Genomic DNA, 57,243 nt, shown 5'->3' with positions numbered 1-57,243 from the left:
GTGCCGTGGGCGTGGCCGTGTTCGGCGCGATGGTCAACGCGGGCATCCGCGACCCCGACCACCCCACCCCCACCGAACTCGCCCAGGGCATCCACCTGGTCTTCGTCGCCATGCTGGTCATGGTCGTGATCATGCTGTTCGCCGCCGCGACCATGCCGCGACGTCCCCTCGGCGGCGAAATCGACCGGGTGGACCCGTCAGTGCAGGTGATCGGTCAGGGAACCGTCGGCACCGAAAAGCTCGGCGGTCCACTGCGCGAGTAGCGCGCTGTTGTCGACATCGTCGGGATGGAAGCCCGGCTTCAGATAGTCGCGCACGCGACGGCGAACCGTTCTGGAAACAAACGGGGTATGCCGAATCGCGGCAACACTTTTGGCCAGGCGCACCGGGTTGCGCGTCGCACGGTCCCCCAGCAACGACACCGTGGAATTCACCACGATGCTCGTGCCGAACAGGACCAGGATCGCGCACATCGTCGCGATCCGACGGCGCTCACCCCCGCCGACACTGCGATACACGTCGAAAGCGACAGCCCGATGCTCGGATTCCTCCACCGCGTGCCACAACAGCATCGAACGAACCTCGGTCGAACCGAGCAGCTCCTGTGCACGCTCGTCCTGAAGCAGAGTCTCCGCGAACACCGCGGTGAAATGCTCCAACGCCGCCGTAATCGCCAAGCAGGTCAGCGGCGGAAGAATCCGCTCGTACACGTGCAGGATCCACCGGGTAGTCCGCTCTTCCCGACGAGTCGGATACCCCATCTGCCCCAGCCGCAGATTCAACTCCCGATGCTCACGCCCGTGCGTGATCTCCTGCCCGACAAACCCCCGAACCTGCTGCGCGAGAACAGGATCGGTAATCGAGTCCGCATACCGACGAACCGAGCGAACGAAGAACTCCTCCCCCTCGGGAAAAGTCGCCGACAGGTAGGCGATCACGTGACTCATCACCAGATCCCCGCCCACGAAGTGGCGAGCCAACGACCCTTCCGGGTAATCGAAGTGAATCCGTCGCACGCGAATCGCGGGCTGGTCTTTCGGGTTCGGTCCGGTTGTCATGATGCCTCCAACGGCCCTGCGAGTGCGGTGCGCAACATTGATTTGAAGGTGGTGAGAACGGTGTCGGTGTCGTACGGCTGATGCCCGGGAAGCGATCCCGCGACAGCCAGCCCGGTCATCAGCGAATACACCAGATGCAGGCCGGCCCCGGCGGGCGGTGCGGCGGGAAACAATGTGGCGTAGGCATATTCGCTGGCGGACAGAAAATCACGATCCATCGCGACGACAGCGGTCGCCAGATCCGGATCTGTGCGCGCGGCGGTCCACAGTTCGTTCCACGCCAGAAACGTGGGACGCGAATACATCGACCACAGCATGTCCACCGCCGCATCGACGGTGTCGGCCGAGGGGTCCAACCCCATCATGGACTCCTGGTACTCCTCGATCCGCCGATCGAACGCGTGACTGACCGCAGCGGTGAGCAGCTGCGATTTCGTCGGAAAGTGATGCAGCAGAGCACCTATCGATACGCCCGCGCGGTGCGCTACTTCGCTGGTGGTCGTCCCCCGAAATCCGAACTCCACCAACGCGTCGAACGCGGCGTCGAGCAACACCTTGCGCGTTTCCCGCCGCCGTTCGTCCTGCGTCCGGCGCATTCGCTGCACTGTCACACCATCGAGAATGACACAACTAACCGTAAACAGATCCGGTTTCTTCTCCATTGCGCCGCGTAATAAACCGACTGGTCAGCAGGCTATTTGCCGCTACCGTGGCGATATGGCGGACATCGGGGGGACGGAAAAGGACGACCTGCGGGCGCGGCGGGCCAGTTCGTTCGGGGCGCACGCTGAGCTCTATGCGCAGCATCGACCGGATTATCCGGAGGCGGGGATTCGATGGGCGTTGGAGGCGAGCGGCGGGCTCGTTGTCCTCGACTTGGGGGCGGGGACGGGCAAGCTCACCGGTGGGCTACTCGCCGCCGGTGCCGAGGTGATCGCCGTGGAACCGGACGAGGCGATGCGTGCCGAGTTCGTGCGGCAGTTTCCCGGCGTCGCGGCGCTTTCCGGTGCAGCGGAGGCGATTCCGCTGCCCGACGGGTCGGCGGACGCGGTAATGGTCGGGCAGGCGTTGCACTGGTTCGACCAGGAGCGGGCGTTTCCGGAGATCGCGCGTGTGCTGCGCGAGGACGGGGTGTTCGCCGCGCTGTGGAACAACGACGACGATCGGGTGCCGTGGGTGGCCGGACTGCAGCGCGTGGTGCGCACCGATTCATCGTTCCCACCGCCCACCTCGGACGACAAACGTCCGACGCATCCCCTGTTCAGCGAATTCGAGCAGGCCGAGTTCCCGCACACGCAGCGGCGGACAGCCGAATCGCTGACGACCACCATCGGCACCTACTCGCATACCGTGGTGATTCCGGCGCGGCAACGGGCCGAATTGCTCAGTGGGATCAGTGATTACCTGCTCGCCGAACCGGCGACGGCGCACGGAGAGTTCGACTTCCCGCTGCGCACCACGGTGATCCGCGCCGTCCGTCGCGCACCATTGTTGTGACGTGGTGACGACGGTGTCGGTGCACTAACGCGTCAGGTTCATCGCCGCGTCGACGGGTGCGGCCGCTGCCGGTCGGGGCGACGGCCGCTGTCCACTAAGCCGAGCGGTCCTCCGCTCTGCGTACCACGTCTACGACCTCGTCGGATGCGAACTCGACGACTCGGCGGACGCGGGAGTTGGCGACGGGGGCCAGGTCGACCACGATGGTGGCGCCTGCGGTGGGTTGGGTGATGGCGGTGATGCGGTCTTGGAGGAAGCCGCCGTCGGGGACGGGGACTCGGATGATGTCGCCGACGGTGAGGGCTTCGGCGCGGATGCCGGTGGGGGTGGGGTCGTGGGTGCCGCTGCGGGTGTGGCCTACGGTGGCGCCCAGGCCGCGTTCGGCGATGGTCCACCAGACGGGGGTGTCGGGTTCTTCGGGGCCTATTCTGTTGTGCCAGGACAGGATTCGGTCGCGTTCGGCTTCGGCGGCGGTGCGGGTCTCGTGCAGCGAGATCTGGCGGCGGACGGGGGCGTTGCGGGTACGGGTGGTGCCCGCGGCGCCGTCGATGACCAGGATCCAGCGGGCGCCTACGGCTTCGTCGCGGCGGGCGGTGACGCGTTTGGCCAGGGCCAGGCCCGGTGTCGCGCCCAGTCGGTCGGCGGCTTCCTCGATGCTGTCGACCAGGCCCAGCGATCGCAGCAGTTCCGCGACCGACAGTTCCGAGGTGGCCAGTTCCTGGGCCAGGGCGGGCATGGGGGTGCGTCTGCGCCAGCCGATGCGGGCGCAGTGTTCGTGGCGGGTGAACCACAGGCCGCTGCGGAAACGGCGGTGATTGTCGACTACGACCGCCCACCAGTTCCAGTCCGGTTCGGCGACAAGGCGTTTACGGATCCAGCGTTCTCGTTCGGCGGTGGGTATCCGTTCCTCGGCTGGTACGAAATTGCGCAGTGCGGTGCGCACGGCCGATTCGGTGCGTCCGACGGTGATCGCGGTGGCGGCCAGGTCGACACCGGAGCGTAGGTCGTCGGCCAGGACTCGGTATTCGGATTCGCGCCAGGTGGTTCCGTGCTGGCGTGGCGGGCGTAGATCGCCGCGGTTGTCGTCACTCATCAAGTGCCCCCGTTCTCGCACAGCCCAGGCGCATTCGCGTCCGGGCCTGTTGTGTGACAACTACGACGATACGCAGGGGGTATGACATAAAATGTGCCCTCTGCCAGCGGCTTTCCAGCAAACAGCCACCCGGTCCCGAACCGGAACTCGCCCGCGCCGAACAGACGACCAGGATCCGCCGCGTCGAACAGCCGACGAGGCGACCGCCCGGTTACCGTGGCAGTAGTCACCACTTTCGACACTCGGAAATACCGGCGGCCCGACGCGGGTTGGCTTCGATAGGGGCACTACACAGTCGAGGAGGCTCATGAGCGCGGTCACGCTGTCGGTACTGGATCTGGCACCGGTGCAGTCCGATGCGAACGCGGGTGACGCGTTGCGTGCCACGACCCGGTTCGCTCAGCACGCTGAGGAGCTGGGGTTTCGCCGATTCTGGGTGGCCGAGCATCACAACATGCCCGGTATCGCCAGTGCTGCGCCCGCGGTGGTGTTGGCGCACCTGGCCGCGTCGACCTCGCGGATCCGGGTCGGTTCGGGCGGGGTGATGTTGCCCAATCACCCGCCGCTGGTGGTCGCCGAACAGTTCGGCACCCTCGAGGCGCTGCATCCCGGACGGATCGATCTGGGGATCGGGCGCGCGCCCGGCACCGATCCAGTGACCGCGCGTGCGCTGCGGCGCAGTGCCGAAGGACTCGGCGGTGACGCGTTCCCGCAGGAGCTCACGGCACTGATCGGCTTCTTCCGGGGCGCGGATCCGAACGGGATCGTGGCAAGCCCCGGTCTGGGCGCGGAACCGGAGGTGTGGTTGCTCGGGTCCAGCGGTTACAGCGCGCAGGTCGCCGCGGTGCTGGGGCTGCCGTTCGCGTTCGCGCACCACATCGCGCCGGATAACACCGTCGCCGCGTTGCAGCTGTATCGCGACAACTTCCGCCCGTCGCAAACCCTGAGCGAGCCGTACACGATCGTGGCCGCCTCGGCGATCTGCGCCGACACCGATGCCGAAGCCGACCGGCTCGCCGCACCGCGCGACCTCGCCTTCGCCAATCTGCGCTCGGGTCGCCCCCAGGCCATCGCCACCCCGGAGCAGGCCGCGGGCTTCCCCCGCACCGAGGCCGAACGGCATTTCGCCGCACAGCGCCGGGCCGGGCAGTTGCAGGGTTCGCCGGACACGGTGCGCGCGCAGGCCGCGCAACTCCTGGATGCGACCGACGCCGACGAGCTCATGCTCAACACCCTGATCTACGACCTCGACGCACGCATCCGCTCGCTCGAGCTGACCAGCAAGGCGATCAACGGCTGAGCTCAGCGCAGGCGAAATCCCAAGGCGATCAAGGACTCTCGCAGGCGGTGCCGACCGTAGAGCGCCTCTTTCGACGCCAGTCGAGCAAGCACCCGCTCGGTCCACGAATACGGCAGGCCCTGTTCGGTGTAGATCTCGCCGATGCGGTGCTCGTAGGCGGCCACCGGCTCGCGTTGGCTGGACAGGTCGTAGGTTTCGTGATGCAGTACCGCGGCCTGCGGCAGGCGCGGTTTGATCCGGGTGCCTTCGGTCGGGTCGGGATGGCCCACGACCAGGCCGAAAACCGGGAAAACGTGTGCGGGAAGGTTCAATTCGGCGGCGACACGCTCGGGGTCGTTGCGTAGCGCGCCGATGTAGACGGTGCCCAGACCCAGCGATTCCGCGGCCAGCACCGCGTTCTGGGCGGCCAGCGCCGCGTCGATCACCCCGACGAAGCTGGTTTCGAGATAGTCCGCACCGTCCAGTGGTGCGTGGTGATCGTGCGCGAGTTGACGCAGCCGCGCGAAGTCCGCGACCCACACCAGCAGCACCGGCGCCTGCTCGATATGCGCTTGTCCCCCAGCGACTTCGGCCAACCTCGCCCGTCGATCAGGGTCGCGCACCTCGACCACACTCCACGCCTGCAGGTTCGACGAGGTGGCCGCCGACTGCGCGGCCGAGACCAGCAGCTGGATCGTTTCCGGCGACACCGGATCGGGCAGATAGCGACGCACAGATTTGTGCGCGTGCAGCACGTCGAGCACCGAATTCCACTGTGCGGGAACAGAAGTGGTCGGGTCCGCGTAGCGGTGCTGCACGGGGTGGACGATGCTGGGTGCGGTCTGCGTCATGCACCCATGATCACGCACCCCGGCGGGGGCGGTCTGCGGTATATCTCACCGTGAATCGAAGGCCAGCGGTCGTTACAGTAACTAACGGAGAGCCTGCTGCCATGCGGGACGAGGGAGTGCGTGATGGGCAAGATTTTCGACCGGATCGACGACAAACTGCGGGCGTTCATCGCCGATCAGCCGATGTTCTTCATCGGCACCGCACCGTCGCAGGGCGGCCACGTCAACGTCTCTCCCAAGGGTTACCGCGACACCTTCGCCGTGATCGACGACCACACCGTGGCCTACCTGGACCTGTTCGGCAGCGGTTCGGAGACCATCGCCCACCTGCGCGACAACGGCCGGATCACCGTGATGTTCTGCTCGTTCACGCGTACCACCCGCATCCTGCGACTGTTCGGCACCGGTCGCGTGATTCGCCCCGACTCCCCCGAATTCGACACCCTGCGTACGTATTTCGGCACCGATCACCCCGGAATCCGTGCGGTGGTGCTGGTGTCGGTGGAGCGCATCGCCGATTCGTGCGGTTGGTCGGTGCCCAAACTCGACCTCGTCGAGGAACGGTTCATCCTCGACGAAGCCCATTCCCGCCGCACCGACGCCGACTTCGCCCGCCGCATCGCGGGCGACAACGCCACCAGCATCGACGGCCTGCCCGCGCTCGAGCCCGACCACCCGGTGCCGTCGAGCGTGCTGCGCTGACCTCAGGCCGCCGGCTTCGAGGTCACCGCGATCGCGGATTCGGACAGACTGCCCAGGTACAGGGTGCCGTGATGTTCGGCTACCGAGGTGACCATCGCGTAGTCGGCGCCGTCGCGTTGCAGGTCGTGGACGATATTTCCGTCGAAGTCCAGCGCGAGCACCCACACCGAGCGCACGGGTGCGGGTTTCAGGCTCGGCGGTAGGGCGTCGACCAGGCGACGCAAGATGCCGGGCAGCGGAGCGAGCTTGTCCAGCAACAGGTTTCGAGGCGAGGCCAAGGCGACCCAGATCAGACCGTCGCTGCCCAGGAGCATGTTGTCGGGCAGGCCCGGCAGGTTCTCGACGAGGTGGTCGGTGGTCCCGGCTCGCGGGCCGGTCAGCCAGTGTCGGGTGATCCGATAGGCGCCGGTTTCGGCGACCAGCACGCAGGATCGATCCGGGGCGAGCACGACGCCGTTGCCGAATTGCAGGCCGTCGACGAGGACCTCCAGACGCCCGTCGGGGTCGCGGCGGACCAACTGACCGGTGCCCGAATGTTCCAGTAGGTCGGTGATCCAGTGTTCCAGCGGCCAGCGCCGGGAGGAGACCGAGAAGTAGAGGGTGCCGTCGTCGTCGCGAATCACGTTGCTGGGGAACGTGAGCGGCGCGCCGTCGAGTTCATCGACGACGACCTCCAGTTCGGCGCCGGCCTCGGCCAGCCGGAAGATGCCGCGGCCCGCGACGCAGACCAGCAGCGAACCGTCGGCCTCGGCGTGCATACCCAGTGGCCGACCACCCGCGTGCGCGATCTGCTCGACCGCGCCGGTGGCCGGATCCACGCGCAGGATCGTGCCGTCGGCCGTTCCCGTGACCAGGCGACCGTCGGCCAGCACCACGACATCCTCGGGCCCCTGACCCGGCAGTGGCAGCAGCCGGGTCGGCGGCATCGGCGGGTCGCTGTGGGTTTGCCGCGCACGAGCGGTGGGTTGCGGCGGAGTCCAACGGTGAGGTCGCATCTGCATCACCATTGCTATCACGGCGAATACCGCAAACCGGATGATTCGCCGGAACTCGAACGCGCACAACGGCTCTGCGCACGATGTCCGCACGACACCACCCCCGAGCTCGCGCACGGCTAGAGTGCGACGGTGAACACCGGATCCGCCAGTACGCTGCTCGACCGTCTCCTCGCACCCCAGCCCGCACCCGCCTGGTGGCTGGTACTGGCCACCGCCATGGTCGCCCTCCTGCTGGTCGGTTACCGGCCGCTATGGCGGCTGACCAGGGCCGCGGTGACCGTGGCGCACGAGGGTGGGCACGCGCTGGTCGCACTGCTCACCGGACGCCGACTGCACGCGATCACCCTGCACACCGACACGTCGGGCCTGACCGTGTCCAGCGGCAAACCGACCGGCCCCGGCATGATCCTCACCGCCGCCGCCGGGTATCCCGCACCCGCGCTGCTCGGTCTGGGTTACGCGGCGCTGCTGGGCACCGGCCGGGTGACGCTGATGCTGTGGGCGACGCTGTTGATGCTGGCCGCGGTGCTGGTCAAGGTGCGCAACGTGTACGGGCTGATCACCGTCGCGGTGCTGGGTGCGCTGGTGTTCGGGGTGTCCTGGTTCGGCACCGATCTGCTGCAGGCCGCGTTCGCGTATCTGGCGGCGTGGTTCCTGCTGCTCGCCGCGGTGCGCCCGGTATTCGAACTGCAACGCGGACGCCGCAGGCAACCCGGACGCACCGACTCCGACGCCGATCAACTGGCCCGGCTGACCCACCTGCCCGCGCTGCTGTGGGTGCTGTTCTTCGCCGCCCTGTGCCTGGCAGCGCTGGTGGTCGGCGCGCTGTTGATGCTGGCACCCGTGGAGGAACTACATCCGCTGCTTCAGCGGTGATCGGCGATCCAGGCGTCCACGCCCTCGGTGACCAGACGGCTGGGCGGCTGCAGTGCGTTGAGGGTGACGCCTGCTTCGTCGGGCTGCAGCGGTTCGAGGGTCTCGAGTTGGGAATCCAGTAGGACCGTGGGCATGAAATGCCCGAGTCGGCCGGTCATGCGGCGCAGCAGTTCGTCGCGGGTGGCGGCCAGGTACACGAAGTAGGTCTGCGGTGCCATCGCGCGCAGGCGGTCGCGGTAGACGCGGCGCAACGCCGAGCAGGTGGCCACGCCGCCATTCTCGTGATGCTCGGCCAGCCACTCGCCGACGGTGTCGAGCCAGGGCCAGCGATCCTCGTCGGTGAGTGGGATACCGGCGGCCATCTTCTCGATATTGGCCATCGGATGGAAGTCGTCGCCTTCGGCGTAGGGCACCTCGAGCCGATCGGCGGTGAGCGCACCCACCGTCGTCTTCCCGCACCCCGACACACCCATCACCACAATGACAGGTTCGACCACAGCGACCTCCTCGTCGGAAACGAACTGGCACGATCGAGCGTAGCGGCCACGGCGGCGGCGCTCGCTGCGATCAGGGAATGGGCCGGTCGGTGGGCAGGTTGACGAAACTCGGGGCCGCGGGGTCCAGGCGCACATGCTGGGGTTTGAGGCCGCTGGCGTTCAGCATCGGCCGGAACGGTAGGGCCTTGGGTGCGTTGCCGGCGAAAACGTCGATGCGCAGTCGGTGGCCCGGGGCCAGGACCGCCTGGGTGGGGATCACGGCGACATCGATGTCGGTGGGGGCGCCGGGTACAACCGGGAGCAACCGGTCCAGAGTCAGCGGGTTGAACGGTGCGGTGAAGTCGCCGTTGATCGAGCGGGCGCTGCGACGTTCGTCGACCGCGCGCATCGACGAGGTGAGCTGGCCGGTGGTGAGCACGGTCGAGGTGCCGTCGGGGGCCACGTCATTGACAGTGACGTTCCAGAAGCCGTCGGTGGCGTCGTGAATGGTGTTCAGCCGCACATTGATCGGACCGGAGATGACCGTTTGCTCGGTCAGCGGTGCGCTGGTGAAGGTGAGGCCGTTGCGTTCGGCGATGCGGGAATCCTTGGCGCAGGCGTCCAGTGCCGCGGTCATGCCCGCCGACCCCTGGGCCGCATCGCGTGAGCAGACCTGGTTCAAACCCGGTGCGACAGTGAGTGTTTCGGGCTTGCCCGGCACGGTGGCGGCGAGTGAACCATCGTGCAGGCTGTCTTCGGTGCTGCCACTGGGCGCGGCGGACAGGTAGACGCGGCGGTGCGTGACACCCGGCTGCGGGAATTCGCGCAAGGTAATCCAGTCGCCGCCTTGCTGTTTCACCGTCACCGGGCCGAATCTTTCGACACCGCTGTCGATATCCTTGAGCCACTTGTCGAACCAGGCCCGCTGCAGCACGTCCAAGCGCGGCGGTGCGCCCGGAACACCGGTTCCCGCACCGGGATTGGCGTGATAGGTGTCGCCGACGACGAGTTGCTTGCGGCCCGCGGGCAACGGGATCTGCTCGTAGAGTTTGGTCGCGCTGTTGGCGAAGATATCGTGCCAGCCGCCGTAGACGAAGGTGGGCACCGTGACGTTTTCCGGGTGGCCCATGATCGCTTCGCGGAAGGCCGAGGTCTCGTCGAGGGCGCCGTCCAGGGCGGGCGGCATGTTCGACAGCGACGGCGTGAGCAGCGACTGGGCCAGCAAGTCGAAGTTGGTGGTCGGGTCGGCGAGTCGGTCGTTGAACCAGGTCCAGTCGAACGTGCCGTCGACCATCGAGGCCACGTCGGGGATGAGTTTGAGCTGGTTGACCGAGTTCAACCACATCGGCAGGAACGTCGTGCCGACGCCGCCACCGGGGGCGACCACATCACGCATGAGATCGCTGCCCGGCTCGACCGGGAAGATCGCTTGCAGCGCGGGCGGGGCGTTCTCGGCGGCGCGCAGCTGGTTGATGCCGGAGTAGGAGCCGCCGCTCATGCCGATGCGACCGTTGGACCACGGCTGGTGCGCCGCCCAGTCGATCACCTCGCGGGTGTCGAGCTGTTCGCGCGCACCGAGGGTGTCCCATTTCCCTTGCGACAGACCAGTACCGCGCACGTCCGCGACCACCACGGTGTAGCCGCCGCGCACGAGTTTGCGGTCCACGCCGAGCATGGTCTGGATCATGCCGCCGTCCAGCGCCTGCATGAGATCACCGAAACCGCTGATCGGTGTGGTCGACAGGTTCAGTCGGCGCACGATGTCCACGGCGGTGGACTGCAGGCCGGGGATCGCGGCGGCCGATTCGATCAGGCCCGTCATGAGTTTCGAGTAGGGCGTGAGGCTCACGATCGTCGGCAGCGGTTGCTGCTCGATCACGCCCGCGGCGTCGGCGGGGCGGTAGACGTCGGCTTTGAGGACCACACCGTCGCTCATGGTGATCTGGACGCCGCGCTCCACCCGCACCTCGGGGTACGCACCGGGCCCGTCGTGGTGGGCGGTCCACCGGTCGGCCGGTGGTTGCGCCGGTTCCGCGCCCGCGGGCCCGCCACCGCAGCCGAGCACGACCACTACCGCGAGGATCGTCACCAGCATCCGGACGAACCCGCGTTCCGAACCTTTACCCATACATCGCTCCCGACCGGTTCGTCCCCACAGTTGACCGAGCCACCGCACGATCGGCGCGAAAAACATAACAGCGGTAACGAGTTGGGTGGGGCAGCGTCGGCCCGCTCGGACTGTCGCTGTGAACACGCGTTGTTCCAGTTCAGCGCGATTTCGGGGGTTCTCGTTCTTGTCGGTGCCCAGTGGTTGACTGCACTCATGCCGGTGCGCTCGGGGGCCGGTCTCACATCCATCGCCGAGAGGACGTTCGACAATGCCGACACGCGACGAAGCTTGGCCGCAGGGCACGCCCTGCTGGATCGACTGCCAGGTGGACGACACCGCCGCCGCCCGCGATTTCTACAGCGCGCTGTTCGGCTGGGAGATCCAGGACGGTCCCGCCGAGGCGGGCGGGTACCTCATGGCAACGCTGGACGGCCGACCGGCGGCGGGCATCGGCCCCAAACCCGAAGGCATGAGCGCGATGCCGTCGGTGTGGACCACGTACTTCGCGGCCGACCGGGCCGACGAGATCGCCGAACGCGTCACCAGGGCGGGCGGTCAGGTGTTCATGCCGCCGTTCGATGTGCTCGACGTGGGCCGGATGTTCATCGGCGCCGACCCGGCGGGCGGTGTGTTCGGTGTATGGGAAGCCAAGGCGCACAACGGTGCTGAGGTGTTCAACCAGGACGGTGCCTACTGCTGGAACGAACTGCACACCCCCGCGTACGTGCAGGCGCACGAGTTCTACACCAAGGTTTTCGGCTGGCACTACAACGAAATCGGCGACGGCGGGAGCTTCATCTACTCCACGTTCGCGCTGCCGGGCAGCAGTCACGAGATCGGCGGCATGATGGACGCGTCCGCGCTGAAAACTCCGCCCTACTGGCTCACCTGGATCCAGGTCGACGACACCGACGTATCGCTGGCCAAGGCGACCGAATTAGGTGCCACGGTGATCATGGGACCCGACGACAGTCCGTTCGGCCGGATGGGGATCATGCAGGCGCCGCAGGGTGAGGTGTTCGGCGTGATCGACCCGGCGACGACGGTGGGGGAAGCACCCGGCGCCTGAGCGAACACGACCTGCTGCCGCAACCCTCCCGGTGCGGGGTCGCCTCCGCACGTCACACGACTCCGCTCGACCTCGCGGGATCCGATCGAGCCGTGCTGTCACGGGTGACTGACAGGGGCTGCCGCGAGTTGGATCTCGAGCAGTAGGCGGTCGGCGGGGTCGGCGAGGTCGATGCCCAGGACCGCCTCGACCCTGCGCAACCGGTAGCGCAGGGTGTTCGGGTGCACGCACAGCACGGTCGCCGCCGCGCTCACCTCGCCGTGCGCGCGCAGGTACGCCTGGACCGACACTCGCAGCTCGGCGGCGTGTTCGCGGTCGTAGTCGTCGAGGGCGGCCAAGCGGGGGTCGTGCAGTTGGGGTCGGGTCCGGATCAGGTCGACGATCTCGGCCAGCAGCACCGCGGTGCGGGCCTCGGCCAAGGTGGCGACCCGGCTGTTGGCCGCGGCCGGGCTGTCCAGCACCCGGTCGACCTCGGCGCGCGCACCGGCCACGGCGATCAGGCCCGGTACCGGTGCGGCCACCGCGGCCCGCACCACCAGCGCCCGGGCCTGTTCCAGCTGGGTGACCAGCTTGCGCACCCACGAGCCGACGCTGTGCGTGGAGTGATAGGAGGGCAACAACACATACACCCGATCGCCGATCACTTCGGTCACCGAGTCATCACGAAAGGCACTGGCGTGCAAGCGAATCAACGCACTCGACGCGGCCAACGCCGCAGCGGCACCGGCCGTGGGATCGACCATGGCGAAGCCGATCACCGCGGCGGGACCCGCCTCGGGCAGGTTCAGCGCGGCGGCCACCGTGGGCACGTCGACACCGTCGCCGTGCGCGCCGAACAGCCTGCGCACCAGCACCGCCTCGGTCGACGGTGCGTCGAGCCGGCGCGCGATGATCCGGGCCGCAACCGCCGAGGCGCCACGCAATACCTGGGCGGCGTCGGGTCGCAATGGGGAGTCGCCCTGCTGCAACCAGATGGTGCCCAACATCCTGGCCTGCGCGCCGTCGGTGCCGCGCCGGATTCCCACCACCAGTCGGCGGCGGATGTCGAGTTCGGGATGTTCGGGCACGTCGACCACTTCGTCGCTGCGCCGCACCCGGTCGAACACGCCCCATTCGCGCAGGATCCGCAGGTAGTCGCTGGGGCCTTCCCGGCCGAGGATGGACCGGATCCGCAGTGGGTCCGCGGAGCTGTCGGAGGACGAATAGGCGAGCACGTGCGAACTGGGATCTTCGATGGAGATCATCCCGCCGGTCTCCTTCGCCACCACCTGCGCGAGGTCGAACAGGTCGGTCTCCGGAGCGAGCAGGTCGTGCCCGCCCGCGGCCGCGCGCCGTTCGGGCGAACGCGCCAGCATCCGCCGCACCAGCGGAAACACCTGGTCCCAGCGGGCGTGCCGGTGCACGTGTACCAGCGCGACCCCTGCCGCGCGGGCAGCGGCGCGGACTTCGGGAGAGTCGTTGGCGCTCTTGGTCATCAATACGCGCGGACGGTTCGCAAAGGCACGGAGACCCACACCGTTCAGCCACGCCACCGTGCCCGCGGCATCGACACCCACGACCAGATACACGTCGGGCAGCACCCCGCCGGATTCGAGGTGTTCGGGCAGGTCGGTCGGCTCGACCAGCGCCACCGACCGCACCACCTGCTCCCCCAACGGCGCGTCGACCAGGGTCGCCACGGTGTGGTCCAGCGCGGCGAGCAGCTCGCCCAGTGTCGTGGCCTCGTCAGCCATCGGAGATCTCCGTTTTTCGTTTGTCCGATCGAACAACAACCCAGGTGATACTTCATCCGATCAGCTGATTATGCACCGGTCACGACAGTGTTGACTACCTCACATCCCGCCACCGTCACCACACGCAGGAGCCGCACCCATGGACGCCATCGCGACCACTCCGCCGCCGGTCAACGAGCCCGTCGGCACCTTCGCCCCCGGGCGCCCCGAACGCGCGCGTCTACAGACCGCGCTCGCGCAGCTGTCCGCCTCCCCCACCCAGATCGCCCACGTGATCGGCGGTCGCCACCTGCCCGGTGAAGGCCCCGCGTTCGACGTTGTCCAACCGCACCGCCACGCCGCGGTCCTGGGCACCGGCCACGACGCGACCGCCGCCGAAGCCGCCGCCGCGGTCGAGGCCGCGAACGCCGCCGCCCCCACGTGGCAGGCGATGTCGTTCGACGATCGGGCCGCGATCTTCCTGCGCGCCGCGGACCTGCTGTCGGGGCCGTGGCGCGAGAAGATCGCCGCCGCGACGATGCTGGGCCAGTCGAAATCCGCGTACCAGGCCGAGATCGACGCACCGTGCGAACTGGCCGACTTCTGGCGGTTCAATGTGTCGTTCGCCCGCGAGATCCTCGCGCAGCAGCCGATCTCCTCGCCGGGTGTGTGGAACCGGATGGAATACCGCTCGCTCGAGGGGTTCGTCTACGCGGTGACCCCGTTCAACTTCACCGCCATCGCGGGCAACCTGCCCACCGCGCCCGCGCTGATGGGCAACACCGTGGTGTGGAAGCCAGCCAGGACCCAGGCGGTGGCCGCGTACCTGACCATGCAACTGCTCGAGGCCGCCGGTCTGCCGCCCGGGGTGATCAACCTGGTCAACGGGCCCGGCCCGGTGATCTCCGATGTGGTGCTTGCCGATTCGCGGCTGGCGGGCGTGCACTTCACCGGCTCGACGGCCACCTTCCAGCACCTGTGGCGCGAGGTCGCGCAACGCCTGGACGGCTACCGCACGTATCCGCGCCTGGTCGGCGAAACCGGCGGCAAGGACTTCGTTCTCGCGCACCCGTCGGCCGATCCGGCGGTGCTGACCACCGCCCTGATCCGGGGCGCGTTCGACTACCAGGGCCAGAAATGTTCGGCCGCTTCCCGCGCGTACATCCCCCGGTCGGTGTGGGCGCAGATGTCGGAGGACCTGATCGAACGGACATCGAATCTGCGCTATGGCGATGTCGCGGATTTCACGAATTTCGGTGGCGCGGTGATCGATCGGCGCGCGTTCGACCGCAACACCGCCGCACTGGAACGCGCCAAGGCCACACCGGGTTTGACCGTGGTAGCGGGCGGCCACAGTGATGACAGTGTGGGCTGGTTCGTCGACCCGACCATCGTGGTCGGCGACGACCCGACCGACGAGATCTTCCACACCGAGTACTTCGGCCCGATCCTGGCCGTGCACGTCTACGACGACAGCACCCCGACCGCCTTCGCCGACGCCATGGACCTGGTCGACAACGGCAGCCCCTACGGCCTGACCGGGTCGATCATCGCGCAGGACCGCGCCGCGATCGCCCAGGCCACGCAGCGGCTCACCTTCGCCGCGGGCAATTTCTACATCAACGACAAGCCGTCGGGCGCCGTCGTGGGCCAGCAACCGTTCGGCGGCGCACGCGCGTCGGGCACCAACGACAAGGCCGGTTCGCCACAGAACCTGCTGCGCTGGACGTCGGCGCGCACGATCAAGGAAACCTTCGTGCCGCCCACCGACCACAACTACCCCCACCAGGCATCGGAGGTCCAGTGATGTCGGCACTGCTGCGTTCGACCATGCTCGCCGCCGCGCGTTCCCCACGACTGGAACGCACCATCACCCGACTGCCCGTCAGTCGCGCGGTGGTGGCCCGCTTCGTGGCGGGAACCACCGTCAAACAGGCGGTGCGCGCCACCGAAACCCTGTTGCGCTCAGGACGTTTCGTCAGCATCGACTACCTCGGTGAGGACACCACCGACCCGGCCAGCGCCGAGGCCACGCTCGAGCAGTACCGCATGCTGATCGCCGCGCTGGGCCGTCTCCCCCAGGCGAAGGTCGCCACGGGAGCTGTTCGGCCGCTGGAGGTTTCGGTGAAACTGTCCGCGCTGGGTCAGGCACTACCGGACAACGGTCACGCGATCGCCCTCGAACATGCCCGCGAGATCTGTGCCGCGGCACAGGCCGCGGGCGTGTGGGTCACCGTCGACGCCGAAGACCACACCACCACCGATTCCACGCTGTCGATCGTGCGCGAACTGCGCGCGGACTACCCGTGGCTGGGCACCGTGCTGCAGGCCTACCTGCGCCGCACCGAGGAAGACTGCCGAACGCTGGCGGGACCGGGATCGCGAATCCGCCTGTGCAAGGGCGCCTATGACGAACCCGAGTCGGTCGCCTTCCGGGAAAAATCCGAGGTCGACGCGTCGTACCTGCGGTGCCTGGGCGTGCTCACCGCAGGCGAGGGCTACCCGATGATCGCCTCGCACGACCCGGTGGTGATCACCGCGGCCGGTGTCGGGGTGCAGTGCGCGCAACGCAAAACCGAGGAGTACGAGTACCAGATGCTGTTCGGTATCCGTACCGACGAACAGCAGCGACTCGCCGACGCGGGCAACCATGTTCGCGTCTACGTCCCCTACGGTGACCAGTGGTACGGGTACTTCATGCGCAGGCTCGCCGAAAGGCCCGCCAACGTGGGGTTCTTCCTGCGCGCACTGGTGGGCACACGCAAGCGTTAACCGGTTTTCACCACAGTCATTGCCGCTGAACATTATTCACACTCGATGCCCGCCTTCGCGCGTCGCGGTGTACTCAGATGAGCTCACCGTGACGCGGCGGTGTGCGCCGAGGAAAGGGAACGCGAAATGTCTTTCGCCCAGCTGCGCACACAAATGCTGCGCCGCAAACCACTGATGGAAGTCGATGACGAAGTACCCGTCGACGAGCGCCTGGCCAAATCGCTGGGCCTGTGGCAGCTCACCGCCATCGGCGTCGGCGGCATCATCGGTGCCGGCATCTTCACCCTCGCGGGCTCGGTCGCGCACTCGGTCACCGGCCCGGCCGTGCTGATCTCGTTCCTGATCGCCGGTGTCGCCAGTGCCGCGGCGGCACTGTGTTACGCCGAATTCGCGGGCATGGTCCCCAAAGCCGGCTCGGCCTACACCTACGGCTATGTCTCGCTGGGCGAGCTCGCGGGCTGGTTCATCGGCTGGGACCTGCTGCTCGAGTACATCGCCGTGGCGGCGGTGGTCGCGATCGGCGTGTCCGGTTACTTCGGGTTCCTGCTCGACCAGGTCGGGTTGACCCTGCCCGAATGGATGCTGGGCGCACCCGACACCGGCGACGGCCGCGTGGTCGACCTGTTCGCGGTGCTGTTCTGTCTGGGCACCGCATGGGTGCTGTCGCGCGGCATCGGCAGCGTCGGACGGTTCGAAACGGTCGCGGTCGGCATCAAGGTCGCACTGGTCGTGCTCATCGTGGTGCTGGGCGTGTTCCACATCGACAGCGCCAACTACGACCCCTACTTCCCGTACGGCACCGGCGCGGTGTGGACGGGCGCGGCCACGGTGTTCTTCGCGGTGTTCGGTTACGACGCGATGAGTACCGCCGCCGAGGAATCCATCGACGGACGCAAGCACCTACCCAAGGCGATCATCTACTCCCTGGCCATCGCGATGGTGTTGTACGTGCTGTGCACGCTCGTGCTCACCGGGATGCAGAAGTACACCGAAATCAGCCCGACCAGCGGTTTCTCCACCGCGTTCGAATCGGTGGGAATGCCGGGCGTTGCCAACATCATCGCGATCGGCGCGATCGTAGGCATCATGACCGTGGTGCTCACGTTCATGCTGGGCGTGACCCGGGTATGGTTCGCGATGAGCCGCGACGGCCTGCTGCCGATCTGGTTCGCCAAGACCCACCCCACCCGCAAGGTCCCCACCAGGGTCACCTGGATCGTGGGCATCGGCTCGGCGATCCTGGCCGGTGTGCTGCCGATCAACACCGTCGCCGAGCTCACCAATATCGGCATCCTGATGGCCTTCATCGTGGTGTCGATCTCGGTGATCGTGTTGCGCCGCACCAGGCCCGACGCACCGCGCAGCTTCAAGCTGCCGTTCATGCCGGTGATCCCGCTGATCGGCATCGGCTTCTCGGCCTACCTGATCTGGTCGCTGCCGTCGCAGACCTGGTGGCGATTCCTCGGCTGGCTGGCGGTGGGTCTGGTCATCTACTACTTCTATTCCCGCAAGCATTCGGTGATGAACCGGACCGCACCGTCACTGGACAAGTAGTTACTCGCTCAATGCCGACCCCGGCACGAGCACCCGTTTGAGGATCTTCCCGGTTTCCCCGCGCGGCAGCGCGTTCACGAACGTGACGTCGCGCGGGACCGAGAACCGACTGAGGCGGTTGCGTACATAGGTGCGCACCATGTCCGAATCCAGGCCGGCGCCTTCGCGTTTCACCACGAACGCGACCAGCCGCTGACCGAACTCCTTGTCCGGCACCCCGACCACGGCCACCTCGGCGACCTGCGGCAGATGCGCCAACGCCTCCTCGACCGGCCGCGGAAACACGTTCTCACCACCGGAGATGATCATCTCGTCGTCGCGACCGTCCACGAACAGTCGGCCCGCGGCGTCGACATAACCGAGGTCGCCGGTGTCGAGCATCCCGTCGGCTTCCTCGGGCGGCGCGGAGTTGACGTAACCGTCGAACAGCATGTGATTGGCCACGAAGATGTGCCCGGTGGAACCCACCGGCACCGGACGCAGATCCGGACCCAGCACCGCGACGCGCGTACCCAGCGGCGGGCGACCCGCGGTTGTCGGCGATACCCGCAGGTCGTCGGGGGTGGCGATACTGGCCCACGACACCTCGGTCGAGCCGTACACGTTGTAGAGAATGTCGCCGTAGTCGTCCAGGAACCGCAGCACCGTGGCCCCCGACAGCGGCGCACCGCAACTGACCACGAAACGCAGACTCGACAGATCACACTGCGCGCGAACCTCTTCGGGCACGTCGAGCAGGCGTTCCACCATCGTCGGCACCACGATCAACGTGGTGATCCGGTGCTGCGCCACCGCGCGCAGGCAGTCCGCGGCGTCGAAACCGTCCTGCAACACCACGGTCGCGCGCAACGCGGTGCTCAACTGCAACCCCGCCAGACCCCAGGTGTGGAACAGCGGCGCGGGAATGAGCATGACCTCTTCCACACGCAACGGAATCCGCGACAGCAGCGCGGCGATGGTGCCGAAACCCTTGGCGTGCGGACGACGCGCGCCCTTGGGCGCACCGCTGGTGCCGGAGGTGAGCACGATCAACCGACCGGGATTCGACGGCACCGGAAAGTCGGTGTGCGCCTGCGTGATCAGGTCGTCGACGGTGCGGCGATCGGTATCGGGCGGGCAATCGTCGGTGGTGTAGCGCGGCACATCGCTGTGCAGGTAGCGGATCAGCGTTTCCAGTTCACCGTCGACGAACACCGCGCTCAGGCGATGCCGCTGCACGATCTCCTCGATCCGACGCCCCGACAGCCCCGCGTTCAGCAGGGCAACGTCCACGCCGAGTTTGCCCGCGGCGACCATGGTTTCGACCATGCCCGCGTGATTGCGCGCCAGCAGACCGATCGCGTCACCCTTGCGCAGGCCCTGCGCGTACATCGCCGCGGCCAGCGCCGTGGACCTGGCATCGACCTCGGCGAAGGTGCGATCCCCGCTCGGGTCGATCAGCGCGAGTCGATCCGGGGTGCACGCCGCACCCGCCGCGTAGCCGCCCGCCAGGTTGAAGCCCCATTTCGACAGGGAGCGAAGCTGTCTCACCAGCGACACCGGATCGGGCCCCATCAATCCGGTGGCCGCGATATTGCGCGCGACCCCGGCATTGCGGCGCACCATCGACCGTTCGGCGTTGACCACCACCGAGGATCGGGTGCCCGCGATCACGTCGGCGGTGCGCCGCAATCCGGCCTTGACCCAGTCGGTGACCAGCGCGTTGTTGCTCTGCTCGAGCACCGGATGCACCCGCGCGGTGGCGAACAGGGTGATTTCCAGGCGGGTGCGCTGCTGGTCGCCACGCAGGCGGACCGAGGCGAAACTTCCCAGCAGCGGACTGCGCAGTTCGAAACTCTCGTACCAGCGGCCGATGACCAGCACGAACTCGTGGGTCCGGATCCCGGCGCCGGCCGAGCCGATCCGTACCTGCCAGTGGACCGCCCCGTCGGGGCGTTCGACCGGTTCACAACTGCCGATGCCGGTGAACATGCGTGGATAGCTCTGCGGATCCAGCAGGACATCCCACAGTGCTTGCCGCGCGATGGTGAAATCCGCGCTGACATCGATGACGTCGGTGACCAAACTGCGTGCTCTACTTCCCGTCGGCCTGTTCGACCCGTGTGGTCGGCGGGCAAATATGGGCGCGGTGGTCGATACCACCTCGCGGGTCGCCACGCTACCCGGCCGCGACGCCCCCACATCAAGAATCAGACAAAACCGGTGGTTCGGTGCGGTTTCGACCGGACTTTGTCTTGTCCGCCACACCTGCCGACATCGCCGATGTGAAACTGTCCAATTGCTTGCACACCGCCGGTGTATGCCGAAGTATTGCTAGCAGTACCGACCCGATCTTCATGAGTCGTCGCGATGAGCGGCGCAACGAGCGAAGAGGTGTGGAATGACTGCTAGCTGGCCGAGCTCGATGGACCCGTTCGACGACATCTTCCAGCGGTTTTTCGGTTCCGGGATGTCGTCGAAGCCTCCGGTGCAGCGCATGGACCTCGGCAGGCTGATGACCGACAACGCGAAGTTGCTGGTCGGTACCGCCCGCGAGGCCGCCCAGGAATGGGGAAACCCGGAAATCACCCCTGAGCACCTGCTCTACGCCGCCACCGAGGCCGAGCCGGGTCGCAGCATCGTGGCCGAGCTCAGCCTGGATCCCGATCAGGTCGCCGAGCAGATGGAGGACTACCTCGACACCGGCGAGCCCAGCGAGGACGACCTCGCCGACATCACGCTCAGCCCGTCGACCAAGCTCGCCCTGCGCGCGGCGCAACGGCAAGCGGCCCAGGCCGGCAGCAGCTACATCGGGCCCGAGCACATTCTGCTCGGCATCGCGTCGCTGCCCGACAGCGTGGCCGCGCAGGCCCTGGTCGCCGGGATCGCAGCCACCCAGAGCGGTGGCGTCCCCGCGCCGGGCACCCCGATGGCCACCGCGCCCTCGAAGCGTCAGCAGCCCGACTCCGAGACACCCACACTGGACGAATACGGCCGCGACCTCACCGCCGAGGCCCGTGAGGGGCTGATCGACCCGGTCGTGGGCCGTGCGGAGGAGATCGAGGAGACCATCGAGATCCTGTCGCGCCGGCGCAAGAACAACCCGGTGCTCATCGGCGATCCCGGTGTCGGTAAGACCGCGATCGTGGAGGGGCTGGCCCAGCGCATCGTCAACGGTGATGTGCCGGTGACCCTGGCCGACCGTCGCGTGATCGCGCTGGATGTCGGCTCGCTGGTGGCGGGCAGCAAGTATCGCGGCGAGTTCGAGGAGCGGCTGACCAAGATCCTCGACGAGGTCCGCGCGCACAAGGACGAGCTGATCATCTTCATCGACGAGCTGCACACCATCGTCGGTGCCGGTGGTGGCGGCGAAGGCGCGATGGACGCGGGCAACCTGCTCAAGCCGGCCCTGGCTCGCGGCGATCTGCACGTGGTCGGCGCGACCACCATCGACGAGTACCGCAAGTACATCGAGAAGGACGCCGCGCTGGAACGCCGATTCCAGCCGGTGATGGTGTCGGAACCCTCGGTCGACGACACCATCCAGATCCTGCGCGGCCTGGCCGATGTGTACGAGGAACACCACCAGGTCCGCTACTCCGACGAGTCGCTGGTCGCCGCGGCGCAGCTGTCGGATCGCTACATCACCGACCGGTTCATGCCCGACAAGGCGATCGACCTGGTCGATCAGGCGGGCGCGCGCGTGCGGCTGCGTTCGGGCACGCCCGACCCGGAGGTCAAGGCCAAGGACGAGGAGATCGCCCGGCTGTACCGGGAGAAGGACGCCGCGGTCGACAACGAGGACTACGAGAAGGCCAAGGCGCTCAAGGTCGATATCGCGGTCGCCGAAGAGGAACTGCAGGAGTCCGGGCTCACCGCGACCGAACCGGTCGTGGAGGTGGTCGACATCGCCGAGGTGATCTCGCGCCGCACCGGCATTCCGGTGGCCGATTTGACCGCGGAGGAGAAGCACAAGCTGCTGCAACTGGAAGACGTGCTGCACAAGCGGGTGATCGGCCAGAACGAGGCGATCGTGGCGGTCGCCGAAGCAGTGCGTCGCGCCCGTGCGGGCTTGAAGGATCCCAACCGGCCGATCGGCTCGTTCCTGTTCCTCGGCCCCACCGGCGTCGGCAAGACCGAGCTGGCCAAGGCACTGGCCGAGGCCGTGTTCGGCGACGAGGACCGGCTGATCCGGTTCGACATGAGCGAGTTCCAGGAGAAGCACACGGTCTCGCGACTGGTCGGTGCCCCTCCCGGATATGTCGGCTACGACGATGCCGCACAGCTCACCGACAAGGTGCGGCGTCAGCCGTATTCGGTGATCCTGTTCGACGAGGTCGAGAAGGCGCACCCCGATGTGTTCAATGTGTTGCTGCAGTTGCTCGATGACGGGCGCGTCACCGATTCCAAGGGCCGCACAGTCGATTTCAAGAACACGATCGTGATCATGACGTCCAATATCGGTTCCAACATCATCCTCGAGGCACCTCCCGGCGATCTCGATTCGATCGTGCCGGAGCTGGAAGAGATGCTGCGCCAGCACTTCCGGCCCGAGTTCCTCAACCGCATCGACGAGCAGATCGTGTTCCATCGCCTGGACATGGAGCAGCTGGAACAGATCGTGGAGCTGATCCTGGACCGCACCCGGCGCATGTTGGCCGCGCAGGACGTGGAACTCGATATCAGTCAGCCCGCGGTGGACTGGTTGAGCGAGCGCGGTTTTCAGCCCGAGTTCGGTGCGCGCCCGTTGCGTCGCACGGTACAGAAGGAGCTGGACAACCGGATCTCGCGACTGCTGCTCGACGGCGGTCTGCGCCCCGGCGGCACCGTCAAGGTCGATGCTGTCGACGGCGACCTGGTCGTGACCGCGGTGAACCCCGACGACGGCGACACCGACGCCAAGCCTGCCGGCAAGGCCGACACCAACGGCTCGGCGCCCGCGGCGAAGAAGGCGGCGAAGAAGCCCGCCAAGAAGGCCGCGAGTAAGAAGGGCGACGACAAGAAACTCGCGTCGAAGTAGGCCTTCACACGACTGTGGCCCCGGTTCACCAGAACCGGGGCCACAGGTGTCGCTGGGGTCAGCCGCCGGTGACGATGCAGGAATACCCGAACAGGAAACCCCTGCCCACCGAGACGTTCACGCTGTTGCCGATGCCGTCCTGGACGGCGGTCAGCGTGTGCGCCCCGGCATAAGACGGCACCCAGGGCAACCGGGCGATGCCGTCGGTCGGGGCGACCACGGCCAGCAGTGCGCCGTTGTCGTAGAACTCGACAGGAACGATGCCGACACTGAGCCTGGCCAGCAGCTGATGCGTGCACCCCGTCCCGTAGTTCGTCGACGAGCCGACGCTGAAATAGGGCTGCACGGTCAACTGCGAAACTCCGGCAGAGGCGGCGGGGGCACCGACCGTCGTGGTCAGCACAGCCGCCCCGAGTGCCGCGACGGTGAGGGCGAATTTCCTGTCACTCATAGTGTTCTCACGTCCTTGTGATGCGGGGCCGACCGAACGCGAGGCCGGCGAGTCGTTCCCCATCCTCACCCCATCCGGGGACCGAGTGTGGGAGAACACACAAACCGTTTCCCACTCATCGGCCTCGCCTCGATATCTACATCCGCGACCAGAGCGCGGGTGTGTTGGGCGGCGTCCAGTTCGGGTCGTGGACGGTGTGCGCCTGCCTGCAGCTGTAGGTCGCGCCCTGGTAGGTGACCTTGTCGCCGATGGCGTAGGTGGCGCCGTGCCGCCACGCGGATCCGGCGGGCGCGGCCGTGGTGGTCGGATGGTGATGTCCCGGCGTGGTGGTGGCGGGCGGTTTCGTGGTCGTGGCCGGCGGGTTCGTGGTGGTGACCGGCGGTTTGGTGGTGGTCGCCGGGGGTGTGGTGGTGGGCGCCGGAGTGCTGGTGGTCGGCTCGGATGTGGTGGGCTTCGGGGTGGTCGTGGTCGGCGTAGTGCCGCCACCGCCACCGACCTCCAGATCCACGCAACTGTAGAAGGCTGCCGCGGTATCGCCGATATTCCAGACCGCACGCAATTTCTGACGGCCGGAATATTTCGACAAATCGACGGTGTGCGTCACTTCCATCGACGGCTGCTCATTGCGCCCGTCGAACACCGCGACCCGGGTGTTGCCGATAAAGTATTCCCAATTCAACGTGCGATGGTTCGCGGTATTCTTCCACGTGAAACTCGCACTGCTGCCGACCTTTTGTGGTATCCAACCCAGATTGTCGTCATCGAGTTCGGGATACTTTCCGGCACTGCAGGTGGTCAGACCTTTCGCGCCTTCCACACTCTGTGGTTCGTATTTCACCGCACCGCAGGGCACCAGGCCACGGGCACATTGTTCCTGCCTGCTGGCCGGTCCGGTGACCCAACCGTGCGCATTCGCACTCGCGGCCGGAACCAGCGCGGTCACCAGCGGAGCCAATGCCGCGGCACCGGCGAAGAACAGAATTCGACTTCTCACTATCAATACTCCTTGGAAACGCACACGGAGGACAGCAGCCGGCTTGCTGTCCGGGGGAAACATTTCGAGCGATGACACTGAACACTTCGATATCGAACTGTGACTGGAAGGTTAGGGACGCGAAGATCAACCGTCAAGGGTCCTGGTAGCGAAAAATACCGCTACTCACGGGTATTCGCAGACCTTGTCAGCATTGTGCGAATTCAGCGAATAATCACCGTTTCGAACCAACCGGTATCGACTCGGAGCAAACGGTGAGTTATTTGCCCAGGTATCGCGCGTGCGCAGATTTGCCAGAGGGTGGAAATAGGTAGCCATGTTGGCAACAAGCCGCCTTACCCGTCCCGCGGCTGCCCCGCGAGGAGGTGCCTGGCAAACCTTGCGGGACTCCTCCAAAATCGTTGACGGGCCCGGCGATCTCAGGGCATGGGCAGCGGCGGAGTCTTCGGAAAGTTCACCGGCAACGCCGCCAGCGAACGATGGAACGGGCCGGGGCGCCACACCAATTCTTCGGCGGGTACCGCGAGGGTCAACTCCGGTAGGGCGTCGAGCAACTGGTCGATGGCGTCCTGGACGATCAGGTAGGCCACCGGCTTGGCGGGGCAGCCGTGGGGACCCGCGCTCCAGGCCAGATGCGCTCGGTTGTCGACCACGTCGCGCCCGGCGATGGCCGGATCGTTGTTGCACGCGGACATGCTGATCACCACCGGTTCGTGCGCGGGCAGCCAACTGTCGTCGATCAGGATCGGCTGCCGCGGGTAGGTCATGCAGAAGTTGGCCAGTGGCGGATCGGTGAACAGCACCTCGTCCAGTGCGTCGCGGGTGGACAGGCTGCCGCCTAGCACATTGCCCGCGAACCGGTCGTCGGTGAGCATCAGCCGCAGCGTGTTGACCACCAGGTTCAGCATGGGTTCGATGCCCGCGCCGTACAGCACCAGCAGTTGGTGCACCAACTCCTCGTCGGTCAGCGCCGCGGGATGGTGCAGCAGTCGGGTGGCGACGTCGTCGCCGGGCGCACGTTGCCGCAGCCCCACCAGATCAGCCAGCGCCGACGCGAGCAGGTTGTTGCCCGCTTCGGCGTCGTCGCCTTCGAAGATCTGCGCCATGCCGGTGGCGACCTGCTGGCCGATCTCGGGCGTACACCCCAGCATCGAGTTCAGGGCTTGGAACACCAGCGGAAAAGCGTACTGGCTCAACAGGTCTGCCGACCCTTCGGCACAGAAGCTGTTGATCAACGGGATCGCGAACTGTTCGACGGTGCTGTGCATCGCATACAGGTCGACACCCGCGATCGCGGCGACGTTGGCCTGCCGGTACCTGGCGTGGTCGGCTCCGGTGGTGCGCAGCGCGGCGGGGCGGAACTGCAGCATCGGCAGCACCGGGCAGTCCAGCGGTATGTCGCGTTCCCATGTGCGCGGGTCGGCGGGGAAGTGTTCGGGATCGTTGAGGATGCGCACGGCGGTGTGGTAGCCGATCACCAGGGTCGCCCGGATGCCCGGCGAAAGTTCCACCGGCACAACCGAACCGAACCGTGCGCGCATGTCCCGGTAGGCGGCCTGCGGATCGGCGGCGAACTCCGGCGCCCACATCGCCACCCGCTGGTCGGCGAAAACGTCCACCGTCATGATGCTTCCTGCCTGCGAAACAGATACTCCACCAACGTGATCAGCGCTTGCAGTCCTTGGTCGCGGCGGCGTGCGTCCAGCGCGATCACCGGTGTCTCCGGGGCCAGATCCAGTGCCTCGCGGACCTCGTCGAGTGGGTAGCGCCGGAATCCTTCGAATTCGTTGACCGCCACCGCATACGGCACCCCACGCTGTTCCAGCGCCGAGAGCACGTCGTCGGCTTTCTCGATGCGCCGCGTGTCCACCAGCACCAGCGCACCCAACGCGCCCCGTGCCAGTTCCTCCCACAGCGGCGCGAACCGTTCCTGCCCCGGCGTGCCGAAAAGGTACAGTGCCAGTTGCGGATTCAGGGTGATGCGGCCGAAATCCAGTGCGACAGTGGTCGATACCTTATTGCCCAGTCCCGCCAGGTCGTCGACCCCGATACTGGCCTCGGTGATCGTTTCCTCGGTGCGCAGCGGCCGGATCTCCGACACCCCGCACACGAACGTGGTCTTGCCGACCCCGAAATTGCCTGCGACCAGGATCTTCACCGACCGGGTCACGGTGTCCGCGACGTAGTCGATGTCATCCCGCGAGGGCGCGTAGACCATGCAGCACCTCCTTGATCAGGGCCAGTTCCGGTTTCACCTGGGCGGGCGTGGGGCAGTGCAGGTCACCGCGGTCGAGCAGATCGGACACGATGATCTTCACCACCGAGGCGGGCAGGTCGAGATAGGCCGACAGTTCCGCGATCGACAGGGCCCCGCGACGACTGGCCAACGCCAGCAGACGACGCTCGTCGGGCCGATGATCCGCGCGCGCGTCGTGCACGGCACGAACCAGGGTCACCAGGTCCAGGTCATGCGCGGCGCGCACCCGGCCGCCGGTGCGCACATAGGAGCGGACCAGGTCGGGATCGCGTCTCAATGCCCGCCACCGTGGCGCGGTGCGCTACCGATCTCGTGACCCACCCGCGAGGCCAGTTCGTTCATCCGATGCGCCACCAGTGCGACGTCGACATCGACGGTGGTCGCCACGCCCAGCAGCGCACCGGGCCCCGCGGCGGTGATCATGATCATGCCCTGGTCGTACTCGGTCATGTTCTGGCGCACCGCATTCGGCGGTCCGCCACAGAACTCCGCGAGCGCTTTACCCAGCGAGCGCAACCCCGAGGCGGCCGCGGCGAACCGTTCGGCGTCGTCTTTGACCACACCGCGGGAGTGCGCGATGCGCAGTCCGTCATCGGACAGCAGGACCGCGAAACGCACGCCCGGGATCTCCAGATCCTCGAGCAGCCACGCCAATCGGTTGGTGCTATCGGACACCGGTGTGCTCATCGGCTGATCCTTCCGTAGTTCGCCGCACCACAGCGGCGCGACCGCTGCGGGATCCGCTGTGCCAGGCAGCGGCCAGTTCGGGACGCGCGGGCCCCGACTCGATGGTGTCGCCCGCGGAATCCGGGGCGACAGGCCGGCGGCGGCGCTTGGGCAGCCCGCCGCTGGTGATCTCGTGGACCTCGGCGACCGGCTGGTGCACCGGCCCGACCGGCGCCGAAACATGCGCCTGCGCAACGAGTTCGGGCTCTACGACCCGGGGTGCGTCGCCGCTGACCAGCAGTGCCGACGGCACATAGATCATCGCCCGCATCCCACCGAAGATATTGGGCCCGTCCACATGCACGGTGAATCCGTAGCGCCGGGCCAGCGCCGCGATGCCGGGAAAACCGACCTTCGGCGCGGGGCCCAGATCGTGGATGTCCACGGGCCGTTCGCCACTGAGCACCGCGCGCGCGTCCTCGAGTTGTTCGGGGCTCATGCGCATGCCCGCGTCGTCGATGATGACGGTGACACCGTGATGGCCTTCCTGGAAACCGATCTCCACGAACGACGACGGCGGCGAGTAACGCAGCGCGTTGTCCAGCAGCGTGGCCATGGTGTGCACGAGCGGTTCGACCGCGCGGCTGATCACGATCCGATCGGACTGCCCCGACCGCACGCGCAGGAATTCGCGCACCCGCCCGGTGGCACCGCCCGCGACATCGGTGAGCGACTGCTGCGGCCAGCGTCGACCGGGCAGCCCGCCCGACACGATCACGTAGGACTGCGCCTGCCGGATCATCTGCTGCACGGTGTGGTCGATCCGGGTGAGCGTTTCGTAGATCGCGTCGTCGCGATGTTCGCGCAGCGCGGCGCTGACGACCTGGCCCAGATCGGTGCCCAGACTCACCACCGAGGTGCCGAACGAGCGCACCGCGGCGCTGGTGGCCGCTCGCGAAGTCGCCGCGAGCTCGGTGCGCGCGTGTTCGCGCGCGGCGGCTATTTCCTGCCCGCGACGTTGCTCGCCGTAGCGTTCGACCATCGCCCTGGTGTCCTCGGCGACCACGCGCAGATCCTCGGCATGGCCGGTGGCGATCCACTGCAGGGCCTGCCCGAACTGCGATTCGCCCAGCTCGACGGGCAGTTCCACCATCACCGCGGGGATCTCGTGTCTGCGCACCGCCGTAGTGATCGCGGGCAAGGTGGTCCGCGCCAGGTGCACGAGCGCGTTCTCGCAGGCCAGCCGTTCGCGGATGGCGGCGTCGGCGCGCAGTCGCTGGTTGCGTTCGTTGCGCATGGCCAGCACGCTCACCGCGATCGCGAGCAGCAACAGCGGTGCTCCGATGACGAGCAACAGCGCCGCAATTCCTGAGTTCATCAGATCTTTCGTCGTCGTGGATCTATGCCGCGACGCTGCATCGTTTCGGTTATCCGATCCACATGGCTCAGTTTCGGCGACTCGGTCACACTAGCAGCACCGTGAACCATAGCGGCGCGGATCATACTGTCTCACAACGGAATTGCTCTGTGAAACGGCCCAAACTACTGGACGGTTGACCTAGATCGGGTCACGAACCGCAGGTCCGGATGTCGCGGAACCGCGGGTACCGGATAACATCGCGGCGTGGCGAAACTGAAGCTCTCCGTCGATGTGCCCGTCCCGCCGGACCAGGCCTGGGCGCACGCGTCCGATCTCCCACACCTGGGCGACTGGCTGACCATTCACGAGGCGTGGCGTGGCGACCTGCCCGACGACCTGACACCGGGCACCGTGCTGGTCGGCATCGCCCGCGTGAAGGGCTTCCGCAACAAGGTCACCTGGAAGGTGCGCACCGCCGAGCCGCCGCGCAAGCTGGCACTGACCGGCACCGGCATCGGTGGCACGAAGTTCGGCCTGAGCCTGCTCGTGGAACCGCACGGCACCGGGTCCAAGGTGAGTGTGGACATCGATCTGGGTGGCGCGCCGCTGTTCGGCCCGATCGGATCCGCGGTGGCGAAGGCTCTGCGCGGCGATATCGAGCGTTCCCTGGAAATGTTCGTCAAGCTCTACGGCTGAGCACTGCAGCCGAAAGCCCGGACGCGAGTCGGCGTCCGGGCTTTCGTGTGTTCAGACCATCAAGGTGTCGGTGTCGACCGGTGCCTTGGGTTTGGTGCGTGGCAGGAAGAACGCGGGTATCAGCGTCAGCGCGGCCAGGATCACCGTGACCCAGTAGGTGTTGCTGAACGCGGTCGCGGCCAGTTCCAGCCCGTCGGCGATCACCGATTCCGGAACACCTTGGGCAAGTTCCGGTTTGGCCTTAGATGCCATTCCCAGCATGGCTTCGGGATGGTCGTTGATCTGCGCGGCCAGCACCACCGACATCGTCGCGGTGCCGATCGAGGCGGCGGTCTGGTTGATGATGTTCATCAGCGTGGAACCGCGCGCGACCTGACTGTGGGTCAGTGTCTGGATGGCGGCGGTCATCACCGGCATCATGGTGCAGCCCATGCCAAGACCCATCACGAACAGCGCGCCGCCGATCAGCAGGTACGAGGTGTCCGCGTGCAGTTGGGTGAAGCCGGCCAGTCCGATGGTGATGAACGTGACGCCGAACATCACGATCTTGCCCGGCCCGATCTTGTCGACGAGGAAGCCCGCGACCGGCATGGTCAACATGGCGCCGATGCCCTGTGGCGCCAGCAGCAATCCGGTGTCGAAGGCGGTCTCACCGCGCACCTGCTGCAGGTAGTTGGGCAGCAGGAACCCGGCGCCGAAGAACGCGATGGCGAACAGCGACATCGTCAGCACCGCGGAGCGCAGCGACGAGTTCGCGAACAGGCGGATGTCGATCAGCGGGTGCTCGGTGCGCAGTGCGTGGAACACGAACAGCACCAGCAGCACCGCGCCGATGATCGCGGGGATCAGCACGCGCGCGGCGAGCACGGTGCCCTTCTCCGGGATCGAGGACACACCGAACAGGAACAGGGCCAGGCCCGGCGAGGCCAGCAGCATGCCGACGAAGTCGAACGATTCCGACGGTTTGGGCTTGTCGGAGGGGAACACGATGAAGGCCAGCACCAGCGCGAGCAGTCCCAGTGGCAGGTTGATCAGGAAGATCCAGTGCCAGCTGAACGAGTCGATGAGCCAGCCGCCCAGGATCGGCCCGCAGATGGGTCCGAGCAGCATCGGCACGCCCAGCACCGCCATCACCCGCCCGATCCGTTGCGGGCCCGCGGCGTGGGTCATGATCGTCATGCCCAGGGGCATCAACATGCCGCCGCCGATGCCTTGCAGCACCCGGAACGCGATCAGCGATTCGATACTCCATGCCATCGAACACAGCACCGAGCCGAGGATGAAGAACGTCAGCGCGGCCATGTAGAGGCGTTTGGTGCCGAAGCGGTCGGCGGCCCAGCCTGTCATCGGGATCACCGAGGCCAGGGCCAGGGTGTAGCCGGTCATGGTCCAGGCCACGACCTCGACCGAGGCTTGGAATTCGTGCATGAAGGTCGGGATCGCCACGGTGACCACGGTGATGTCGAGAATCGACATCACGGCGCCGAGGACGACCACGCCGGCCACCTTGAGTACGGCGGCGTCCAGCTTGTCGGTTGTTGGATCGGGCCCGGTGGCGCCGATATCCGGAGGTTTCGTCACCGTTTAAGCCAAGCACTTTTCGGTCCCGAAGACCAGTGAAATCTACTGTTCGTGATTTCGGCGCGTCATACCCGCGTGATCGTCGCGGCCAAGGCGGCGCTGGTCGCGGCGGGCGAGGCGGGCAGCATGGGCAGTCGAACGGCCGGGCTCGAGATCTCGCCACGCTCGGCCAGTACTGCCTTGATGACCGTGGGGTTGGGTTCGGCGAACAGGGCGGCGGCCAGTGCGTCGAGGCTGTTGCCGATGGTGCGGGCTCTGGCGATGTCGCCGGTTTGCCATGCCGCGATGAGGTCGGCGTATTCGCGGGGTGCGATGTTGGCGGCGGCGAGGATGGCGCCCTGTGCGCCTAGTGCGAGCAGGGGTGAGGCGAAGCGGTCGTCACCGCACAGCACTGTCGTGCCTGTTTCGGCGGCCATCAATTCGACTGTGGCCGTGTCGATTCCGCCGACGGCGTGCTTGAAGCCGGCGATGTTCGGGGTGTTGGCGAGACGGATCAGGGTGGCTCCGCTGAGTGGGCGGCCGGTGCGGTACGGGACGTCGTAGACGATCAGCGGGGCCGGGCTGACCGCCGCCAATTGCGTGAAGTGTGCGATCACGCCTTCCTCGCTGGGGCGCACGTAATAGGGCACTACCGACAGAATCGCCGCCACGGGATGTGGGAGCGCCGTGATCGCCTCGACCGATTCCGCGGTGGCGTTGCCGCCCGCGCAGGCGATCAGTGGGGTGTTGCGTTGCGCGCTCACGCCCGCACAGATGTCGAGTACGCGTGCCCGCTCAACCGATGTGAGCGCGGAGGGCTCGGCGGTGGTGCCCAGCGCGACCAGACCGGTGGCGCCAGCATCGAGGACGGCGTTGGCGTGGCGTTCGAGGGCGACCGGATCGAGTGCGCCGTCGGCGGTGAACGGGGTGATCAAAGGGACGAACAGTCCGTGTAGCGATGTCATAGCTCCATGGTCAGGCTTGACAATCATTAGGTCCAGTACGCATTCATGATGCCGACCGTAAGCTGAACTGATGCTCGATGTCCGCAAACTTCGCCTCCTGCGCGAACTCGCCCACCGTGGCACCATCGCGGCTGTCGCCGAAGCGCTCAGTTACACGCCCTCGGCGGTGTCGCAACAACTCACCGCTCTGGAACGCGAAGCGGGTGTCCCCCTGCTGGAACGCTCGGGCCGCCGCGTAACCCTGACCCCCGCCGCCGAACTCTTGGTCGGCCACACGGAAACGATCCTGGCCGCCCTCGAACACGCCGACGCCGAATTGGCCTGCACCCGTGATGAATTGGCGGGCACCCTGCGCATCGGATCCTTCCCCACCGCCGCCCGCACCCTCCTGTCCCCCGCCCTGGTCACCCTGAGCAACAACCACCCCCGCCTGGAACTCACCGTCACCGAGATCGACCCCGCCGACGTCCCCAACGCCCTGCGAGCAGGCACCCTCGACATCGCCCTGACCCACGACTACGACCTGGTCCCCACCGACCCCGACCCCTCCCTAAACACCGAGCCCCTGCACACCGAAACCGTCTACCTGGCCACCCGAAACCCGGTCCCCACCAAGAATTCCCTGCAAGCCCACCGCCAATCCCCCTGGATAGCAGGCACACCCGGCACCCTCTGCCACACGCTGACGCTACGGGCCTGCCAGGCAACAGGTTTCACCCCCCACATCCGCCACCACGCCGACGACTTCGACACCGTCCTCACCCTCGTAGCCGCAGGCGCAGGCACCGCCATAGTCCCCGCCCTAGCCCTCTACGCCCCACCCGACAACATCACCCTCACCCCCCTCCCCATCCACCGCCACACCCACCTCGCCTACCGAAACGGCACCGGCCTACACCCCACCATCCACGCCGCCCGCACAGCCCTCCACGCCACGGCGTAGAACCCCTCGTCGCCGTGCAATTCACGCTGAAATACCAACTGGCCCTTCGTCCCACCCAGCAATCGCCCGTGGCCGCGTGCGACCACTATCAGCGCAAAGCCAGGGCGAGGAAGAAGTCGACGCGGTCTTCCAGGCGGGAGAGGTCTCGGCCGGTGAGTTCTTCGATGCGTTGGATGCGGTAGCGCAGGGTGTTGACGTGCACGTGGAGCAGGTCCGCGGACTTGGTCCATGAGCCGGAGGCTTCGAGGAAGGTTTCCAGGGTGTGGACCAGGTCGGAGCGGTTGTCCTGGTCGTAGTTGGTGAGTGGGTCGAGCAGGCGCAGGCGGAACATGCGGCGGACCTCGTCGGGGACGCTGGCCAGTAGCAGCATGTGGGTGGCCAGTTCGTCGTGGCCTACCACGCTGGTGGGCTGGTGGCGGTCGGCGGCGAGTCTGCGGGCGTAGCGGGCTTCCTCGACGGCGCCGCGCAGACCTTCGCCGTCGACGACTCCGCTGACGCCCACCGATAGTCGGCTGCCGCGCAGGCCGGGCTCCAAAGCTGCTACGGCCCGGTGGATTTCATCGATCACTGATCCTTCGGCGCCTGCGGGGATCAGGGCGATCGCCTCGCCGTCGACGACACCGGCGGCAGGCCCTCTGCCGTACAGGATTTCACGCAGCAGCACTCGTAATTCGCCGGGGCGCAATGAATCTGCTTGTGCCGCAGCCACGACCGCGATGTAGGACTCGGCGGGACCCAGGCCGGTCAGTTCGAGGCGGGAGATGATCTCGGCGGGCTTGGCGTCGGACACGATCAGTTCGATGAGTTCCTGCGCGAGACGACCTTCCGCGCTCTGCCGGTCGTCCTGGCGGGCGCGTTCGAGGGACACGACCGCGGCCAGTTCGCCGGTGAGGGCGCGGCGCTCTTCGGGCCAGTCGCCGACATCGCCCTCGAAGACCAGAAACCAGTCCGCTGCCCGGGAGGTGCTGTGCTCGTCGACGGCGAACAGCGAGTAACGGGTGCCGGCGACGGTGAGGACGTGCGGGAGTCGGCGGGCGTTGAGGAAGGCGGCGGTCACCTCGGTGGGGGGCGGGGGTGGGCCCGCCACTACCCGCCCGGTCGAGGCCATCACCCAGCAGCGCATCCCGAGGTCGCGTTCGATGAGCTCGAGCACCGAGCCCAGTCCGGTGCCCGCGACCAGTTGTCGGTGCCGGTCCAGGATCGCGGTCAGGTCCGCGGCACGCCCGGTCGACAGGTTGCGGGTGATCCGCTCGGTGACCGTGGCGAACGCGACGCTCTCCGGAACACGGAACAGCGGGATGCCGTACTTGGTGCACGCGTCGACCACGTCCGGCGGTGCGCCGCCGTACCTGGCGTCACCGGCGGCCAGGCCTGCCACGCCCGCTCGAGCCAGTGCGCCGACGAACACGTCACTGCCTGCGGGGTCGTCGCGCCACTGCAGCCCGGTCAGGACGAGTTCACCGCCGGAGAGGTAGCGGCCGGGGTCGAGCATGTCCGTGGTTACCACCCAGCGCACGAATCGGTCGAGCTGATCCTCGCCGGTGACGAGCTCCAGCCCCAGGTCGGTCATGGTGAGCAGGGATCGCAGGCGCACGGTGTGGACGCTAACAGCCGGGCGGCTTGGACATACCTACAAAGTATTCACTGTGAACTGGCACACAGTTCAGATCAATCGTTTCTAGCTGCGCAGACCCCGGGCGGGTGTACTTACCTGACACGTTGAACCGCCGAGGGGAGAGCACATGTCAGGCAAGATCGACTGGCTCAACACACTGCCTCCCGACCGCGCGGAAGCCGAGCTGCTGCCCTGCTGCGCCTCCCTTACCTGGGCACGCAAAGTGGTGGCGCGCAGTCCTTATAGCAACAGCGACAGCCTGATCGAAGCCGCGGTGGCCGGAGTACGCGAATTGGGTTGGCCGGAGGTAGAGCAGGCACTCTCCGCACACCCGCGCATCGGCGACAAAGCCGCAGTGGACATTTCGGCTCCCGACTCGAAACAGGCACAGCGCGAAGCGAATTGGTCGCGCACCGAGCAATCCGCCGCCGCGACCGCCGACCCCGCGGTACTGCGGGAGCTCGCCGAAGGAAACCTCGCCTACGAACAACGATTCGGGCATGTCTTCCTGATCCGCGCGACCGACCGAAGCGCCCAGGAAATGCTGTCTGAACTGCGCAAACGTCTGGACAACGATGTCGAAGACGAGCGCGCGGTCATCCAGTCCGAACTCGCCGAGATCACCGCACTGCGGGTGCGCAAGTTGCTGGAGGACCGGTGAGCCTGTCCACCCACGTGCTCAACGCGGCAACCGGCCGCCCCGCCGCCGGCCTGCTCGTCCGACTGACGGCGCAGGACATCACGCTCGCCGAGCATCGCACCGACCACGACGGCCGCATCACAGGCCTGCCGACCCCCGAAGCCGGCGTGCACCGCCTGATTTTCGAGACCGGCGACATCAGCCCGTTCTACCCGCGGGTCTGCATCGACTTCACCATCGCAGACCCGCAGCAGCACCATCACGTGCCGCTGCTGGTGAGCCCGTATTCCTACTCCACCTATCGAGGTAGCTGAACAATGTCGATCACGCTGGGCCCCAATAGATATGGCAAGTCGGAGAACCGCGTCGTGCGGGTGACGAGAACCGGTGGCGTGCACGAGATCCGGGATCTCAACGTCAGTGTCGCGTTGTCCGGCGACATGGACGACACCCATCTCACCGGCGGCAATGCCGCGGTGCTGCCGACCGACACCCAGAAGAACACCGTGTTCGCCTTCGCGAAGGAGCACGGCATCTCCTCGCCGGAGGCGTTCGGCCTGCTGCTGGCGCGGCATTTCGTCGACTCGCAGCCGACCATCGACCACGCCAGGGTCAGTCTCGAGGAATTCGCGTGGGAACGCATCCCGGTCGCGGGCAACCAGCAGCACTCGTTCGTGCGTTCCAACCAGGAGACCAGGACCGCCCGCGTCCACTACGACGGCGACAACGCCTGGGTCGTCACGGGATTGAAGGACCTGGTGGTCTTGAACTCCACCGGCTCGGAGTTCCACGGCTACATCAAGGACCAGTACACGACCTTGACCGAAGACTATGACCGGGTGCTGGCCACCGAGGTCAACGCGCAGTGGCGGCACAGCACCATCCCCGACGACTGGGACAAGTCCTACCTCGACGCCCGCCGGTGCCTGCTGGAGGCGTTCGCGCAGACCCACAGCCTGTCGTTGCAGCAGACCCTCTACGCCATGGGCTCCCGGGTGCTCGATACGTGTCCACAGATTTGCGAGGTCCGGCTGGCGTTGCCCAACAAGCACCATTTCGCGGTGGATCTCTCCCGGTTCGGCCTGGACAACGACAACGAGGTGTACTGGGCCGCCGACCGCCCCTACGGCCTCATCGAAGGCTCGGTCCTGTCCGAACACGCCCCCGACGCCGGACCGGCCTGGGACTGAAGCGGGAGTGACGATGGACTTTCTCCGACCGACCAGCTGGGCGCAAGCGCTGGAACTGAAGGCGCAGCGCCCCGACGCCACCCCGATCCAGGGCGGCACCGACATCATGGTCGAGCTCAACTTCGACCGGGGCCGCCCCGCCGCGTTGCTCGACCTCAACCAGTGCCGTGAGCTGTTCGACTACCAGGAGCTCGACGGCAAGCTCCGGATCGGCGCCGGCGTGCCCTACGTGCGGATCATCAACAGACTCGGCGACCGGCTGCCGGGCTTGGCGCAGGCTTCCCGCACGGTCGGTTCGCCGCAGATCCGCAACCGGGGCACCGTCGGCGGCAACCTCGGCGGCGCGTCGCCTGCCGGTGACGCCCACCCCGCGCTGCTCGCCGGTGAGGCGGTGGTCGAAGTGGAATCCGCCGCGCGCGGCACCCGGATGATCGCGATCGACGACTTCTACGTGTGGGTGAAGAAGAACGCTCTCGAGCCCGACGAGCTGATCCGCGCGGTGTGGCTGACACCCGCGCAGGGGCCGCAGTACTTCGCCAAGGTCGGCACCCGCAACGCCATGGTGATCGCGGTGTGCTCGTTCGCCATCGCGTTGTACCCGCAAACCCGCTCGGCACGGACTGGTATCGGCTCAGCCGGCCCGACCCCGCTGCGTGCGACGCTGGCCGAGGAATTCCTTGCCGCACAGCTGAACTGGGACAACCCGGCCCCGCTCACCGAGCCCGTGCTGCGCGAATTCGGCACCCTCGCCGCTGCCGCCGCGAAACCGATCGACGACGTGCGTGGCACCGCCGACTACCGCACACACGCACTGTCGGTGCTCGCGCGCCGCACTGTGACCTGGGCATGGAACGACCATCTAGCGGAGAGCAGGGCAGCCTGATGCGCGTGACCTTCGATGTGAACGGTTCGACGGAAACCGTCGACGACGTGTGGGAGGGCGAGAGCCTGCTCTACATGCTGCGCGAGCGAATGGGCCTTCCCGGCTCGAAGAACGCGTGCGAGCAGGGCGAATGCGGTTCCTGCACAGTCTATTTGAACGGCACACCGGTCTGTTCCTGTCTCGTGGCCGCGGGCCAAGCCGAAGGTTGTTCGGTGCGGACCGTGGAGGGCCTGGCCAACGGCGACCAACTCGACCCGATGCAGCAGGCGTTCGTCGAAGCCGGCGCGGTCCAATGTGGTTTCTGCACACCGGGTCTCATCGTGCAAGCCCACGACCTGATCGAGCACAACCCCGACCCGTCCGACGTGGAGATCCGCGAGGCGCTGGCCGGAAACCTGTGCCGCTGCACCGGTTACGAGAAGATCCTCGACGCGGTACGCCTGGCGGCCCAACGAAAGGCGGCGCGATGACCAGGGTCGTGATCGACAACGCCTACATCGCCCCGGTCGTCGGACCGGAGATCGCCTCGGGCCATCTCGTGGTCGACAACGGCCGGATCGAGTCGCTGGGCCCGGGACCCGCGCCCGTGACACCGGGTGCCCAGCGCATCGACGGCACCGGCTGCCTGGTCACCCCCGGCCTGGTCAACACCCACCACCACCTCTACCAGTGGGCCACCCAGGGCTTGTTCCAGGACTCGACGCTGTTCGAATGGCTGACGGGGCTGTACCGGACGTGGGCGCGGATGGACGCCGAGGTCGTCTACGGCGCCGCGTCGGCGGGTTTGGGTTGGCTGGCGCTGACCGGCTGCACGACCAGCAGCGACCACCACTACATCTTCCCCAAGGGCCGCGGCGACCTGTTCGAGGCGCAGGTGCGCGCCGCGCGGGAGATCGGTCTGCGCTTCCACCCGTGCCGCGGCTCGATGGACCGCGGGCAGGCCGACGGTGGCCTGCCACCGGACGAGGTGGTCGAGGACCGCGACGAAATCCTGGCCCACACCACCGAAGTCATCGACACCTATCACGATCCGTCCTTCGATTCGATGCTGCGGGTCGCCGTCGCGCCCTGCTCACCGTTCTCGGTCAGCGAGGGTCTGATGCTCGATGCCGCCACTTTGGCGCGAGCCAAAGGTGTTCGCCTACATACCCATCTCGCTGAAACCCTCGACGAACACCAGCACTGTGTCGAGCAGATGGGTTGCAGCCCTGTCGAATACATGGACAAGCTCGGCTGGCTCGGCGAGGACGTCTGGTTCGCGCACGCGGTGCACCTGCACGACGCCGACATTCGCCGGTTCGCCGAAACCGGCAGTGGCACAGCGCATTGCCCGAGTTCCAACGCCAGACTCGGTGCGGGTATCGCGCGGGTCACCGATCTGCTCGCCGCGGGGGCTCCCGTGGGTCTGGGTGTGGACGGTGCGGCGTCGAGTGAGCTGACGTCGCTGGCCGGCGAGATGCGCCAGGCCATGCTGTTCCAGCGTGCGGTGAAGGGTCCGACGGCGTTCACCGCCCGCCAAGCCCTCGAGGTCGGAACATTGGGCGGCGCACGCAATCTCGGCCGCCACCACGAGCTCGGCAGCCTCGAGCCCGGCAAGCTCGCCGACATCGCGATGTGGCGCGTCGACGGGTTCCGCGCCGCGGTCGAGGATCCCGTGTGCGCCCTGGTCTTCGGCCCGACGCCGCCACTGGCCCGGCTGCTCGTGGGTGGAAGGACCGTGGTGGAGAACGACGAACTGCGCACCGTCTCGCACGATGCGGTCGGCAGGGCGGGCGCGGCGGCGCGGAAACGTTTGATGCGAGAGGACTTTCGATGACTGCGGCACCCACCACCCGATTCCCCCGCGAGATCGCCGCGCCGGGCAAGGGCGGCATCGGCGAGAGCCCGCTGCGTCCCGACGGCACCCTCAAGGTGAAAGGCGAATTCGCCTACTCCTCCGACCTGTGGATGGACGGCATGCTGTGGGGCGCGACCCTGCGCAGCCCGCACCCGCGCGCCATCATCCGCAGCATCGATATCGCACCCGCGCTGGCCATCGCCGGTGTGCACGCGGTGCTCACCGAGCAGGACGTGCCCGGTCGCAAAATGTACGGGCTCGACCACACCTGGGACCAGCCGGTCCTGGCCATCGGCGAGGTGCGCCACCAAGGCGAACCCATCGCCCTGGTCGCCGCCGACCATCCCGAGACCGCCCGCCGCGCCATCATGGCCATCGAGATCGATTGGGAGATACTGGAACCCATCACCGACCCGATGGCGGTGATCTCGGCGCCGAAACGTCTGGCGGTGCAGGAACGCGGCGGAATCGCCCGCCACCAGCCGGTGCGCGTCGGCGACATCACGCGGGGCCGCGCCATGGCCACGGTGGTGGTAACCGAGGAGTTCGAAGTCGGCATCCAGGACCAGGCGTTCCTGGGTCCCGAATCCGGCATGGTCGTTCCCGCCGAAGACGGCGGCCTCGAGTTCTACGTCGCCACCCAGTGGATGCACAACGACGCCTCCCAGATCGGCCCGTGCCTCGGCCTGGCCGACGACCAGATCCGCATGACCATGGCCGGTGTCGGTGGCGCCTTCGGCGGCCGCGAGGACCTGTCCATGCAGATCCACGCCGGCATGCTGGCCCTACGCACCGGCAAGCCGATCAAGATGGTGTACAACCGCGAGGAATCGTTCTTCGGGCACGTGCACCGCCACCCGGCGAAGATGCTCTACGAATACGGCGCCGACGCCGCCGGAAAGCTCACCTACGCAAAGGTTCTCATCGTTCTCGACGGTGGCGCCTACACCTCGGCGACACTGAACGTCACCGGCAACGCGGCATCGCTCGCGGTGGGACCGTACGAGATTCCGCATATCGAGATCGACGCCTACGGTGTCTACACCAACAACCCGCCGTGCGGGGCGATGCGTGGATTCGGCGCTGTCCAAGCGTGTTTCGCGCACGAATCCATGATGGACAAGGTCGCGCAGGCGCTGGGACTTGATCCGGTGCGGGTGCGCCAGATCAACGCCGTCTCACAGGGTTCGACCCTGGCCACCGGACAGGTGCTGCACGCGCCGACACCGCTTCTGGAAATGCTCGATCAGGTGCGCGCGATCCCGCTGCCGCCGGCCTTGGACGCCTCCGACATCAGGAACCTGCCCGGTGGCGCTTCGCAGACCACCCACGGTGAGGGCGTGGTGCGCGGCATCGGCTACGGCGTCGGCATCAAGAACATCTGCTTCTCCGAGGGCTTCGACGACTTCTCCACTGCCCGTGTGCGTTTGGAGGTCATCGGTGGCGAACCGGTCGCGCTCGTACACACCGCCGCGGCAGAGGTCGGTCAAGGCCTGATCACTGTCGAGGCACAGATCGCCCGCACCGAACTCGGCATCGACGCGGTGGTCATCCACCCCGCCGACCTCGGTGTCGGCGACGCGGGCTCCTCCTCGGCCTCCCGGCAGACCTACATGACCGGCGGCGCGGTGAAGACGGCCTGCGAGGCGGTGCGAACGCGCCTGCTCGAACTCGCCGTCACCCAGGGTCACGCCCACGCCGCGCACCTGATCGGCGGCAAGGTCGTGTCGACAACGGGGGAAGTGCTCGCGGCGATCGTCGACGTCCTCGATGAGGGGGTCATCGAAGAAACCCGCGAATACCACCACCGCCCGACCACCGGGATGGACCCGGTGACCGGCCAGGGCACCAGCCACACCCAACTGGCGCTGTGTGTGCACCGCGCCGTGGTCGACGTCGATACCGAACTGGGCCTGGTCAAGGTCGTCGCCCTGGACGCGGTCCAGGACGTCGGCAAGATCATGAACCGCCTGTCGCTGGAGGGCCAGATCCACGGCGGCTCAGCGCAGGGCCTCGGCCTGGCAGTGATGGAGGAAATTCAGGTCAGGAACGGAAAAGTGCTCAACCCGTCCTTCACGGACTATCTGATCCCCACCATCCTCGATACGCCTCCACAGAAGCTCGAGATTCTCGAGAACGCCGATCCGCACGCCCCCTACGGGCTGCGCGGCGCGGGAGAGCCGCCCACCCTCTCTTCGACCCCGGCGATCGCAGCGGCCATTCGTGACGCGTGCCGATCGCAGGGCGGAAACGTGCACATCAACCGTGTGCCGGTGCGACCGGAAGACATCATCCGGAGCAGTTGATCAACAGGGGCAACCTGCCCGGCAGGACAGACCCCGCAACAGCAGTACCCGAACCGAGCGGTCCGACAGGACCGTTGGTCGGCTACGCCCCGAGGAGGGCTCGCCATGACCCAAATTCAAACCAAACCCAGCGCACCGGAACCGGTTGCCCGCAGGTCCGCACTGGACCGGTTCTTCCGGCTCAGCGAACGCAAGACCACGGCTTCCCGCGAAATCCGCGGCGGCATCACCACTTTCATCGCGATGGCCTACGTCATCGTGCTGGTCCCGCTCATTCTGGGCGGTGTCACCGATGTCAACGGCGACAAGCTGAGCATCGCGGCACTGACCACGGCCACCGCGTTCTCCGCGGGACTGAGCACCATCCTGATGGGCGTAGTCGGCAATGTGCCGCTGGCGCTGGCCGCGGGCCTGGGCGTGGTGCCGGTGGTCGCCTTCCAGGCCGCGCCGCATATGACCTGGCCACAGACCATGGGCCTGATCGTGCTGATGGGCGCGATCATCGTGGTGCTCGCCGCGACCGGTCTGCGCACGATGATCATCAACGCCATTCCGATCGGTCTCAAGAACGCCATCGGCGTGGGGATCGGCATGTTCATCGCGATGATCGGCCTGGTCGCGGCCGGGGTGGTCGGCCACGGCTCGCCGACCGGTCCGCCGGTCGGGCTGGGCGCCAACGGTCACCTGTCGGGCTGGCCGGTGGTGATCTTCGTGGTCGGGTTGCTGGTGATGATGGCCCTGTTCATCCGCAAGGTGCCCGGCGCGATCCTGATCAGCATCATCATCGCCACGGTCCTGGCCATCACGGTCAACTCCCTTGCCACGATCGACCCCGCCACCTGGGGCCCTGTCGTTCCGCAGGCACCGGACGGCTTGTTCTCCGCGCCCGATTTCGACCTGATGTTCAGCATCGACCTGCTCGGCGGCTTCGCCCAGGCCGGCGGCCTGGTCGCGGGCGTGGTGCTGTTCACCCTGGTGCTGACCGGCTTCTTCGACGCCATGGGCACGGTTTTCGGGGTCTGTGACGAGGCGGAGCTGGTCGACGAGCAGGGCACCATGCCCGGTATCGGCAAGGTGCTCACCGTCGACGGGCTCGCGCAGATCGTCGGCGGGGTCAGCGGCGGCGCGGGAAACACGGTCTATGTCGAATCCGCGACGGGTGTCGGTGAGGGCGCTCGTACCGGATTGACCAGCATCGTGACTGGTGGGTTGTTCTGTCTCGCAGTGTTTTTCACTCCGCTTGCCGCGGTGGTGCCGATCCAGGCCGCCGCGCCGGCGCTGGTGTTGGTCGGCGCGCTGATGATGACACAGGCCCGCAAGATCGACTGGGCCGATCTGGAGGTGGCGGTGCCCGCCTTCGTGACGATCGTGCTGATGCCGTTCACGTACTCGATCACCAATGGTGTCGGTGCCGGGCTCATCGCCTTCGTGGTGATCAAGTCCGCGCGCGGCAAGTTCAGTGAAATCCATTGGCTGGTCTGGGTTGTCGCGCTGGTGTTCGTGGGCTATTTCGGCATCTCGGCCATCGAACTGATGTTGGGCGGATAGGACGATGCGCGACCTCGCGACAGAACTTTTGCGCTGGCATACGGCGGGCAAGTCCTATGCCGTGGCCACCGTCATCGGTGTCACCGGCAGCGCACCTCGGCCGCCCGGCGCCACCCTTGCCGTCGACGCCGAAGGCACTGTCATCGGCAGTATCTCCGGTGGCTGTGTCGAAGGCGCGGTGTACGAGCTCTGTCGCGAGGTACTGCGCACCGGTGTAGCGATCCGCGAAACCTTCGGGTACAGCGACGAAGACGCCTTTGCCGTAGGTCTGACCTGCGGCGGTGAGCTCGAAGTGTTCATCGCGCCGATCACCCCCGAGCACCACGGAACCATTGCGGCAGTACTGCAATCCACCGAGGCTGTCGCGCTGGTACGGGACCTGAGCACCGGGCAGGCGATGGCGCTGGGTACCTGGTGGACGCTGGGTGCGGCGTTCGACGAGGTGATCGTCGCGGAAGCGCGGGCGATGCTCGACACCGGATCGACGGGCCGGCTGGTGATGGGCTGTGGTGCCGGTGAACGCGTGGTCTTCGTCGAGTCCCACGTGCCCGCCCCGCGCATGATCGTGTTCGGCGCCATAGATTTCGCCGCCGCGGTCGCTCGCATCGGACACTTCCTCGGCTACCACGTCACGGTCTGCGATGCCAGGCCGGTGTTCGCCACCCGCGCCCGATTCCCCGACGCCGATGAGGTCGTCGTCGACTGGCCCGACCGCTATCTCGCCGGCACACAGGTGGATTCGCGCACCGTGCTGTGTGTGCTGACCCACGACGCCAAGTTCGACATCCCGCTACTGGAAGTGGCGCTGCGGCTGCCCGTGGCCTACGTGGGGGCGATGGGTTCGCGTCGCACCCATGAGGAACGCAATGCGCGACTGCGCGCGGCGGGCGTCTCGGAAGAAGAACTGGCCCAACTACATTCGCCGATCGGCCTGGATCTGGGGGGTCGCACGGCGGAGGAGACCGCGGTGGCCGTGGCCGCCGAGATCGTCGCGGTGCGCCGCGGCGGCTCGACCCGACCGCTGGCCATCAGTAACGGCCCGATCCACCGGGACTTGCTCCCGGTCCGGTGAAGGTCACGAAGTATCGAACAAAGGACACCGATCATGCCGTTGATATTTCTGAATGGTTCCGCGATGCGTGGCGGGCCGCTGAATCACCTGCTCGGCGGTGCGCCGTTCGCCGGCGAAGTGCGAACCGCGCCACGCTACCGATTCTTCTCCGTCGGAGACCGGTTCCCCGGCCTCGATCCCGCCGGTGACGGCGGCGGATCGATCGCGGGAGAACTGTTCGATGTGTCCCTGGACGTGCTGCGCAGTTCGCTGCTGCCCGCCGAGCCGCCCGAACTGGAACTCGGCGCCATCGAACTGGACGACGGCCGATCGGTGCTGTCCATGGTGCTGCGCCGGCCCCCCACCTCGTACCCGGAGCTGATCGACATCACCGCGGTCGGCAGCTGGCAGAAATACCGCCAAGGAGCCGAATGAACACCTACGGATCTAATCGCCCGAAATTCGATGTCAACTGTTCGATCCTGTTCACCGACCTGCCGTTGCTCGAGCGCCCGGCCGCGGCGAAACGCGCCGGATTCGACGCTGTCGAATTCTGGTGGCCGTTCGGGGACAATCCCGCACCCGGCGACAAGGAGATCGACGAATTCGTCCGTGCGATCGATGATGCCGGCGTCGAGTTGGTCGGCCTGAACTTCATCGATCTGATTCCGGTCGGCCGCGGCCTTGTCTCGGTTCCCAGCGAAGTCACCAGGTTCAGGGACAACATCGACGTGGCCGTCGGGATCGCCGACCGCACCGGCTGCCGCGCGCTGAATGCCCTCTACGGCAACAGGATTGCCGGCGAATCCCCGGAGAAGCAGGACGAACTCGCGCTCGAGAACCTGCGCATCGCCGCGCGGGCCGCACACCGCATCGGCGCCACCGTGCTGCTGGAGGCGCTCAATTTCTACGAGTCGCCGCACTACCCGATCGTCAGCGCCGCGCACGCCGTGCGGGTCATCGAGCAGACCGGCGAGCCCAATGTGCGGTTCCTGTGCGACCTCTACCACCTGTCCAGGATGGGCGAAAACCTCATCGAGGTGATCCGGACCTACGCGCCGCACATCGGCCACGTCCAGATCGCCGACGACCCCGGCCGCGGCAGGCCGGGCACCGGCCAACTCGACTTTCCCGCACTCTTCGACACCCTCGCCGCCAGCGGCTACGACGGCTGGATCGGCCTGGAATACAAAGACCCCGAACTGGATTGGAACTGGATCACATGACCACGATCGGATTTATCGGCCTCGGGATCATGGGCAGCCCGATGGCGGCCCACCTTGTCGCGGCCGGACACGATGTCACCGGTTACGACATCGGCACCACAGGCCCGGCCAAGCTGAAAGCGGCAGGCGGCGCGGCCGCGAGCAGCGCGGCGGAAGCGGTGCGCGACAAGGACATCGTCATCACGATGCTGCCCCAGGACGAACACGTCGAGCAGGTTTTCGGTGACGTCCTCGAACACGCGAACCCGGGGACGCTGTACATCGATTTCTCCACCATCACCCCGCAGACCGCACGCTGGACCGCGGAACAGGGCGCGAAGAAGGGCCTTCGGGTCCTCGACGCCCCGGTCAGTGGCGGGGAAACCGGCGCGGTCAACGCGGCACTGTCGATCATGGTCGGCGGTGCGGAAGCCGATTTCGAGTCCGCGCGGCCCATCTTCGGCGCGGTCGGCAAGACCGTCGCACTGGTCGGTGGCAACGGTGCGGGCCAGTGCGTCAAAGCGGCCAATCAGCTGGTGGTCGGTGGCACGTATGCCCTTGTCGCCGAAGCGATTGTGCTGATGGAAAGCCTAGGCGCGGACGCGGCCAAGGGTCTCGATGTGCTCGCGGGCGGTCTGGCGGGCAGCAAGATCCTCGAACTCAAGCGCGAGTCGATGCTGGCACGCAGCTTCGTGCCGGGATTCCGGATCGACCTGCACCACAAGGACATGGGCATCATCGTGCAGGCCGCCCGCCAGGCCGAGGTGGCGATCCCGATGGGCGCGCTGACCGCCCAGCTGATCGCCGCGGCACGAGCCATGGGCTACGGGTCACTGGACCATTCGGCGCTACTACTCGTCGCGGACACGCTGTCCGGGCGCACCGAGACAGACGGGCAGGGCTGATCATGGCACGCATGCGCACCGTGGACGCCGCCGTCCTGATCCTGGAAAAAGAAAGGGCCACACAGGCTTTCGGCCTGCCAGGAGCCGCGATCAACCCCTTCTACAGCGCGATGAAAGCCCACGGCGGGATCAAGCACGTGCTCGCCCGCCACGTGGAAGCCGCATCGCATATGGCTGAGGGATACACCCGCGCCACCGCGGGCAATATCGGCATCTGCATCGGCACCTCGGGTCCCGCCGGCACCGACATGATCACCGGGTTGTACTCGGCCAGTGCGGATTCCATTCCGATTCTGTGCATCACCGGTCAGGCGCCGGTGGCCAAGCTGCACAAGGAAGACTTCCAGGCCGTCGACATCGCCTCGATCGCGGCACCGGTCAGCAAGTGGGCCGTCACCGTCCTGGAACCGGCGCAGGTGCCCGGCACCTTCCAGAAGGCATTCCGGGTGATGCGGGAAGGTCGTCCCGGCCCGGTGCTGATCGACCTGCCGATCGATGTGCAACTCGCCGAAATCGAGTTCGACATCGACACATACACCCCGCTCGAGGTGCACCGCCCCGCCGCGACGCGGGCGCAAGCCGAGAAGGCGATCCGCATGCTCAACGCGGCGCGACGTCCGCTGATCGTCGCCGGCGGCGGCATCGTCAACGCCGACGCCGCCGAACTGCTCGTCGAATTCGCCGAACTGACCGGCGTTCCCGTGGTGCCGACCCTGATGGGGTGGGGCACGATCGCCGACGATCACGCACTGCACGCGGGCATGGTCGGCCTGCAGACCTCGCACCGCTACGGCAATGCCACCCTGCTGGAATCCGATTTCGTGCTCGGCATCGGCAACCGGTGGGCCAACCGGCACACCGGCGGTGTCGAAACCTACACGCAGGGACGCACTTTCGTGCACGTCGACATCGAGCCGACGCAGATCGGCCGGGTGTTCGCGCCCGACTTCGGCATCACCTCGGACGCGGGGGCCGCACTCGCGATGTTCGTCGAGGTCGCCCGGGAACTCGCGGCGGCAGGCGAACTCACCGACCGCAGCGAGTGGGCCGGCCAGGTGCGCGCCCGAAAGAGGCTCGGGCAGCGCAAGACCCACTTCGACACGGTGCCGATCAAACCGCAGCGGGTCTACGAGGAGATGAACCGGGCATTCGGACCCGACATCCGCTACGTCAGCACCATCGGTCTGTCCCAAATCCAGGCATCGCAACTGCTGCACGTGTATCGGCCACGGCACTGGATCAACGCAGGCCAAGCCGGACCGCTGGGCTGGACGGTGCCCGCGGCACTGGGTGTGGCGACCGCGCTCCCCGATGCCACCGTGGTCGCGCTGTCGGGCGATTACGACTTCCAGTTCCTGATCGAGGAATTGGCCGTGGGCGCGCAGTTCAACATCCCCTATATCCATGTCCTGGTGAACAATTCGTATCTGGGCTTGATTCGCCAAGCGCAGCGGAACTTCTCGATGGACTACTACGTCCAGCTCGACTTCGACAACATCAACAGCCCCGAGCTGAAGGGCTACGGTGTCGACCACGTCAAGGTGGTGGAAGGGTTGGGCTGCAAGGCGATCCGCGTCAATGACCCGGCCTGGATCGGACCCGCTCTGGAAGACGCGAAGAAGCTGATGGCCGAGTTCCGGGTGCCAGTGGTGGTCGAGGTCATCCTCGAGCGGGTGACGAATGTGTCGATGGGCCTGGAAATCGACAACATCACCGAGTTCGAGGACATGGCCGACTCCGCCGCCGACGCGCCGACCGCGATCGCGCCGATCTCCGAACCCGAACCGGTCGGAGGCGGCAAGTGACGTCGGTCGCGGCCGGAAAGCAGTGGCGTGCAGGGCATTGCGTGCTCGCACCCGACAAGTTCAAGGGCTCGTTGACCGCCGCGCGGGTGGCCGCGCACCTCGCGGCGGGTCTTCGACAGCTGCGGCCGGATGTTCCGGTGGTGATCATGCCGGTGGCCGACGGCGGAGACGGGACCGTCGACGCGGTAGTGGAGTCGGGTTTCGCTCGACTGTCGACCACGGTGCGCGGCCCGGGCCGTGCTCGCGTCGTCGCGTCGTTCGCGATCCGCGACCACACCGCCGTCATCGAGCTCGCGCAAGCCTCCGGCCTGCACCTGAACCCGGGCAAGCCCGACGCCACCATGGCGATGACCGCGAGCAGTATCGGCACCGGTGAGCTGATCAAGACCGCTGTCGAGCGCGGCGCCAGGCGGGTCGTGCTCGGACTCGGCGGCAGTGCGTGCACCGACGGCGGGACCGGGATGCTCACCGCGCTGGGCGTCCGCTTCCTCGACGAGCACGGGCACCAGCTGCCGCCCGGCGGTGGGTCGCTGCGCAAGCTGGCCCGCATCGATGCCAGTGCCATGATCCGCGTGCCGGTGACGGTCGCCTCCGATGTCGACAACCCGCTGCTCGGAGTGCGCGGTGCGGCGAATGTGTACGCACGGCAGAAGGGCGCCAGGACCGCCGATGTCGACGAACTCGAAAGGGGCCTGGCCCATTTCGCGTCGATCGTGCGGCGTGATCTGCACGTGGATGTGGTGGACCGGCCCGGCGCCGGTGCCGCGGGTGGTGTCGGCTACGCCGCTCTGGCCTTCCTCGATGCGCAGGTTCGACCCGGCATCGAGCTCGTCCTCGAGCAGCTCGGTTTCGCCGAACAGGTGGCGGGCGCGCGGCTGGTCATCACCGGCGAAGGCTGCCTGGACCGGCAAACCCTGCACGGCAAGGCACCGGTCGGGGTGGCACGGGCCGCGGCGGCCGCAGGGGCCGCGGTGGTCGCGGTCGCCGGCCAGTGTGCGCTGTCCGACCAGCAGCTGCGGCGGGCCCATATCGAGCAGGCCTACGCACTGACCGATATCGAACCCGATCCGCAGATCTGCATGACCGAGGCCGGCCCGCTGCTGGAGCAGGTGGCGCGCGACATCGCCCAGAGCTGGCTAGCAGACAAGCGCCACTTGGTTACCGACAACCGTTGAGAGAGAACACATGTCAGACTTCACCAGCTTGCCCGACCTGGCCCTGCGCAGCAATCGCGCGAGCGTGATCGCCGCCAGCGACGAATCCTTCGAAGAGCGCGAAAACCTCATCAACCCTTGGGAGCCGCGCTTCCAGGCCCACACCTTCGGACCGAAGGGACAGGAATACGACGGCTGGGAAACCCGCCGCCACCGCGGTCCAGGCGACGACTGGGCCATCATCCGACTCGGCATGTCCGGGGTGATCCGCGGCGTCGTCGTCGACACGGCCTGGTTCAAAGGCAACTACCCGCCCCATATTTCGGTGCAGGCATGCCGGGCATCGGGCTACCCATCGGTGCAGCAGCTGAGCGCCGCGCAATGGGTGGATATCGTCCCGCGCAGCGCGATCGGCGGCGACGCCAAGCACGAGTTCCCGGTATCGGACGAACGCATCTTCACCCACGTTCGCCTGCACATGCACCCCGACGGCGGCATCGCCCGCCTGCGCGTCCACGGCGAAGTGGTGCCGGATCCAGCCCTGCTCACCGGACTCACCGTAGACTTGGCCGCCCTGTCCAACGGCGCCCGCGCAGTGGCCTGCTCCGACATGTTCTACTCCGCCCCCGACAACATGCTCGCCCCCGGCCTGGCCCGCAACCAAGCAGAAGGCTGGGAAACCGCCCGCCGCCGCGACACCGGAAACGACTGGGCCACAATCCGTCTCGCCGCCCAAGGCTTCCCAGAAATGATCGAACTGGACACCACCAACCTCCTCTTCAACGCCCCAGGATCAGCCCGCGTCGTCGGCATCGATCACCACGGCGACGAACCACTACCCCCACTCGACGACCCCGCCTGGTTCGACCTCCTACCCAAAACCCCCCTACAACCCGACACCCCCCACCGCTTCCGCCTCCCGAACACCCCCCGCCGCCCCGCCACCCACGTACGCGTCGACATCTACCCCGACGGCGGCCTCGCCCGCCTGCGCATCCTCGGCACTTTCACCCCCGCCGCAGAACGAAAGCTGAACTACCGCTGGCTGACTCCCCGCGAACAGTGACCAACGAACCAGCGCGAGCTACTCCTTCCATCGCGCCAGATCCTGAGCAATAGGTCCCGAATCGGGCATTCTGAACCACCACCACCCACGCCCCGAGGGGTCGCCGTTGGCAACGGCGGCCATGCGCTTCCCTGAATCGTCAACGGTGACAGACCGAAATCTCTCATCGGCGGCGGAATCGTAAACTGCCATCTTGTCGCCAGGTCCTTCGGCAGGGAGGTAGAGCTCTATCGAGACCCTCGCTGCACCGGTTCGCTTCCAGACAGCCACGCACCCAGCGCCCGAAACCGAAACCCGTCCTGCTCAGCCAACTCCCACTCGAAGTCAACCCGCTCCCCGACCGCGAGATGGTTCCTTCCCGCTTTCACCGCACTGAAGAAGATCCAGCACCCACCCGGCGTCGAGTCCGAGTCGATCACACCCCACCCCTCGTCGCCGTGCCATTCATGCACCGTTCCGTGAGATACCAAGTGGCCCTCCGTTTCATCCAGTAACCGCCCGTGGCTGGTACCGACATCGTGGACCGAGCATCATTGCTGACATGCACGACTGGCCGACTGCGGTACCGCTGTTCCGCGGTCCAAGGATTCTGCGGCGCGGGTAGCGTCCATCGAACTCGCGCGTCTGGCGGTGATGTTCGGGAGGCCTGCCGAGCGCAACTCGCCCAGGCGTGACGCGACCATTTCAGACGGCAGAGGTGACGACGAATAGTGGTGGTGTACAACCAGATTCAGGCAGTCCGATCCCGTTGGGGGGTGCGTTGACGAGTACGAGTAGCCGAGACCGGGTCGATCTCGGGCATCGACCATTGAGCGGAGAGAGCGAGGCTGGGTTCGCGGCCGGAGGCTACGTGGCGGTAGGCGATTTCGGCGGCTGAGTCGGGGTCGTTGGCGGCGATTGCGGCGTAGAGCGCTTCGTGTTCGTCGCATTGGGTGCCGGGGTCGCGTTCCTTGGTGAGGTGGAACAGCCAGCGGACTCGGGATTCCAGGGGGCGCAGTAGCGACTGCAATAGGGGGTTGCCGGAGATTTCTACGATGACCGAGTGGAAGCGCGCGTTGGCGGCGGCGATGGCGGGTTGGTCGGCGCGGGCGGTTGCCTGGCGGGCGGCGGTGAGTTGTTCGCGGAGGGCGGCGAGGTCGGTGGGTTCGGCGCGTTCGGCGGCTAGGCGGGCGGCCAGGACCTCGAGGCTTTCGCGGACGTCGAACAGGTCGCGGACGTCGGCGACGGTGAAGGGGGCCACGATCGCGCCTTGACGGGGAACGATGACGACCAGACCCTCGCGTTCGAGCATTTGTAGCGCCTCGCGCAGGGGGATTCGCGAGATGGCCAGTTCGGTGGCGATATCGCGTTCCACCAGGCGTTGACCGGGGCTCAGGCGCAAGTCGATGATCCTGTCCCGCAGCTCTTCATAGGCCTGATCCCGCAGCGACTTCTTCGCCGGTTCGGCTGCCACTTCACCATCCTTCTGCTCGTGCACGCTCACCACGGTAGTCCGCGCACCGCACGCGACCGTTTCTTACGTTTCGGTAATCCGCCTGTCATCAACGACCATCAGGCCGACACTTAACGGTATACCGCTAAGTGAGCGGTTCGTTCGACCAAGGAGTACCCCGTGCACAAGTCCACTCGGCGCGCGATCGCCTTCAGCTCGGCCGCACTCGCCGCCGCTGCTCTCCTGTCTGCCTGCGGTTCCGCCGACACCACGGCATCGGGCGGCAAGTTGAAGGTCGGCGTGTTCTTCCCGGGCTCGCTGTCGGACACCGGCTTCATGCAGTCGGGGTACCTCGGCTACCAGCGCATCGCCGACAAGCTCGGTGACAAGGTGGAACTGAGCAAGGTCGAGCAGGTCGCGGCCAGCGACTACCAGCAGGCGCTGGTCCGCTTCGCCTCCACCAACGACCTGGTGATCTCCCTCGGCGGCCAGACCGACGCCGACGTGCGCAAGGTGGCACCGCAGTTCCCGAACGTGAAGTTCGTGGAGATCGGCGGCCCGGCCGACGCGAAGCCGCTGGCCAACCTGGCCTACTACGACCCGCAGCAGGCCGAGGCCGAATTCCTCAGCGGCGCGGTGTCGGCGGCGGGCTCCAAGTCCGGCACGGTGGCCTTCATCGGCGGGGTGGAACTGCCCGCGATCGTCAACGCCGCCAAGGCTTTCGGCAACGGCGCACGTTTCGCCAAGCCGGACGCGAACGTGCTCACACCGCAGTATCTGGGCGACTTCAACGATCCCGCCAAGGCGAAGCAGGCGGCGCTGGCCGACTACGGCGCCGGTGCGGGCGCACTCGGTCAGATCGTGAACCTGGGCAAGGCGGGCATGGAACAGGCCGCGGCCCAGTCCGGCGCCACGTTGGTCGGCGGTCCGATCCCCGGCGACTGCACCAACCCCGCCTACCTGGGCTACGTGCACACCGACATCGGCGCCGAAGTCGAGTTCGCGGTGAACGCCGTGCTCGACAACTCATGGAAGGCCGAGAACGTGCGCTTCGGGCTCACCTCGCCCAATCACGGCACCGCTTTCGTGTTGTGCAGCAAGGACTCCGGGGTCGCCGACGCGCTCGCGAAGGCGACGACGGCCCTGTCCACCGGCGCGGTCAAGCCGTACTGAGCACCATGAGCACTTCCGCGTTGACCCTGCAGGGGGTCGGTAAGCGCTTCGGTGACGTGCAGGCGTTGCACGACGTGGACGTCACCGTCGAATCCGGCACTGTCCATTGCATTCTCGGCGAGAACGGCGCAGGCAAGTCCACACTGTGCAATCTGGTGTTCGGCGGCTACCGCCCCGACACCGGCGCAATGTTGCTGGGTGGCAAGGACTTCCGGCCCGACTCCCCCGCCGCCGCGATGGCGGCGGGCGTGGCGATGGTGCACCAACACTTCAGCCTGGTCACCACCATGACCGTCGCGGAGAACCTGCTGCTCACCCAGCAGGGACTGCGGATGCGACGCAAGGATCTCACCGACCGCCTCGACGAGATCGCGCAGCGCTACCGGCTTCGCATCGACCCGGACAGCCAGGTCGCGACGATGCCGGTCGGTGCGCGGCAGAAGGTCGAGATCGTGAAGGCGTTGCTGCGCGACCCGTCGCTGATCCTGCTCGACGAACCGACGGGAGTGCTCGATCCGGCCGAGATCGACGCGTTGATCGACACCTGCCGTGCCATCGCCGCCGACGGCAAAGCCGTTGTGCTGGTGACACATAAGCTCGGCGAAGTCGCGCGGGTCGCCGACGCCGCGACGGTTCTGCGTCGCGGCACGGTGGCCGGTGGTGGGCGAATGTCGAACACCAGCATCGCGCAACTGCTCACCGCGATGGTGGGGCGCACCGCCGCTGACCTCGACCCGACCGTCGCCGCGACTATCGGCCTCGATCCCGCGGAGGCGATGGTCGGCGAGGCTGCTTCGATCACCGACACACACTCGAATGTCGACCAAGGCACCGTGCCTGGGGCCGATACCCGCCCGGTGGCGGCTGGCGAATCTGGCTGCCCCGCACCGATTCTCACCGTCGACGGAGTCACCGTGCATCGCGCCGACGGTAGCGCCGCGCTCAACGACGCACGGTTGGTCGTGCGGCCCGGCGAGATCGTCGGGATCGCCGGTGTGGAAGGCAACGGGCAGAGCGAGCTCGTAGCGGTACTCGCCGGCGGCACCCCGGTGAGCAGCGGCACTGTCTCGCTCGCCGGCACCGACATCACCACCGCGAGCCCCGCGACCAGGACCGGACTCGGTCTGGGCGTAGTGCCCGAGGATCGTCACCGCGACGCGATGGTCGCCGAGATGACCTTGGCCGAGAACCTGTTCCTCGGCCAACTCGGCCGCTTCCGACGTTTCGGCCTGCTCGACAAGAAGGCGATGGGTCGCGCCGCACAGGCCGAACTGGACCGCTTCGATGTGCGCGCGGCCGGACCCTGGGTGCCGATGGGCTCGCTGTCGGGCGGCAATCAGCAGAAGGTGGTGCTGGCCCGCGAACTGTCCACCGCGGATCTGCGCTGCCTCGTCGCTGCGCAGCCGACGCGCGGATTGGACATCGGCGCAGTCGATTTCGTGCTCACGCAGCTGCGTCGCGCGGCTGCCGACGGGTGCGCGGTGCTGGTGGTGTCCAGCGAAGTACCCGAGTTGTTGGCGCTGTGCGACCGGGTGTTCGTCGCGTATCGCGGAGCACTCGCGGGACCGGTGGAGACCTCCGATCCCGCAGCGGCGCAACAGATCAGCGAATTGATGATGGGAGTCGCGGCATGAGCGGCAAGCACCCGGAGGCGGTAGCGCAGGGTGACCACGCAGGGCGCCCGAGCATGCCGATGAGAAACGGCGTGAGCGGTCAGCGCACGGAGAGCCTGCGCCAGTGGGCGCGACATCCCGTCGCCGTGGCTGGTGCGGCAATGCTCGCGGCCGGGGTGATCGGGTTGCTCCTGGCCGCGGTGGCGGGTGCGGCGCCCGGCGCCACGATGACGGCGCTGTGGGAGGGGATGTTCGGCAGCGACTACGCGATCGGCGCATCCCTGAATGTCGCGGCCACGCTGATGCTGGTCGCGGTGGGTTTCACCATCGCGCACCGCGCCGGACTGGTCAATGTCGGTGGCGAAGGCCAGATCTGCGCGGGCGGTATCGCCGCCACCGCGATCGGCACGACGCTGACCGGCGCACCTGCCGCGATCACCCTGCCCGCGGTGCTGATCGGTGCGGCGGCGGCGGGCTGGTTGTGGGCTGCGATCGCGGCGTACTTGCGGGTGAAGCGTGGGACCAGCGAGATCATCACCACCTTGCTGCTCAACTTCGTCGGCTTGGCGATGGTGCTGCTCGTCGTGCACGAGCCAGCACTGCTGCGTCAGCCGGTGACCTCCTCGGAGACACTGCCGCAATCCGAACAGCTCACTGCGGCAGCACATCTCCCACTGCTCGGCATCGAACGCTCCCCCGCGACCATCGCGTTGTGGATCGCCGTGATCGCCGCCATCGGCACCGCGATCCTGGTGCGCCACACAGCGTTGGGCACCCGCCTCCGCGCGGTCGGACTCAACCCCGACGCCGCCGCCCGACTCGGACTTCCGGTCCAGCGGTTGCGGTTCCTGAGCCTGTCGAGCGCGGGTGCGTTCTCCGGCATCGCGGGTGGATTGCTCGTGGCCACAGCACCTTTCGTGCTCGCCGAAGGATTCTCCTCCGGCTACGGCTTCTCCGGCCTGGTGGTCGGCCTGCTCGCACGCGGCTCATTATCCGCGGTCGTCGCCGTCTCACTGCTGCTGGGCTTCCTCGTCTCCGGCGGAATCAACCTGCAGTTGGCGGCGAACGTACCTGCCTCGACCATCGCGGTCGTGGAGTCGCTGATGATCGTGTTCATCGCCGGTGCGGCCATCTGGACCAGAAGCACCCGCAAGTCTGAACCTGCTGTAGCCCAACCGGTTTCCCCCGCCGAAACCACCGATCTCGCAGGAGTGCCGCGATGAGCCTGGACACGGTCACCGACATCGCCACCAGCGGAATCGGTTTCACTCTCCCCATCCTCGTCGCCGCCAGTGGCGAGCTGGTCAGCGAACGCGCGGGCGTGCTCAATCTGAGCCTCGAGGCGATGATGCTCACCGGTGCTTTCGCCGGCGTGCTCGGTGCCGTCACCACCGGCTCACCGGTGCTCGGTGCGGCCACCCGCGGTGATCGCCGCCCTGATCTTCGGTGCGCTGCAAGCGATCTGGAGCGTCGGGTTGCGCGCCGACCAGATCGTCGTCGGCATCGCCAGCAATGCCCTGGCGCTGGGTGCCACCACCTACGGTGCGCGGCTACTACTATCCGACGGCAAGGGCCACACAGTTCCAGGATTCGATCCACTGAAAGTGCCACTGCTGCACAACATCCCAGTAATCGGCCCGGCCCTGTTCGGGCAGACCGCGCTGGGCTACCTGTGCATCGCAGTGGTCGCCATCCTGGCGTTCGTGTTCTCCCGCCGCACGAAACTCGGCCTGATCATCGACGCGATCGGCGAAGACGCCACCGCCGCCGACCGAACGGGCCTGCCGGTGCGCGCCGTGCGCTACGGCTGCGTGCTGCTGGCCGCCGGTGCGGCGGGTCTCGGCGGTGCGCAACTGGCCTTGTCGGAAGTGCATTCGTTCAGCGACAACATGACCGGCGGCATCGGCTATCTGGCCGTGGTCGCGGTGATCGCGGGACGCTGGCGCGCGCTCGGCGTGATCTGGGCGTCGGTGTTCTTCGGCCTGGCCCAGGCACTGCAATTCGCGCTGCCCGCGCTGGGTGTGGAGGTGCCGTTCGCGCTGCTGGTGATGCTGCCGTACCTGATCGCGATCGTCGCTGTCAGCGGACTGGTCGGCAACAGCCGATCCCCGCGCGACCTCACCGTCGCCTTCGCCCGAACGTCCTGACCTGCCACTACTTTCGTAGGAGCCACCGTTGACTCTGATCCTGTCGCACTCCGATGTGACCGCTGTCCTCGACCGCGGGGAGGTGCTGGCCGCCGTCGAACGCGCGCATGCCGACCTGGCGCTGGGCACCGCGTTCGTGCCCGCGCCCCCGGCGATGGCGTTGGGCGGTGCCGCGTTCATCCCCATGGTCGCCGCCGCCGAGTCCGCGGGTGCCGCCGCGGTGAAGCTGCTCGCCGACCTGCCCGCCAACCGAGAACGCGGCCTGCCGGTGCAGCGGTCGGTGATCGTGGTGACCTCGGCGACCGACGGTGCGTGCGAGGCACTGATCGACGGACGTCTGGTCACCGCCGTGCGCACGGCGGCCGCCAGTGCCGTGGCAACGAAGTATCTTGCGCGACACAACAGCTCGGTTCTCGGTGTGATCGGGGCGGGCAATCTGGCGGTCGAGCACACCCGGGCGATCGCGACCGTGCGCGAGCTCGACACGGTGCTGGTCTGGTCGCGTACCGCCGCCACGATCGACCGATTCCGCAGTGCGATAGCCGATCTCGGGCTCGAGGTGCGTGCCATGGACAGCCCGGAGGCAGTTACCCGAGCAGCGGACATCCTGTGCACCCTGACTCCGTCGCGCGAACCGATCGTCCACGGTGCTTGGTTCGGCGACGGCCTGCACGTCAACGCCGTGGGCGCACCTCCACGCGCCGACCACCGCGAGGTCGACGGCGAAGCCATGCG

51 protein-coding genes and 1 pseudogene (2 of these 52 cut by a window edge) are annotated in these 57,243 nt (G+C 67.1%); 32 read left to right on the top strand and 20 right to left on the bottom strand.

Annotation, left to right across the window (positions count from 1 at the left end; translation table 11 throughout):
• Positions 1–263, top strand: the final stretch of a protein-coding gene (locus tag ACFWU5_RS10085) for an MFS transporter (protein WP_379266842.1). The gene continues 1,231 nt to the left of window position 1, outside the view; 263 of the gene's 1,494 nt are visible here — the last part of the coding sequence; its start codon lies off the left edge, out of view; it ends in the stop codon at positions 261–263.
• Here ACFWU5_RS10085 and ACFWU5_RS10080 read toward each other — a convergent pair.
• Positions 198–1,058 (bottom strand): metal-dependent hydrolase, encoded by an 861-nt coding sequence (locus tag ACFWU5_RS10080; RefSeq protein WP_379266841.1) that lies wholly within the window; start codon positions 1,056–1,058, stop codon positions 198–200. The genes ACFWU5_RS10085 and ACFWU5_RS10080 overlap by 66 nt on opposite strands.
• Positions 1,055–1,654 (bottom strand): TetR/AcrR family transcriptional regulator, encoded by a 600-nt coding sequence (locus ACFWU5_RS10075; RefSeq protein ID WP_379266840.1) that lies wholly within the window; start codon positions 1,652–1,654, stop codon positions 1,055–1,057. The genes ACFWU5_RS10080 and ACFWU5_RS10075 overlap by 4 nt, the downstream gene beginning before the upstream one ends.
• A 121-nt stretch (positions 1,655–1,775) precedes the next feature.
• Here ACFWU5_RS10075 and ACFWU5_RS10070 point away from each other — a divergent pair, with 121 nt between their 5' ends.
• A complete protein-coding gene (locus ACFWU5_RS10070) occupies positions 1,776–2,555 on the top strand; it encodes a class I SAM-dependent methyltransferase (protein ID WP_379266839.1) in 780 nt (259 codons plus the stop codon).
• 94 nt (positions 2,556–2,649) lie between these two features.
• Here ACFWU5_RS10070 and ACFWU5_RS10065 read toward each other — a convergent pair whose 3' ends face one another.
• Complete coding sequence (locus tag ACFWU5_RS10065) at positions 2,650–3,648, bottom strand: hypothetical protein (RefSeq protein ID WP_379241709.1); 999 nt, start codon at positions 3,646–3,648, stop codon at positions 2,650–2,652.
• Positions 3,649–3,955: 307 nt separating this feature from the next.
• Here ACFWU5_RS10065 and ACFWU5_RS10060 point away from each other — a divergent pair, with 307 nt between their 5' ends.
• A complete protein-coding gene (locus tag ACFWU5_RS10060) occupies positions 3,956–4,948 on the top strand; it encodes an LLM class flavin-dependent oxidoreductase (protein ID WP_379266838.1) in 993 nt (330 codons plus the stop codon).
• A gap of 2 nt (positions 4,949–4,950) precedes the next feature.
• Here the strand turns inward: ACFWU5_RS10060 and ACFWU5_RS10055 are convergent, their stop codons facing one another.
• A complete protein-coding gene (locus ACFWU5_RS10055; protein WP_379266837.1) occupies positions 4,951–5,778 on the bottom strand; it encodes an NADPH-dependent oxidoreductase in 828 nt (275 codons plus the stop codon).
• Positions 5,779–5,901: 123 nt separating this feature from the next.
• Here ACFWU5_RS10055 and ACFWU5_RS10050 point away from each other — a divergent pair, with 123 nt between their 5' ends.
• The gene (locus ACFWU5_RS10050; RefSeq protein WP_379266836.1) at positions 5,902–6,480 is read left to right on the top strand and encodes a pyridoxamine 5'-phosphate oxidase family protein; all 579 of its coding nucleotides are present in this window, start codon (positions 5,902–5,904) and stop codon (positions 6,478–6,480) included.
• Positions 6,481–6,482: 2 nt separating this feature from the next.
• Here the strand turns inward: ACFWU5_RS10050 and ACFWU5_RS10045 are convergent, their stop codons facing one another.
• Positions 6,483–7,475 (bottom strand): SMP-30/gluconolactonase/LRE family protein, encoded by a 993-nt coding sequence (locus ACFWU5_RS10045; RefSeq protein ID WP_379266835.1) that lies wholly within the window; start codon positions 7,473–7,475, stop codon positions 6,483–6,485.
• A gap of 132 nt (positions 7,476–7,607) precedes the next feature.
• Here ACFWU5_RS10045 and ACFWU5_RS10040 point away from each other — a divergent pair, with 132 nt between their 5' ends.
• Positions 7,608–8,354 carry a M50 family metallopeptidase gene (locus ACFWU5_RS10040; RefSeq protein WP_379266834.1) on the top strand — a complete coding sequence of 249 codons (747 nt, stop codon included), beginning with the start codon at positions 7,608–7,610 and terminating at the stop codon, positions 8,352–8,354.
• Here ACFWU5_RS10040 and ACFWU5_RS10035 read toward each other — a convergent pair.
• Both ACFWU5_RS10035 and ACFWU5_RS10030 read right to left on the bottom strand, forming a co-directional pair.
• Positions 8,345–8,827: a gluconokinase gene (locus ACFWU5_RS10035; protein WP_379241982.1), complete on the bottom strand. Its 483-nt coding sequence runs from the start codon at positions 8,825–8,827 to the stop codon at positions 8,345–8,347. The two genes, ACFWU5_RS10040 and ACFWU5_RS10035, sit on opposite strands and share 10 nt — an antisense overlap.
• A gap of 94 nt (positions 8,828–8,921) precedes the next feature.
• Entirely contained in the window at positions 8,922–10,958 is a 2,037-nt protein-coding gene (locus ACFWU5_RS10030; RefSeq protein WP_379266833.1) for a CocE/NonD family hydrolase, read from the bottom strand.
• Positions 10,959–11,208: 250 nt separating this feature from the next.
• Here ACFWU5_RS10030 and ACFWU5_RS10025 point away from each other — a divergent pair, with 250 nt between their 5' ends.
• Complete coding sequence (locus tag ACFWU5_RS10025) at positions 11,209–12,009, top strand: VOC family protein (RefSeq protein ID WP_379266832.1); 801 nt, start codon at positions 11,209–11,211, stop codon at positions 12,007–12,009.
• 98 nt (positions 12,010–12,107) lie between these two features.
• On the opposite strand, the gene ACFWU5_RS10020 is transcribed toward ACFWU5_RS10025, so the two are convergent.
• A complete protein-coding gene (locus tag ACFWU5_RS10020; protein ID WP_379266831.1) occupies positions 12,108–13,742 on the bottom strand; it encodes a PucR family transcriptional regulator in 1,635 nt (544 codons plus the stop codon).
• 139 nt (positions 13,743–13,881) lie between these two features.
• Between ACFWU5_RS10020 and pruA the strand changes: the two genes are divergently transcribed.
• The 3 genes from pruA (at position 13,882) to ACFWU5_RS10005 (ending at position 18,047) form a co-directional block, all read left to right on the top strand.
• The gene (gene pruA, locus ACFWU5_RS10015; RefSeq protein WP_379266830.1) at positions 13,882–15,528 is read left to right on the top strand and encodes an L-glutamate gamma-semialdehyde dehydrogenase; all 1,647 of its coding nucleotides are present in this window, start codon (positions 13,882–13,884) and stop codon (positions 15,526–15,528) included.
• Positions 15,528–16,493: a proline dehydrogenase family protein gene (locus ACFWU5_RS10010; protein WP_379266829.1), complete on the top strand. Its 966-nt coding sequence runs from the start codon at positions 15,528–15,530 to the stop codon at positions 16,491–16,493. Before pruA ends, ACFWU5_RS10010 begins: the two co-directional genes overlap by 1 nt.
• 126 nt (positions 16,494–16,619) lie before the next feature.
• Positions 16,620–18,047 (top strand): amino acid permease, encoded by a 1,428-nt coding sequence (locus ACFWU5_RS10005; protein WP_379241698.1) that lies wholly within the window; start codon positions 16,620–16,622, stop codon positions 18,045–18,047.
• Here ACFWU5_RS10005 and ACFWU5_RS10000 read toward each other — a convergent pair whose 3' ends face one another.
• The gene (locus tag ACFWU5_RS10000) at positions 18,048–20,111 is read right to left on the bottom strand and encodes an AMP-binding protein (RefSeq protein ID WP_379241697.1); all 2,064 of its coding nucleotides are present in this window, start codon (positions 20,109–20,111) and stop codon (positions 18,048–18,050) included.
• Positions 20,112–20,427: 316 nt separating this feature from the next.
• Here ACFWU5_RS10000 and ACFWU5_RS09995 point away from each other — a divergent pair, with 316 nt between their 5' ends.
• Positions 20,428–23,046, top strand: coding sequence for an ATP-dependent Clp protease ATP-binding subunit (locus ACFWU5_RS09995; protein WP_379266828.1), 2,619 nt, complete (start codon positions 20,428–20,430; stop codon positions 23,044–23,046).
• A 58-nt stretch (positions 23,047–23,104) separates the two neighbouring features.
• Here ACFWU5_RS09995 and ACFWU5_RS09990 read toward each other — a convergent pair whose 3' ends face one another.
• From ACFWU5_RS09990 to ACFWU5_RS09960, 7 genes are all read right to left on the bottom strand, one after another.
• Entirely contained in the window at positions 23,105–23,497 is a 393-nt protein-coding gene (locus tag ACFWU5_RS09990; protein WP_379266827.1) for a hypothetical protein, read from the bottom strand.
• Positions 23,498–23,633: 136 nt separating this feature from the next.
• Positions 23,634–24,491, bottom strand: coding sequence for a lytic polysaccharide monooxygenase (locus ACFWU5_RS09985; RefSeq protein ID WP_379241694.1), 858 nt, complete (start codon positions 24,489–24,491; stop codon positions 23,634–23,636).
• Between the two features lie 419 nt (positions 24,492–24,910).
• Positions 24,911–26,116, bottom strand: coding sequence for a cytochrome P450 (locus ACFWU5_RS09980; protein ID WP_379266826.1), 1,206 nt, complete (start codon positions 26,114–26,116; stop codon positions 24,911–24,913).
• Positions 26,113–26,709, bottom strand: coding sequence for an ATP/GTP-binding protein (locus ACFWU5_RS09975; RefSeq protein WP_379266825.1), 597 nt, complete (start codon positions 26,707–26,709; stop codon positions 26,113–26,115). The genes ACFWU5_RS09980 and ACFWU5_RS09975 overlap by 4 nt, the downstream gene beginning before the upstream one ends.
• The gene (locus tag ACFWU5_RS09970) at positions 26,684–27,025 is read right to left on the bottom strand and encodes a DUF742 domain-containing protein (RefSeq protein WP_379241691.1); all 342 of its coding nucleotides are present in this window, start codon (positions 27,023–27,025) and stop codon (positions 26,684–26,686) included. The genes ACFWU5_RS09975 and ACFWU5_RS09970 overlap by 26 nt, the downstream gene beginning before the upstream one ends.
• Positions 27,022–27,435, bottom strand: coding sequence for a roadblock/LC7 domain-containing protein (locus ACFWU5_RS09965; RefSeq protein ID WP_379241690.1), 414 nt, complete (start codon positions 27,433–27,435; stop codon positions 27,022–27,024). Before ACFWU5_RS09965 ends, ACFWU5_RS09970 begins: the two co-directional genes overlap by 4 nt.
• Entirely contained in the window at positions 27,413–28,792 is a 1,380-nt protein-coding gene (locus tag ACFWU5_RS09960; protein WP_379266824.1) for a sensor histidine kinase, read from the bottom strand. The genes ACFWU5_RS09965 and ACFWU5_RS09960 overlap by 23 nt, the downstream gene beginning before the upstream one ends.
• Positions 28,793–29,038: 246 nt before the next feature.
• Here ACFWU5_RS09960 and ACFWU5_RS09955 point away from each other — a divergent pair, with 246 nt between their 5' ends.
• Entirely contained in the window at positions 29,039–29,470 is a 432-nt protein-coding gene (locus tag ACFWU5_RS09955) for an SRPBCC family protein (protein WP_379241688.1), read from the top strand.
• A gap of 51 nt (positions 29,471–29,521) precedes the next feature.
• Here ACFWU5_RS09955 and ACFWU5_RS09950 read toward each other — a convergent pair whose 3' ends face one another.
• Both ACFWU5_RS09950 and dapA read right to left on the bottom strand, forming a co-directional pair.
• Positions 29,522–31,051, bottom strand: coding sequence for a DHA2 family efflux MFS transporter permease subunit (locus ACFWU5_RS09950; RefSeq protein WP_379266823.1), 1,530 nt, complete (start codon positions 31,049–31,051; stop codon positions 29,522–29,524).
• A gap of 65 nt (positions 31,052–31,116) precedes the next feature.
• Positions 31,117–31,995, bottom strand: coding sequence for a 4-hydroxy-tetrahydrodipicolinate synthase (dapA, locus tag ACFWU5_RS09945; protein ID WP_379266822.1), 879 nt, complete (start codon positions 31,993–31,995; stop codon positions 31,117–31,119).
• 70 nt (positions 31,996–32,065) lie between these two features.
• On the opposite strand from dapA, the gene ACFWU5_RS09940 reads away from it, so the two are divergent.
• A complete protein-coding gene (locus ACFWU5_RS09940; protein ID WP_379266821.1) occupies positions 32,066–32,938 on the top strand; it encodes a LysR family transcriptional regulator in 873 nt (290 codons plus the stop codon).
• A gap of 88 nt (positions 32,939–33,026) precedes the next feature.
• Here the strand turns inward: ACFWU5_RS09940 and ACFWU5_RS09935 are convergent, their stop codons facing one another.
• A complete protein-coding gene (locus ACFWU5_RS09935; protein ID WP_379266820.1) occupies positions 33,027–34,532 on the bottom strand; it encodes a PucR family transcriptional regulator in 1,506 nt (501 codons plus the stop codon).
• Positions 34,533–34,680: 148 nt separating this feature from the next.
• Here ACFWU5_RS09935 and uraD point away from each other — a divergent pair, with 148 nt between their 5' ends.
• The 15 genes from uraD to alc all read left to right on the top strand — a co-directional run bounded on the left by uraD (position 34,681) and on the right by alc (position 50,143).
• A complete protein-coding gene (gene uraD, locus ACFWU5_RS09930; RefSeq protein WP_379266819.1) occupies positions 34,681–35,214 on the top strand; it encodes a 2-oxo-4-hydroxy-4-carboxy-5-ureidoimidazoline decarboxylase in 534 nt (177 codons plus the stop codon).
• Complete coding sequence (gene uraH, locus ACFWU5_RS09925; protein ID WP_379266818.1) at positions 35,211–35,507, top strand: hydroxyisourate hydrolase; 297 nt, start codon at positions 35,211–35,213, stop codon at positions 35,505–35,507. The genes uraD and uraH overlap by 4 nt, the downstream gene beginning before the upstream one ends.
• 3 nt (positions 35,508–35,510) lie before the next feature.
• Entirely contained in the window at positions 35,511–36,383 is an 873-nt protein-coding gene (gene pucL, locus ACFWU5_RS09920; protein WP_379241681.1) for a factor-independent urate hydroxylase, read from the top strand.
• 13 nt (positions 36,384–36,396) lie between these two features.
• Positions 36,397–37,266, top strand: coding sequence for an FAD binding domain-containing protein (locus ACFWU5_RS09915; protein ID WP_379266817.1), 870 nt, complete (start codon positions 36,397–36,399; stop codon positions 37,264–37,266).
• Positions 37,266–37,736, top strand: coding sequence for a (2Fe-2S)-binding protein (locus ACFWU5_RS09910; protein ID WP_379241981.1), 471 nt, complete (start codon positions 37,266–37,268; stop codon positions 37,734–37,736). The genes ACFWU5_RS09915 and ACFWU5_RS09910 overlap by 1 nt, the downstream gene beginning before the upstream one ends.
• On the top strand, positions 37,733–39,082 hold the full coding sequence (locus ACFWU5_RS09905; protein ID WP_379266816.1) for an 8-oxoguanine deaminase: 1,350 nt from the start codon (positions 37,733–37,735) through the stop codon (positions 39,080–39,082). The genes ACFWU5_RS09910 and ACFWU5_RS09905 overlap by 4 nt, the downstream gene beginning before the upstream one ends.
• Positions 39,079–41,409: a xanthine dehydrogenase family protein molybdopterin-binding subunit gene (locus ACFWU5_RS09900; protein ID WP_379266814.1), complete on the top strand. Its 2,331-nt coding sequence runs from the start codon at positions 39,079–39,081 to the stop codon at positions 41,407–41,409. The genes ACFWU5_RS09905 and ACFWU5_RS09900 overlap by 4 nt, the downstream gene beginning before the upstream one ends.
• Positions 41,410–41,514: 105 nt before the next feature.
• Positions 41,515–42,957 (top strand): NCS2 family permease, encoded by a 1,443-nt coding sequence (locus tag ACFWU5_RS09895; protein ID WP_379241677.1) that lies wholly within the window; start codon positions 41,515–41,517, stop codon positions 42,955–42,957.
• 4 nt (positions 42,958–42,961) lie between these two features.
• Positions 42,962–44,029 carry an XdhC family protein gene (locus ACFWU5_RS09890; RefSeq protein ID WP_379241676.1) on the top strand — a complete coding sequence of 356 codons (1,068 nt, stop codon included), beginning with the start codon at positions 42,962–42,964 and terminating at the stop codon, positions 44,027–44,029.
• 33 nt (positions 44,030–44,062) lie between these two features.
• Positions 44,063–44,443, top strand: coding sequence for a gamma-glutamylcyclotransferase (locus tag ACFWU5_RS09885; protein WP_379241675.1), 381 nt, complete (start codon positions 44,063–44,065; stop codon positions 44,441–44,443).
• On the top strand, positions 44,440–45,234 hold the full coding sequence (locus ACFWU5_RS09880) for a hydroxypyruvate isomerase family protein (RefSeq protein ID WP_379266813.1): 795 nt from the start codon (positions 44,440–44,442) through the stop codon (positions 45,232–45,234). Before ACFWU5_RS09885 ends, ACFWU5_RS09880 begins: the two co-directional genes overlap by 4 nt.
• On the top strand, positions 45,231–46,118 hold the full coding sequence (locus tag ACFWU5_RS09875; protein WP_379266812.1) for an NAD(P)-dependent oxidoreductase: 888 nt from the start codon (positions 45,231–45,233) through the stop codon (positions 46,116–46,118). Before ACFWU5_RS09880 ends, ACFWU5_RS09875 begins: the two co-directional genes overlap by 4 nt.
• A 2-nt stretch (positions 46,119–46,120) precedes the next feature.
• Complete coding sequence (gene gcl, locus ACFWU5_RS09870) at positions 46,121–47,923, top strand: glyoxylate carboligase (protein WP_379266811.1); 1,803 nt, start codon at positions 46,121–46,123, stop codon at positions 47,921–47,923.
• The gene (locus ACFWU5_RS09865; RefSeq protein ID WP_379266810.1) at positions 47,920–49,098 is read left to right on the top strand and encodes a glycerate kinase; all 1,179 of its coding nucleotides are present in this window, start codon (positions 47,920–47,922) and stop codon (positions 49,096–49,098) included. The genes gcl and ACFWU5_RS09865 overlap by 4 nt, the downstream gene beginning before the upstream one ends.
• A gap of 10 nt (positions 49,099–49,108) precedes the next feature.
• Positions 49,109–50,143: an allantoicase gene (gene alc, locus ACFWU5_RS09860; protein ID WP_379266809.1), complete on the top strand. Its 1,035-nt coding sequence runs from the start codon at positions 49,109–49,111 to the stop codon at positions 50,141–50,143.
• Positions 50,144–50,873: 730 nt separating this feature from the next.
• Here the strand turns inward: alc and ACFWU5_RS09855 are convergent.
• Entirely contained in the window at positions 50,874–51,620 is a 747-nt protein-coding gene (locus ACFWU5_RS09855) for a GntR family transcriptional regulator (protein WP_379266808.1), read from the bottom strand.
• Between the two features lie 135 nt (positions 51,621–51,755).
• On the opposite strand from ACFWU5_RS09855, the gene ACFWU5_RS09850 reads away from it, so the two are divergent.
• From ACFWU5_RS09850 to ACFWU5_RS09830, 5 genes and pseudogenes are all read left to right on the top strand, one after another.
• A complete protein-coding gene (locus ACFWU5_RS09850; RefSeq protein WP_379266807.1) occupies positions 51,756–52,748 on the top strand; it encodes a BMP family protein in 993 nt (330 codons plus the stop codon).
• Between the two features lie 5 nt (positions 52,749–52,753).
• Entirely contained in the window at positions 52,754–54,382 is a 1,629-nt protein-coding gene (locus ACFWU5_RS09845; RefSeq protein ID WP_379266806.1) for an ABC transporter ATP-binding protein, read from the top strand.
• Between the two features lie 140 nt (positions 54,383–54,522).
• Positions 54,523–55,584: an ABC transporter permease gene (locus ACFWU5_RS09840; RefSeq protein ID WP_379266916.1), complete on the top strand. Its 1,062-nt coding sequence runs from the start codon at positions 54,523–54,525 to the stop codon at positions 55,582–55,584.
• A pseudogene (locus ACFWU5_RS09835) lies at positions 55,581–56,508 on the top strand (ABC transporter permease). Before ACFWU5_RS09840 ends, ACFWU5_RS09835 begins: the two are co-directional and overlap by 4 nt.
• Positions 56,509–56,536: 28 nt before the next feature.
• A protein-coding gene (locus ACFWU5_RS09830; RefSeq protein WP_379266805.1) for an ornithine cyclodeaminase family protein crosses the window boundary here: on the top strand, positions 56,537–57,243 show its 5' portion. Its footprint extends 274 nt past the window's final position; the window shows 707 of its 981 coding nt (coding positions 1–707); its start codon is at positions 56,537–56,539; the stop codon falls past the right edge of the window.

Source organism: Nocardia sp. NPDC058640 (genome assembly GCF_042716995.1).
Taxonomy (GTDB): Bacteria; Actinomycetota; Actinomycetes; order Mycobacteriales; family Mycobacteriaceae; genus Nocardia.
This window is presented reverse-complemented; position numbering and strand designations above follow the sequence as displayed.

What these genes read in the sequence shown, in the direction of transcription:
- ACFWU5_RS10080 (WP_379266841.1), bottom strand. Translation starts at nt 1,058, where the DNA reads ATGACAACCGGACCGAACCCGAAAGACCAGCCCGCGATTCGCGTGCGA.
- ACFWU5_RS10075 (WP_379266840.1), bottom strand. Translation starts at nt 1,654, where the DNA reads ATGCGCCGGACGCAGGACGAACGGCGGCGGGAAACGCGCAAGGTGTTG.
- ACFWU5_RS10070 (WP_379266839.1), top strand. Translation starts at nt 1,776, where the DNA reads ATGGCGGACATCGGGGGGACGGAAAAGGACGACCTGCGGGCGCGGCGG.
- ACFWU5_RS10065 (WP_379241709.1), bottom strand. Translation starts at nt 3,648, where the DNA reads ATGAGTGACGACAACCGCGGCGATCTACGCCCGCCACGCCAGCACGGA.
- ACFWU5_RS10060 (WP_379266838.1), top strand. Translation starts at nt 3,956, where the DNA reads ATGAGCGCGGTCACGCTGTCGGTACTGGATCTGGCACCGGTGCAGTCC.
- ACFWU5_RS10055 (WP_379266837.1), bottom strand. Translation starts at nt 5,778, where the DNA reads ATGACGCAGACCGCACCCAGCATCGTCCACCCCGTGCAGCACCGCTAC.
- ACFWU5_RS10050 (WP_379266836.1), top strand. Translation starts at nt 5,902, where the DNA reads ATGGGCAAGATTTTCGACCGGATCGACGACAAACTGCGGGCGTTCATC.
- ACFWU5_RS10045 (WP_379266835.1), bottom strand. Translation starts at nt 7,475, where the DNA reads ATGCGACCTCACCGTTGGACTCCGCCGCAACCCACCGCTCGTGCGCGG.
- ACFWU5_RS10035 (WP_379241982.1), bottom strand. Translation starts at nt 8,827, where the DNA reads ATGGGTGTGTCGGGGTGCGGGAAGACGACGGTGGGTGCGCTCACCGCC.
- ACFWU5_RS10030 (WP_379266833.1), bottom strand. Translation starts at nt 10,958, where the DNA reads ATGGGTAAAGGTTCGGAACGCGGGTTCGTCCGGATGCTGGTGACGATC.
- ACFWU5_RS10025 (WP_379266832.1), top strand. Translation starts at nt 11,209, where the DNA reads ATGCCGACACGCGACGAAGCTTGGCCGCAGGGCACGCCCTGCTGGATC.
- ACFWU5_RS10020 (WP_379266831.1), bottom strand. Translation starts at nt 13,742, where the DNA reads ATGGCTGACGAGGCCACGACACTGGGCGAGCTGCTCGCCGCGCTGGAC.
- pruA (WP_379266830.1), top strand. Translation starts at nt 13,882, where the DNA reads ATGGACGCCATCGCGACCACTCCGCCGCCGGTCAACGAGCCCGTCGGC.
- ACFWU5_RS10010 (WP_379266829.1), top strand. Translation starts at nt 15,528, where the DNA reads ATGTCGGCACTGCTGCGTTCGACCATGCTCGCCGCCGCGCGTTCCCCA.
- ACFWU5_RS10005 (WP_379241698.1), top strand. Translation starts at nt 16,620, where the DNA reads ATGTCTTTCGCCCAGCTGCGCACACAAATGCTGCGCCGCAAACCACTG.
- ACFWU5_RS09995 (WP_379266828.1), top strand. Translation starts at nt 20,428, where the DNA reads ATGACTGCTAGCTGGCCGAGCTCGATGGACCCGTTCGACGACATCTTC.
- ACFWU5_RS09990 (WP_379266827.1), bottom strand. Translation starts at nt 23,497, where the DNA reads ATGAGTGACAGGAAATTCGCCCTCACCGTCGCGGCACTCGGGGCGGCT.
- ACFWU5_RS09980 (WP_379266826.1), bottom strand. Translation starts at nt 26,116, where the DNA reads ATGACGGTGGACGTTTTCGCCGACCAGCGGGTGGCGATGTGGGCGCCG.
- ACFWU5_RS09975 (WP_379266825.1), bottom strand. Translation starts at nt 26,709, where the DNA reads ATGGTCTACGCGCCCTCGCGGGATGACATCGACTACGTCGCGGACACC.
- ACFWU5_RS09965 (WP_379241690.1), bottom strand. Translation starts at nt 27,435, where the DNA reads ATGAGCACACCGGTGTCCGATAGCACCAACCGATTGGCGTGGCTGCTC.
- ACFWU5_RS09960 (WP_379266824.1), bottom strand. Translation starts at nt 28,792, where the DNA reads ATGAACTCAGGAATTGCGGCGCTGTTGCTCGTCATCGGAGCACCGCTG.
- dapA (WP_379266822.1), bottom strand. Translation starts at nt 31,995, where the DNA reads ATGACATCGCTACACGGACTGTTCGTCCCTTTGATCACCCCGTTCACC.
- ACFWU5_RS09940 (WP_379266821.1), top strand. Translation starts at nt 32,066, where the DNA reads ATGCTCGATGTCCGCAAACTTCGCCTCCTGCGCGAACTCGCCCACCGT.
- uraD (WP_379266819.1), top strand. Translation starts at nt 34,681, where the DNA reads ATGTCAGGCAAGATCGACTGGCTCAACACACTGCCTCCCGACCGCGCG.
- pucL (WP_379241681.1), top strand. Translation starts at nt 35,511, where the DNA reads ATGTCGATCACGCTGGGCCCCAATAGATATGGCAAGTCGGAGAACCGC.
- ACFWU5_RS09915 (WP_379266817.1), top strand. Translation starts at nt 36,397, where the DNA reads ATGGACTTTCTCCGACCGACCAGCTGGGCGCAAGCGCTGGAACTGAAG.
- ACFWU5_RS09910 (WP_379241981.1), top strand. Translation starts at nt 37,266, where the DNA reads ATGCGCGTGACCTTCGATGTGAACGGTTCGACGGAAACCGTCGACGAC.
- ACFWU5_RS09905 (WP_379266816.1), top strand. Translation starts at nt 37,733, where the DNA reads ATGACCAGGGTCGTGATCGACAACGCCTACATCGCCCCGGTCGTCGGA.
- ACFWU5_RS09900 (WP_379266814.1), top strand. Translation starts at nt 39,079, where the DNA reads ATGACTGCGGCACCCACCACCCGATTCCCCCGCGAGATCGCCGCGCCG.
- ACFWU5_RS09895 (WP_379241677.1), top strand. Translation starts at nt 41,515, where the DNA reads ATGACCCAAATTCAAACCAAACCCAGCGCACCGGAACCGGTTGCCCGC.
- ACFWU5_RS09890 (WP_379241676.1), top strand. Translation starts at nt 42,962, where the DNA reads ATGCGCGACCTCGCGACAGAACTTTTGCGCTGGCATACGGCGGGCAAG.
- ACFWU5_RS09885 (WP_379241675.1), top strand. Translation starts at nt 44,063, where the DNA reads ATGCCGTTGATATTTCTGAATGGTTCCGCGATGCGTGGCGGGCCGCTG.
- ACFWU5_RS09880 (WP_379266813.1), top strand. Translation starts at nt 44,440, where the DNA reads ATGAACACCTACGGATCTAATCGCCCGAAATTCGATGTCAACTGTTCG.
- ACFWU5_RS09875 (WP_379266812.1), top strand. Translation starts at nt 45,231, where the DNA reads ATGACCACGATCGGATTTATCGGCCTCGGGATCATGGGCAGCCCGATG.
- gcl (WP_379266811.1), top strand. Translation starts at nt 46,121, where the DNA reads ATGGCACGCATGCGCACCGTGGACGCCGCCGTCCTGATCCTGGAAAAA.
- alc (WP_379266809.1), top strand. Translation starts at nt 49,109, where the DNA reads ATGTCAGACTTCACCAGCTTGCCCGACCTGGCCCTGCGCAGCAATCGC.
- ACFWU5_RS09845 (WP_379266806.1), top strand. Translation starts at nt 52,754, where the DNA reads ATGAGCACTTCCGCGTTGACCCTGCAGGGGGTCGGTAAGCGCTTCGGT.
- ACFWU5_RS09840 (WP_379266916.1), top strand. Translation starts at nt 54,523, where the DNA reads ATGCTCGCGGCCGGGGTGATCGGGTTGCTCCTGGCCGCGGTGGCGGGT.